Annotated in this window: 48 protein-coding genes and 1 pseudogene (1 of these 49 running past the window's edge); 8 read left to right on the top strand and 41 right to left on the bottom strand. The window is 44.2% G+C overall.

Going from position 1 to position 57,671, the window contains the following annotated elements; translation table 11 throughout:
• The 5 genes from ychF to L870_RS0114505 all read left to right on the top strand — a co-directional run.
• Nucleotides 1-474 carry the final stretch of a redox-regulated ATPase YchF gene (gene ychF / locus L870_RS0114530; protein ID WP_028518758.1) on the top strand. 621 nt of this gene lie to the left of the window's left edge, so 474 of the gene's 1,095 nt are visible here — the last part of the coding sequence; the start codon falls outside the window, past its left edge; it ends in the stop codon at nucleotides 472-474.
• A gap of 114 nt (nucleotides 475-588) precedes the next feature.
• On the top strand, nucleotides 589-903 hold the full coding sequence (locus L870_RS0114520) for an SMI1/KNR4 family protein (RefSeq protein WP_155250210.1): 315 nt from the start codon (nucleotides 589-591) through the stop codon (nucleotides 901-903).
• 18 nt (nucleotides 904-921) lie between these two features.
• Nucleotides 922-1,380, top strand: a complete 459-nt coding sequence (locus L870_RS0114515) for a GNAT family N-acetyltransferase (protein WP_028518756.1) — start codon at nucleotides 922-924, stop codon at nucleotides 1,378-1,380.
• A gap of 134 nt (nucleotides 1,381-1,514) precedes the next feature.
• On the top strand, nucleotides 1,515-2,807 hold the full coding sequence (locus L870_RS0114510) for a glutamine synthetase family protein (RefSeq protein WP_028518755.1): 1,293 nt from the start codon (nucleotides 1,515-1,517) through the stop codon (nucleotides 2,805-2,807).
• 8 nt (nucleotides 2,808-2,815) lie between these two features.
• Nucleotides 2,816-3,385: an ANTAR domain-containing response regulator gene (locus L870_RS0114505; RefSeq protein ID WP_028518754.1), complete on the top strand. Its 570-nt coding sequence runs from the start codon at nucleotides 2,816-2,818 to the stop codon at nucleotides 3,383-3,385.
• 35 nt (nucleotides 3,386-3,420) lie between these two features.
• On the opposite strand, the gene L870_RS0114500 is transcribed toward L870_RS0114505, so the two are convergent.
• From L870_RS0114500 to L870_RS0114320, 36 genes and pseudogenes are all read right to left on the bottom strand, one after another.
• Nucleotides 3,421-3,702: a hypothetical protein gene (locus tag L870_RS0114500; protein WP_028518753.1), complete on the bottom strand. Its 282-nt coding sequence runs from the start codon at nucleotides 3,700-3,702 to the stop codon at nucleotides 3,421-3,423.
• A gap of 1 nt (nucleotide 3,703) precedes the next feature.
• Nucleotides 3,704-4,351 carry an anti-sigma factor family protein gene (locus L870_RS18760; protein ID WP_051411594.1) on the bottom strand — a complete coding sequence of 216 codons (648 nt, stop codon included), beginning with the start codon at nucleotides 4,349-4,351 and terminating at the stop codon, nucleotides 3,704-3,706.
• Nucleotides 4,348-4,836: an RNA polymerase sigma factor gene (locus tag L870_RS0114490; protein ID WP_028518752.1), complete on the bottom strand. Its 489-nt coding sequence runs from the start codon at nucleotides 4,834-4,836 to the stop codon at nucleotides 4,348-4,350. Before L870_RS0114490 ends, L870_RS18760 begins: the two co-directional genes overlap by 4 nt.
• 125 nt (nucleotides 4,837-4,961) lie before the next feature.
• Complete coding sequence (locus tag L870_RS0114485; RefSeq protein ID WP_028518751.1) at nucleotides 4,962-5,453, bottom strand: CD1247 N-terminal domain-containing protein; 492 nt, start codon at nucleotides 5,451-5,453, stop codon at nucleotides 4,962-4,964.
• A 45-nt stretch (nucleotides 5,454-5,498) separates the two neighbouring features.
• Nucleotides 5,499-6,056, bottom strand: coding sequence for an elongation factor P (efp, locus tag L870_RS0114480; protein WP_028518750.1), 558 nt, complete (start codon nucleotides 6,054-6,056; stop codon nucleotides 5,499-5,501).
• Nucleotides 6,057-6,143: 87 nt separating this feature from the next.
• Nucleotides 6,144-7,208, bottom strand: a complete 1,065-nt coding sequence (locus tag L870_RS0114475) for an aminopeptidase P family protein (protein ID WP_028518749.1) — start codon at nucleotides 7,206-7,208, stop codon at nucleotides 6,144-6,146.
• A gap of 10 nt (nucleotides 7,209-7,218) precedes the next feature.
• Entirely contained in the window at nucleotides 7,219-7,650 is a 432-nt protein-coding gene (aroQ, locus tag L870_RS0114470) for a type II 3-dehydroquinate dehydratase (protein WP_037272550.1), read from the bottom strand.
• 2 nt (nucleotides 7,651-7,652) lie between these two features.
• A complete protein-coding gene (locus L870_RS0114465; RefSeq protein ID WP_028518747.1) occupies nucleotides 7,653-8,180 on the bottom strand; it encodes a YqeG family HAD IIIA-type phosphatase in 528 nt (175 codons plus the stop codon).
• Between the two features lie 78 nt (nucleotides 8,181-8,258).
• Nucleotides 8,259-8,432: a 30S ribosomal protein S21 gene (gene rpsU / locus L870_RS0114460; protein WP_009984057.1), complete on the bottom strand. Its 174-nt coding sequence runs from the start codon at nucleotides 8,430-8,432 to the stop codon at nucleotides 8,259-8,261.
• 195 nt (nucleotides 8,433-8,627) lie between these two features.
• On the bottom strand, nucleotides 8,628-11,060 hold the full coding sequence (leuS, locus tag L870_RS0114455) for a leucine--tRNA ligase (RefSeq protein WP_028518746.1): 2,433 nt from the start codon (nucleotides 11,058-11,060) through the stop codon (nucleotides 8,628-8,630).
• Nucleotides 11,061-11,079: 19 nt separating this feature from the next.
• Nucleotides 11,080-11,430, bottom strand: a complete 351-nt coding sequence (locus tag L870_RS0114450) for a hypothetical protein (protein ID WP_028518745.1) — start codon at nucleotides 11,428-11,430, stop codon at nucleotides 11,080-11,082.
• 4 nt (nucleotides 11,431-11,434) lie between these two features.
• Nucleotides 11,435-11,794, bottom strand: a complete 360-nt coding sequence (gene rsfS / locus L870_RS0114445; RefSeq protein WP_028518744.1) for a ribosome silencing factor — start codon at nucleotides 11,792-11,794, stop codon at nucleotides 11,435-11,437.
• Entirely contained in the window at nucleotides 11,795-13,306 is a 1,512-nt protein-coding gene (locus L870_RS0114440) for an LCP family protein (protein WP_028518743.1), read from the bottom strand. It lies immediately after the preceding gene.
• Between the two features lie 24 nt (nucleotides 13,307-13,330).
• Nucleotides 13,331-14,524, bottom strand: a complete 1,194-nt coding sequence (locus L870_RS19110; RefSeq protein WP_028518742.1) for a nicotinate-nucleotide adenylyltransferase — start codon at nucleotides 14,522-14,524, stop codon at nucleotides 13,331-13,333.
• A gap of 27 nt (nucleotides 14,525-14,551) precedes the next feature.
• Nucleotides 14,552-15,247, bottom strand: a complete 696-nt coding sequence (locus L870_RS0114430) for an NAD(P)H-dependent oxidoreductase (protein ID WP_028518741.1) — start codon at nucleotides 15,245-15,247, stop codon at nucleotides 14,552-14,554.
• A gap of 3 nt (nucleotides 15,248-15,250) precedes the next feature.
• Complete coding sequence (gene yhbY, locus L870_RS0114425) at nucleotides 15,251-15,553, bottom strand: ribosome assembly RNA-binding protein YhbY (protein WP_028518740.1); 303 nt, start codon at nucleotides 15,551-15,553, stop codon at nucleotides 15,251-15,253.
• Nucleotides 15,554-16,135, bottom strand: a complete 582-nt coding sequence (gene rdgB / locus L870_RS0114420) for an RdgB/HAM1 family non-canonical purine NTP pyrophosphatase (RefSeq protein ID WP_028518739.1) — start codon at nucleotides 16,133-16,135, stop codon at nucleotides 15,554-15,556.
• A gap of 466 nt (nucleotides 16,136-16,601) precedes the next feature.
• Nucleotides 16,602-17,501 (bottom strand): annotated as a pseudogene (gene ftsY / locus L870_RS17935) (signal recognition particle-docking protein FtsY); the annotation flags it as partial.
• Between the two features lie 59 nt (nucleotides 17,502-17,560).
• Nucleotides 17,561-21,133, bottom strand: coding sequence for a chromosome segregation protein SMC (gene smc, locus L870_RS0114410; RefSeq protein ID WP_028518738.1), 3,573 nt, complete (start codon nucleotides 21,131-21,133; stop codon nucleotides 17,561-17,563).
• A 4-nt stretch (nucleotides 21,134-21,137) separates the two neighbouring features.
• On the bottom strand, nucleotides 21,138-22,154 hold the full coding sequence (locus L870_RS0114405; protein ID WP_242836523.1) for an elongator complex protein 3: 1,017 nt from the start codon (nucleotides 22,152-22,154) through the stop codon (nucleotides 21,138-21,140).
• A complete protein-coding gene (gene rnc, locus L870_RS0114400; protein WP_028518736.1) occupies nucleotides 22,108-22,797 on the bottom strand; it encodes a ribonuclease III in 690 nt (229 codons plus the stop codon). The genes L870_RS0114405 and rnc overlap by 47 nt, the downstream gene beginning before the upstream one ends.
• A 4-nt stretch (nucleotides 22,798-22,801) precedes the next feature.
• Nucleotides 22,802-23,809: a phosphate acyltransferase PlsX gene (gene plsX, locus L870_RS0114395; protein ID WP_028518735.1), complete on the bottom strand. Its 1,008-nt coding sequence runs from the start codon at nucleotides 23,807-23,809 to the stop codon at nucleotides 22,802-22,804.
• A complete protein-coding gene (trmFO, locus tag L870_RS0114390; RefSeq protein WP_028518734.1) occupies nucleotides 23,787-25,115 on the bottom strand; it encodes a methylenetetrahydrofolate--tRNA-(uracil(54)-C(5))-methyltransferase (FADH(2)-oxidizing) TrmFO in 1,329 nt (442 codons plus the stop codon). The genes plsX and trmFO overlap by 23 nt, the downstream gene beginning before the upstream one ends.
• A complete protein-coding gene (gene topA / locus L870_RS0114385) occupies nucleotides 25,112-27,193 on the bottom strand; it encodes a type I DNA topoisomerase (protein ID WP_028518733.1) in 2,082 nt (693 codons plus the stop codon). Before topA ends, trmFO begins: the two co-directional genes overlap by 4 nt.
• Before the next feature lie 12 nt (nucleotides 27,194-27,205).
• Entirely contained in the window at nucleotides 27,206-28,429 is a 1,224-nt protein-coding gene (gene dprA, locus L870_RS0114380) for a DNA-processing protein DprA (protein WP_242836522.1), read from the bottom strand.
• 37 nt (nucleotides 28,430-28,466) lie between these two features.
• Nucleotides 28,467-29,249: a TrmH family RNA methyltransferase gene (locus L870_RS0114375; protein ID WP_028518731.1), complete on the bottom strand. Its 783-nt coding sequence runs from the start codon at nucleotides 29,247-29,249 to the stop codon at nucleotides 28,467-28,469.
• Between the two features lie 143 nt (nucleotides 29,250-29,392).
• Nucleotides 29,393-29,746 (bottom strand): 50S ribosomal protein L20, encoded by a 354-nt coding sequence (gene rplT, locus L870_RS0114370; protein WP_019678114.1) that lies wholly within the window; start codon nucleotides 29,744-29,746, stop codon nucleotides 29,393-29,395.
• 70 nt (nucleotides 29,747-29,816) lie between these two features.
• Nucleotides 29,817-30,020, bottom strand: coding sequence for a 50S ribosomal protein L35 (gene rpmI, locus L870_RS0114365; protein WP_019678115.1), 204 nt, complete (start codon nucleotides 30,018-30,020; stop codon nucleotides 29,817-29,819).
• Between the two features lie 13 nt (nucleotides 30,021-30,033).
• Nucleotides 30,034-30,558 (bottom strand): translation initiation factor IF-3, encoded by a 525-nt coding sequence (gene infC / locus L870_RS0114360; protein ID WP_028518730.1) that lies wholly within the window; start codon nucleotides 30,556-30,558, stop codon nucleotides 30,034-30,036.
• Nucleotides 30,559-30,796: 238 nt separating this feature from the next.
• A complete protein-coding gene (locus L870_RS17930; RefSeq protein WP_051411593.1) occupies nucleotides 30,797-31,447 on the bottom strand; it encodes a stage II sporulation protein R in 651 nt (216 codons plus the stop codon).
• A gap of 136 nt (nucleotides 31,448-31,583) precedes the next feature.
• Nucleotides 31,584-34,253, bottom strand: coding sequence for a glycoside hydrolase family 9 protein (locus tag L870_RS17925; protein ID WP_162148455.1), 2,670 nt, complete (start codon nucleotides 34,251-34,253; stop codon nucleotides 31,584-31,586).
• Between the two features lie 39 nt (nucleotides 34,254-34,292).
• Nucleotides 34,293-36,233, bottom strand: a complete 1,941-nt coding sequence (locus tag L870_RS17920; protein ID WP_242836521.1) for a glycosyl hydrolase — start codon at nucleotides 36,231-36,233, stop codon at nucleotides 34,293-34,295.
• A 208-nt stretch (nucleotides 36,234-36,441) separates the two neighbouring features.
• On the bottom strand, nucleotides 36,442-37,341 hold the full coding sequence (locus tag L870_RS0114340) for a leucine-rich repeat domain-containing protein (RefSeq protein WP_028518729.1): 900 nt from the start codon (nucleotides 37,339-37,341) through the stop codon (nucleotides 36,442-36,444).
• Nucleotides 37,342-37,661: 320 nt separating this feature from the next.
• Nucleotides 37,662-39,155, bottom strand: coding sequence for a recombinase family protein (locus tag L870_RS0114330; RefSeq protein WP_037272546.1), 1,494 nt, complete (start codon nucleotides 39,153-39,155; stop codon nucleotides 37,662-37,664).
• A 63-nt stretch (nucleotides 39,156-39,218) separates the two neighbouring features.
• Nucleotides 39,219-39,401, bottom strand: a complete 183-nt coding sequence (locus L870_RS0114325) for a hypothetical protein (RefSeq protein ID WP_028518727.1) — start codon at nucleotides 39,399-39,401, stop codon at nucleotides 39,219-39,221.
• 208 nt (nucleotides 39,402-39,609) lie between these two features.
• Nucleotides 39,610-41,724, bottom strand: a complete 2,115-nt coding sequence (locus L870_RS0114320; protein WP_028518726.1) for a S41 family peptidase — start codon at nucleotides 41,722-41,724, stop codon at nucleotides 39,610-39,612.
• A gap of 437 nt (nucleotides 41,725-42,161) precedes the next feature.
• Between L870_RS0114320 and L870_RS18755 the strand changes: the two genes are divergently transcribed.
• Together L870_RS18755 and L870_RS0114310 are read left to right on the top strand one after the other, a co-directional pair.
• Nucleotides 42,162-44,411 carry a putative bifunctional diguanylate cyclase/phosphodiesterase gene (locus tag L870_RS18755; protein ID WP_051411591.1) on the top strand — a complete coding sequence of 750 codons (2,250 nt, stop codon included), beginning with the start codon at nucleotides 42,162-42,164 and terminating at the stop codon, nucleotides 44,409-44,411.
• A 40-nt stretch (nucleotides 44,412-44,451) separates the two neighbouring features.
• The gene (locus L870_RS0114310; RefSeq protein ID WP_028518725.1) at nucleotides 44,452-45,876 is read left to right on the top strand and encodes a GGDEF domain-containing protein; all 1,425 of its coding nucleotides are present in this window, start codon (nucleotides 44,452-44,454) and stop codon (nucleotides 45,874-45,876) included.
• A 43-nt stretch (nucleotides 45,877-45,919) separates the two neighbouring features.
• On the opposite strand, the gene L870_RS0114305 is transcribed toward L870_RS0114310, so the two are convergent.
• The 5 genes from L870_RS0114305 to L870_RS19940 all read right to left on the bottom strand — a co-directional run bounded on the left by L870_RS0114305 (nucleotide 45,920) and on the right by L870_RS19940 (nucleotide 50,595).
• On the bottom strand, nucleotides 45,920-46,435 hold the full coding sequence (locus tag L870_RS0114305; protein ID WP_028518724.1) for a class D sortase: 516 nt from the start codon (nucleotides 46,433-46,435) through the stop codon (nucleotides 45,920-45,922).
• Between the two features lie 137 nt (nucleotides 46,436-46,572).
• Nucleotides 46,573-47,997, bottom strand: a complete 1,425-nt coding sequence (locus L870_RS18750) for a sensor domain-containing diguanylate cyclase (RefSeq protein WP_028518723.1) — start codon at nucleotides 47,995-47,997, stop codon at nucleotides 46,573-46,575.
• 164 nt (nucleotides 47,998-48,161) lie between these two features.
• Nucleotides 48,162-49,196 carry a GGDEF domain-containing protein gene (locus L870_RS0114295; protein WP_028518722.1) on the bottom strand — a complete coding sequence of 345 codons (1,035 nt, stop codon included), beginning with the start codon at nucleotides 49,194-49,196 and terminating at the stop codon, nucleotides 48,162-48,164.
• Nucleotides 49,197-49,303: 107 nt separating this feature from the next.
• Nucleotides 49,304-49,834 (bottom strand): hypothetical protein, encoded by a 531-nt coding sequence (locus tag L870_RS19945; RefSeq protein WP_028518721.1) that lies wholly within the window; start codon nucleotides 49,832-49,834, stop codon nucleotides 49,304-49,306.
• On the bottom strand, nucleotides 49,834-50,595 hold the full coding sequence (locus L870_RS19940) for an EAL domain-containing protein (RefSeq protein ID WP_242836520.1): 762 nt from the start codon (nucleotides 50,593-50,595) through the stop codon (nucleotides 49,834-49,836). Before L870_RS19940 ends, L870_RS19945 begins: the two co-directional genes overlap by 1 nt.
• 525 nt (nucleotides 50,596-51,120) lie before the next feature.
• On the opposite strand from L870_RS19940, the gene L870_RS17905 reads away from it, so the two are divergent.
• Nucleotides 51,121-57,671 (top strand): leucine-rich repeat domain-containing protein (locus tag L870_RS17905; RefSeq protein WP_207637728.1); only part of this gene is annotated, 6,551 nt, incomplete at its 3' end.

The following is a 57,671-nucleotide window of genomic DNA, read 5'->3' as shown; positions in this document are numbered from 1 at the left end:
GAGGACTTCACAAACAATATCGAAACAAACGAGAATTACAAGGCTGTATGTGCACTCGCAGCTGAGGAGCACTCAGCTGTACTCCCTATCTGTGCACAGATAGAAGCTGAGATATCCGATATGGGCGATGAGGACAAGGCTATGTTCCTCAGCGAGCTTGGTCTGGAAGTATCAGGTCTCAACCGTATCATCAAGGAAGGCTATTCACTCCTCGGACTTATCTCATACCTCACAGCAGGCAAGCAGGAAGTCCGCGCATGGACTATCACAAAGGGCACTAAAGCTCCTCAGGCAGCAGGTAAGATACATACAGACTTCGAGAAAGGCTTTATCCGTGCAGAGGTCATCTCCTATGACGACCTTATGGCTTGCGGAAGCATGGCTGCTGCAAAGGAAAAGGGACTTGTACGCCTTGAGGGCAAGGAATACGTTATGCAGGACGGAGATATAGTTCTGTTCCGCTTCAATGTGTAATATATGAAAGAACGTATTGAACGCTTAAAATCTATACAGGACGATTGGCAAAGTTCGGAATTCAATCCGCCTGCAACTGAAACCCAGATAGCTGAATTCGAGGAAAATACGTGAATATCTATCCCGAATTCCTATAAGGATTTTTTAAGGCTCTCAAACGGAGCCGAATTATCGGGTGGAGACTGCCAATTGTACAGTGTCGATATGAACGACAAATTCAGAATAAACTATGATTTTTCAGACGGCATTGTTCCTGATGAATTGCTGATCCTCGGCTTTTATAATTCACAGCATATATGCTTTGATAAAAGATATGATTCCTTTATTTTCTATGAATATGAAGATTATAATGACATAGGTGATGAATGTCTGATGTTTTCGGATTTTTATGAGGTAATGGATTACATTATCGACATAGCAACAGCATAACCTACGGAGAAACAATAAATGATGGAGCAGATCTTTGACAAAGGCGAAAAAAGTAAAATCGCACGAAAAGTCCTTGAAGCACTCAGAGAATGGTTCGAGGTGGACGAGAGCCGCGAACAGTACATAATGGACTGTGCTGACTGGATATTTATTGCAGCTAAGGAAAACGATGAATATGTGGGTTTCCTTTGTCTGAAAGAAACGGGAAAGGATACCGTTGAACTGGCTGTTATGGGTGTGCTGAAAGAGTATCACCGCAGCGGCATAGGACGGCAGCTCTTTGATAAAGCAAAGGCTATCGCTGGCGAAAACGGCTATTCCTTTATGCAGGTGAAAACAGTTCAAATGGGCAAGTACGAGGACTACGACAGGACCAATCTTTTCTATCTCAGCTGCGGTTTCAAAGAGTTTGAAGTATTCCCCACTTACTGGGACGAAGATAATCCATGCCAGATATATGTTATGGCATTGAAATAAAATATATATTAACGGGCGCACAATGTGCGCCCCTACATTGGGACACCGAAAACGCCGTCCCCTACTACTAACAGCTAACGGCTCACGGAACGCCGAGGGCGGCGTTCCCTACACTAATAAATGGAGGTCTTTCAATGAGCTTTTCTCCTAAAGAGATACTGAAATTCGTTGAAGAGAATGACGTAAAATTTATAAGACTTACTTTCTGTGATATGTTCGGCAATCTCAAAAATGTGGCTATCATGCCAAATGAACTGCCAAGAGCATTCGAATACGGCATACCTTTCGACGCTTCATGTATAGCCGAGGGCTGTTCCGACCTGCTTCTTGTGCCTGATATATCTACTCTTTCCGTTCTACCGTGGAGACCTAAGTCGGGACGAGTTGTCCGCTTCTTCTGCGCTCTCAAAAACATGGACGGAAGTGACTACGTAGGCGATATGCGTACAGAGCTGACCAACTATATCAATCAGCTCAGACTTGACGGATATTCCTGCGAAATGGGGACAAAGTGCGAGTTCTATCTCTTTGAGCTGGACGAGCGCGGAGAGCCTACAAAGATACCTCACGACAAAGGCGGATATCTCGATGTTGCTCCGCTGGATAAGTGCGAAAATGCAAGACGTGAGATATGCCTCTCACTGGAAGAAATGGGCATGAGTCCGAAAAGCTCCTGCCACAAGCACGGTCCTGCACAGAATGAGATAGAGTTCCGCGAAAGCGAGCCTATAACTGCTGCCGATAATATGGTACACTACAAGACCGTAGTTAAATCCATTGCGGCTCAGAACGGTCTTTTCGCTTCATTTATGCCAAAGCCTCTTCCAAATGAACATGGAAGCGCACTCAGCATCTCCATAAGTCTCAGAAAAGGCGGAGAAAACATCTTCGATACTCAGAACGGCATGACATTTGAGGGCAAATGCTTCATATCGGGTATTCTCAGCAAAATGCGTGAGATAACCGCATTTCTCAACAGTACAACGAATTCCTATAAGCGTTTCGGTATAGGCTATGCTCCCAAGTATGTCAACTGGTCATCGGAAAACTGCGCTCAGCTTATCCGTGTTCCAAAGCCTGTGGGTATATCTCCCCGTATCGAGATACGCTCCGCAGATGCTTGCTGCAACCCTTATATCACATTCAAGCTTATACTTGCAGCAGGTATCGGTGGAATACAGTCCCAGGACTGCTCTCTCTTTGAAAGTGCTATGCATAACGGCTCTGACAGCTCACTTTTACAGCCGCTGCCGTCTTCACTTGATGAAGCATCAGCTATCGCAAAGGAAAGTATATTCGTGAAAAACACCTTGTCTCAGGAAATACGCAGAAATATATTCGCACAGCTTGACAAACAGATACAGGACTACTCCTCTGCTTCGGATAAGGACAAATTCGAGGAAGAGTCATACTTCAAGTTCGTGTGAGGTAAACTATGGACAGAGCAATTATCGTATCTTCAAATAACGAGATATCAGAGCTTTGTGAACAGCTCCTGCGTATAGAAGGCTGCGGAAGAACTGCAATAGCTGTCAGCGGCAGCGAAGCACGCAGGCTTGTAAAAAATGAAACTGAGCCTGAGCTTGTTATAATAAATACGCCTCTGCCCGATGAATTCGGTCAGGAGCTTGCTGAAATGATAGCGGAGTCCACCTCCGCGGGTATGATACTCATTTGCGGCAGCGATGTTTCTGAGGATATCGCCGACAGAGTCTCAGACAGCGGCGTAAACGTACTGTCAAGGCCAGTAACAAGAGAAGAGCTTCAGCGTACTATTCGGCTTATTATCGCCGCAAGAGTCCGCATGGCAGGTGTTAAAAAGGAAAGCACGGATATTATGAGCCGTATTGAGGAAATGCGCACCATTAACCGTGCAAAGACTACTCTTATGAAATACCTTAAATTCACTGAGCCTCAGGCTCATAAATACATCGAAAAGCAGGCAATGAACAACCGTCAGACCAGACTCGAAACTGCTCTGAAAATTCTTGCTCAATATGAATAAAGCGTCCCCTCGGCATAGCCGAGGGGACTGATGTTTTATTTAGGTTCTCCGAATATAAGTCTCATAAGCCAGTAATCGTTATAGCCGCCCTTTATTCCCGTATATATCATAAAGGCAAGGAATGCAGCCGATGTTATTATTGATGCAATGCATATTGCTATTGGTATCTTTATAAGATATTTCTCACGAAGTTTCAGCGAAGCTATTATAACTCCAACAGCAAATGCTATACTTTCCACTGCAAATCCGAAAAATCCTATTCCAAATGATATCACAGCAAGCAGTATCAGTGGTATACTAAATCTTCTCTCAGTCATTTTAATCACGCTCCCATAAGATATACTCTTTATTATTAACATCATCGTAGTAGAAAACCTTCATCATATCTTTCTTTTCATCAAGGTCGAAGATCTTCATCTCAAAGCTTTTCAGACTTCCTGTGGGATTGAACGTAAAATCATCTATCCTGCGCTGTTTGAGAGTAATACCATATCCGTTCTTCTTTTCCTTGTCAAAATCATCGTCTATCCCAAGATGTTTGCCGTTTGTATCGCTTAAAGTCGGTGCATCTATATCAAATGATGCAGCATACCCTTTTATATTGAGCCATACAGCATTATCATGCTCGCTGACGCTTACATTTTCAAGTATCTTGTACTTCTCCATATCCATTGACTTGTAATCATTTATGCAATACACAAGTCCGTAAAGCAGAATTCCGCATATAGCCAGAACGCTTATAAGACTCACCACAAGCTTCTCTATGCGCAGACGCCTCTTTATGCGTTTGAGTACTTCTGTGTCCTTCTGAGGGCTTACAGTGACGTTTTTGCGGAGCTTTTCAAGCTCTGCTTTGCAGTCGGGACAGCTGTTTATATGCTCCTCCACTGCCTTTCTGCTCTCCTCACTGCACACATCGTCAGCGTACAGCGGAAGCAGATCCTTTATCATATCGCAGTTTTTCATTTCTGTACCTCCAGTTCTTCTATTATCTTCAGCTTTGCACGGTGGAATGTCACTCGCGCCCAGCTCTCGGTCTTTCCAAAGATATCACCTATTTGTCGGAAACTAAGTTCTCCGAACACTCTCAGGGTGAATACCTCTTTATAAGGTTCGACAAGAGTATGAAGTACACGATGTATCTCCATTGACTGCTGATTGTTTTCAAGAAGCTCTTCCATAGTCACGGAAGTATCAGGAACCGTTTCAGGCACTTCTTCTCCCGTGTACCGTTTTTGCTTCTTGTTGTGTGTATACAGCAGATTTTTTGCTATCTGACACAGCCATACCCTTATATCGCAGTCTCCGCGGAAGCTGTCAACAGACTTTATAGCCTTGAAAAATGTCTCCTGAGTAATATCCTCAGCAAGAGCTTCGTCAGCTGACAATGACCGTATATAAAGGAATACATCATGGAAATAGTCTTTGTAGAGCTCTTCGACCTGACCCATACTTCTCACCGCCTTCAACTATAAGACTACGCTGCAAAACTTTCGTTACAGAAAAAATAAAAAAATTCCGAAAAAAATTAAAAGCTGCGGAAGATAACTCTATCCGCAGCCCGTTTTTTAGCAGATTACTTCTTTTCAGGCTCTTCAGCCTTGTCCTCGAAATCCTCAATAGTGAGGTCATCGTAATCAAATTCAAGGAGCTCATCACAATTAGGACAGTTAATTGAACCCTCTTCGATCATACCCTCATCAAGAAGGATAGTATCTCCGCAGGTAGGACAAGTGATCTCGTAAAGCTCATCATCGTCATCATCAAAATCGAACTCGTCATCGTCGTCCCAATCTTCGTCTTCATCACAATTATCGCAGTCGCCGTCGCACTCGTCACAATCGAGATCATCATAGAAATCATCTTCAATTGCTCCGAGATCCTCATCAAGGATATCGCAAAGCTCTGTAAGCTCATCGACCTGTGACTGAAGATCCTCAACATACATTACCATTTCGGACATTACCTCTGACATCTGAATGAGAGCCTTTCCCTCCTTAGTGGAAGTGTCGATCTCAAGACCGTCGATAAGTCCCTGTAAATATGACATTTTTTCGGTAAGCTTCATAACAAGCTCCTCCTCTCAAAATAAAGTCTTTATTAAAAGCTGAGCTTATGCTCTTGACATATACTCGCCTGTTCTTGTGTCGACCTGAATTACTTCACCTTCGTCGATAAAGAGCGGAACCTTGATCTCTGCACCTGTCTCAAGTGTAGCAGGCTTTGTAGCGTTTGTAGCTGTATCGCCCTTGAATCCCGGATCAGTCTGTGTAACCTTGAGCTCAACGAAGTTAGGCGGCTCAACACCAAAAACGTTGCCCTTGTATGAAAGGATCTTACAGATCATCTCTTCCTTAACGAACTTGAAGTTGTCGCCGAGTGTAGATGCACTGATCGGAACCTGCTCATATGTTTCAAGGTCCATGAAGTAGTAAAGCTCACCGTCGTTGTAGCTGTACTGCATATCCTTTCTCTCAACGAATGCTGTAGGGAACTTAGCGGTTGGGTTGAAAGAAGTTTCAACAACTGAACCTGTGATTACGTTCTTGTATTTAGTTCTTACAAAAGCGGCACCCTTACCTGGCTTAACGTGCTGGAATTCAATTACCTGAACTACCTGTCCGTCGAGCTCAAAAGTAACGCCGTTTCTGAAATCTCCTGCTGAAATCATTATTAATAACCTCCGTATTTTTCAAATTAACATGATACTTTATTTTATCACATTTCGGTAATTTTTGCAATACCTAAAGTGATATTATTATAAAGATATGAGATTTTTTGCACTTTTTGTCAAGTTTTTGCAGCCATTTTCAGTTAAAATGACAAAATCTTCTATACGCACTCCGAATTTGCCTTCTATATAGATACCGGGCTCTACAGTTACTACCGCGCCCTCATTCAGCGGAGCTTTATAATTCGGCGATGCGTTGGGCTTTTCATGTATCTCCATGCCTACTCCGTGACCGAGAGAATGTCCGAAGCAGCTGCCGTAGCCTGCCTGCTCTATGATATCACGGGATACCTTGTCAAGATCACAGCCGAGTATGCCTGCCTTTGCAGCCTCTATGCCCGCAAGCTGTGCATTGAGTACGATATTGTATACCTTCTTCATTTCCTCGCTTGGCTCACCAACACAAAGAGTACGGGTCATGTCGCTGTGATAGCCGTTATATACAGCACCAAAGTCGATGAGTACAAATTCGCCGTTTTCTACCTTTTTATCGGAAGGAACTCCGTGAGGCATTGAAGTATTCGCGCCTGAAAGCACGATAGTATCAAAGGATAAGTCCTCAGCACCGTAAGCGAACATGTGTCTGTTTAGCTCAAGAGCTATTTCACGCTCTGTTACACCGACTTTTATGAAGCCCTTCACCTCTTCAAGAGCTTTCTCGGCTATTTCCTGAGCCTTCTGTATACACTCGATCTCACTTTCGTCCTTTACCGTTCTGAGGTTGGAAATAGCATTGCTCAGGCTATCGTTATGGATTATATCAATAGATGTATAGAAATGCTCATAGGCATTGAGCTCCTTGACGGTCATTGTCTCTGACTCTATAGCCATAGACTTTGCACCGTGCTTTGTCAGAAGCTCCATAAGTTGTGGATACAGCTTCTTAGCCTCAATGACCTCAGCATCCTTGACTGTGGCTCTTGCCTTTTCTATGTAACGAAAATCTATGAGAAGATACGCCTTGTCAGGAAACGCAAGAACTACTCCTGCTGATGATTTCATTCCAGTAAAATATCTTCTGTTTATATCCGAAGTTATAAGGGCGCAGTCTGCCCCATCAAACTCCTCAAAAAGTCTGTCAAGTCTCGACATTGCGCACCTCTCAGAGCTCAGCAAGTGCCTGTACAGCAAGATAGTAGCTGCCGAAGCCAAAGCCGCTTATGCTGCCCTTGCATACGGGTGCGATAACTGAATTTGAACGAAATTCGTCACGGGCAAATACATTGCTGATATGAACTTCGATAACAGGTATCTTTATAGCTGCAATGGCATCGCGTATAGCATAGCTGTAATGTGTATACGCACCTGCATTGAGGATAACACCGTCAAATGCTGTTCTTGCTGCGTGGAGCTTATCAATGATAGCTCCCTCATGATTTGACTGGAATATCTCACACTCAAGGCCCTGTTCCTTTGCGCGGTCGATTATATTGCTGTTAAGTGTATCAATGGAAGAATTTCCGTAAACTCCCGGCTCGCGCTCTCCTAAAAGATTAAGATTAGGACCGTGTATAACAAGTATTTTCTTTATCATATTTACTCCTTTATGTCATCGACAAATTTTTTCGGAAGAAAAGGCTTTTCAAGGACTCTCTTGAATCTTATGAACCTTTTCGACTTTGGTTCAAGCTCCATAGGTTCAACGTATAACATCTTCACCTTTGCGAAATTTGCTCCCCATACATCTGTAAAAAGCTGATCGCCAACAGCAGCAGTCTCATCGGGAGTAAGTCCCATTTTCTTCATAGCTGCTGTATATCCCCTTTTCAGCGGTTTTCCGCTGTCACTGACAAAATCAAGTCCAAGCGGATCAGCAAAGGGTCTCACACGGTCTGAATGGTTATTCGATACTATTATAAGCTTTATCCCACTCTTTTTCATATTCTCCAGCCACTCGGTTATCCCCTCGGCAGGAACGGGATTATCATGTGTAGTAAGAGTATTGTCAACATCAAGGATAAGACCCTTGATACCATGCTTTTTCAGAAATGAAGGTGTGATATCGACTGTTTTCCTGAATGCAAAATCCACGTCGGTTTTTGTTATCTTATGTTTTAAACCCAAGCTATTTGTCAACTCCGTTCAAATAAATGAAAAAGCGAGCCGCAGCCCGCTTTTATCAACATTAATAATTTCGCAAGATCAATACTTACGCTTACGAGCTGCCTCAGACTTCTTCTTACGCTTAACTGAAGGCTTTTCGTAGTGCTCTCTCTTACGAACCTCAGCAATTACGCCATCCTTTGCACATGATCTCTTAAATCTCTTAAGAGCTGTGTCTAAAGACTCGTTTTTGCCAACACGAACTTCTGCCACTAAATTTCCCTCCCTTGTTCAGAGGTTGCACGGAGCTTTGCTCCGAAGCATCTATGCTAACCACCCTGTCGAGCGGTAGACATCGCGTCCCCCACTATATAGCAGATTACATATAAATAGTTATAAAGAATATATTAATAGTTTACCACATTTTCTGCTCGTTGTCAAGCATTTTTTGTGTGTCTTAAAATTTCGTTATTTTGCTACAATATTAACAAGTTTATTTGGTACATATATCTGTTTGAGTATGTTCTTACCCTCAACAGCTTCCTTTACCTTATCGTCTGACATAGCCATTTCCATAACGGACTCCTTGTCAGCGTCCATTTCAATATTAAGCTTAGCCTTGAGCTTTCCGTTTACCTGTACAACGATCTCGATAGTATCCTCCTTGCAGAGCTCTTCATCGTATACAGGCCAGCTCTCGTAAGCGATAGTATCATTATGACCCATGATGCTCCATATCTCTTCACCCATATGAGGTGTGATACAGGACAGCATCTTTATAAGTCCCTCAGCATACTCTCTCGGGCACTTGCCGTTCTTGTACACAGCATTTACAAATATCATCATCTGGCTGATAGCTGTATTGAAAGCAAGCTTCTCGAAGTCGTCTGTTACCTTCTTGACTGTCTGGTGGTATACCTTTGTGAGTGCGCCGTCGTTGTCGTCAGTAAGGTTCTCAGCTTCTATGAAGAAGTTCCATACTCTCTGTACAAATCTCTTTGCGCCCTCAACACCGCTCTTGCTCCACGGCTTGCTTACTTCGAGAGGTCCCATGAACATCTCGTAAAGACGGAGAGTATCTGCGCCGTAGTCTCTTACGATATCGGAAGGATTTACAACGAATTCAGGGAAACGCTTACCCATTTTGATACCGTTCTCACCGAGGATCATACCCTGATGTACAAGCTTCTTGAAAGGCTCCTTTGTAGGAGCAAGGCCCTTGTCGTAGAGGTATCTGTTCCAGATACGTGAATACATAAGATGACCTACAGCGTGCTCGGGACCGCCGATGTAGAGGTCAACAGGCATCCAGTGCTTGAGGAGCTCCTGATTTGCGAATTCCTTATCGTTGTGCGGGTCGATATATCTGAAGTAGTACCAGCTTGAACCTGCACTTCCTGGCATTGTAGAAGTCTCACGGGTACCCTTTACACCGTTGTGGTCGTACTTTTTCCACTCAGTTGCATTTTCGAGAGGGGCTTTTCCGTTCTTGCCCTTGTAGTCGTCAAGCTCAGGAAGAACCAGTGGGAGCTCTTCATCGTCGAGAACGTGTATCTGACCGTCCTCACCGTGAACTACAGGTACAGGCTCGCCCCAGTAACGCTGACGGGCAAATATCCATTCACGGAAGTGATAGTTGACAGTGCGCTTAGCTCTGCCCATTTTTTCAAGCTTCTGTGTGATAGCTTCCTTTGCTTCCTCAACAGTAAGACCTGTGAATTCCTCGGAATTTATGAGCTTATAGCCCTTGCCGAGGTACTCTGTCTTTTCCATTGCGGCTTCGGAAACGTCGATGTGGTCTTCCTTGCCGTCGATTACCTGAATCATATCTATATTATGAGCAATTGCATACTCAAAGTCACGCTGATCGTGGCTCGGTACAGCCATAACTGCACCTGTACCGTAGCTTGCAAGTACGAAATCACCGATGAACATACGGACTTCCTTGCCGTTTACAGGGTTGATACAAGTAACGCCCTTGAGCTCGCAGCCTGACTTTGTCTTGTTAAGCTCTGTACGGTCCATGTCGTTCTTCTTCTTTGTCTCAGCGATGTATGCCTCGACTTCTTCCCTGTTCTGAACACGGTCAAGAAGGCTCTCTGTGATAGCTCCGTCGGGAGCAAGTACCATGAATGTGATACCGTAGATAGTCTCGATACAGGTTGTGAAGATAGAGAACTTTCCGCCGCCTACGATGTCGAATTCCACCTCTACACCTGTAGACTTGCCTATCCAGTTGCGCTGCATAGCCTTTGTGGACTCAGGCCAGTCGATCTCGTCAAGTCCTTCGAGGAGCTTTTCTGCAAATGCAGGCTGGTCGATTACCCACTGCTTCATGTTCTTACGAACTACAGGGAAGCCGCCGCGCTCTGACTTGCCGTCGATAACTTCATCGTTTGAGAGAACTGTTCCAAGCTCTTCGCACCAGTTTACAGGCATATCTATATACTTTGCATAGCCGTCAAGATAGAGCTGCTTGAATATCCACTGAGTCCACTTGTAGAACTCAGGGTCGGAAGTAGCTACCATCTTTGACCAGTCATAATCAAATCCCAGCTCCTTGAGCTGCTTTGAAAAGGTCTTGATATTTTCCTGAGTAAAGCCGTTGGGGTGATTACCTGTATTTACCGCATACTGCTCTGCGGGAAGTCCGAAGGAGTCGTATCCCATTGGATGAAGGACATTATAGCCCTGCATACGCTTCATACGTGAAACGATGTCTGTAGCTGTATAGCCCTCGGGGTGACCTGCGTGGAGACCTACTCCAGATGGATACGGGAACATATCCAGTGCATAGAACTTAGGCTTGCTGAAGTCCCAGACATCAGTCTTGAAGGTCTCGTGTTCTTCCCAGTATTTCTGCCATTTGGCTTCAACAGATGTGAAATCATATCTGCTCATTGTAATATCATTCCTTTATTTAATTATTAATATTTATCGAGTTTGTAAAGTGTTCCTTTATGTCGCTGTGTACGCAAAGGAGCACTGCACAGCCAATATCAGCTATACCCTCAATGAGATACAGCCAGTTTGAACTGATATTGGATATATTTGCAGGGAGATGTATCGCAGCGATCAGCACAAGCACAGCTGCCACACCATAGTTTACGAACTTGATGCCTGTAAACATAGCACAGGCAAGTCCTACGGCGATAAGCATATCGCTGAGACTGAATCCGCCGCCTATGACCATATTAAGAACTGCCTTTGCAATAAGGTAAGCTCCTATTATGATGCAGAGCATACGTCCTTTTTCGTTGTTTGTTTTCATTTGCTCACTCCTTGACAAGAAGTCCGCTTATATCAATCTGCTCGCCGTCTGCCCACAGACCTTCGAGCTTATAGAAGTTTCTTGTATCCTTGTAGAATACGTGAACGATGATATCAGCGTAATCAAGGATTATCCATGTATTTCCGGTATCGGCTTCACGGCGCTGAGGCTCGATGCCCTTCTGTGAAAGCACGAATTCAACCTCGTCTGCAAGGGTTCTTGCGTGAGTATTGCTTGTACCGTTTACGATAACGAAATAGTCCGCAAGGATAGTAAGGTCAGATATTTTTATAGCCTGTATATCCTCGCCTCTTTTGCTGTCGAGAGTTTTTATTATAAGTTCAAGCTTTTCCTGTTCGGTCATTTATTCTTCATACTCCTTCCATGCAGGTTTCATATCGGGATTTCTCAAAGGCTCTGTAGCCGTTTCAAGTTCCTCGAAGGTAATACCTGTATCGTCGTAAAGATCATACTGATATTCGTACTCCTGTACATACTCAATGATATTGCTGTCAGACATGAGCAGCGGGAGCTGATACGGTCTGAATGATTCATTTATCAGATCCAATGTTGCTCTCTTGTGGATAGAGTAAATGCTGTATTCTACTCCGTCAGCAGCGTAGTACATTGCGTCCTCACCCGGTACCATGTTTACGCTTACATTTTCCATTTGGAGTGTAGAACCAAAATCAGCAAGCTTGCTGAGATCAGCAACGCTCATATTCGTAGCTATCCACTTGTTCTGATAGATAGTTTTCAGATAGCTGTAAAGCTTCATTTTTCCCTCGTCTTTTACTATGCTGAGCAGCTTCTGCATAGCTGCTGCCATGAAACGACGCTGGTTCTGAACTCGTCCGATATCGCCCTGAAGCCACTCATGACGGAAACGAACGAACCACTCTGCCTGCTCACCCGAAAGCTTGACATCACCCGCAGGGATTATCTTGTCTGCTTCGTAGATGATCTCGTTATCAAGATGTATCGGTATACCGCCTATAAGATTAACTATGTCAACAATATCAAAGCAGGCTGTAGTAACATATGCATCTATCGGAACGCCAAAATTATCCTGTACGCAGTTTACTACACGCTGTATCTTGCTTACTTCCTGATCGTAGCCCTCATAGTAAACACTGTTTATCTTTGTTGTAGGGTTGCTTGTATAGTTAGGAACAGCACAGTCACGAGGTATCTGTAATATATGGAGCTTAGCAGCTGCGATATCGAACTGGCATATCCATATAACGTCGGTAAGCTCCTGATCCTCGTCAAATCCAAGGAAAAGAACTGTATACTGTCCCTCTACCAACTGAGGAAGATCAAGACCATCCGTAAAATCATCGGTTACGATATCGGTATCAACATTGAGATTGGTCTGAGGCTTTTCAAGCTCTCCTTCAAGATCAACAAGAGGCTGCCACAGCTTGAAATACTTAATTATTGACACTCTCTGATCGGGCTGACCTGTCTTTTTATACCAGAGTATAGGCATATTAAGGAAAAGAGCAACTATGACTACCAGACTCATAAGTATGGAAGATGTCTTGATTATAACATCTTTTTTGCTCTTTTTTCCTTCCTTTTCATTGCCATAGTCGTAATCATCAAAGTCGTCAAACTCATCGCCTTCGACAATATCTCCTGCTCTGCCTTTTTCGTGGAGTCCGTAGTATGTCTGCTTAGGCTCGGGAGCACGTCTTCTCGGCTTTTCCTCTTCGATGCTTATATCTATTGACGGAGCTTCGTGCAGTCCGTGATACACAGGCTGACTCGGCTTTGAATTATCTATCCTTTTAAGCTTCCTTAACGGCTTTGGCTGTCTCGGAGCATTTTTTACGTTTCTATTAAACTCTCCATTAAGTTCTTCTCGGTTCATTTGAGTCCTCTTTTCAATTTGCTATCATTTCTTCTCTTCTTTTAAAAGTCTCGTGTAAAAATTATATCCCTCGGCGGTACATATCGGAATAACTCCGCCTTTTTTTATCACAGACTTCATGGAAAATGCGAATGCTTCCATCATAGCTGCATTTAGGTCAGTATATGCCAGCTTACGCATCTTGTCTACATCTTTATAGTCTCTCTCGGCAGATATCAGGTCGCCCATATATACTATCTCTTCAAGGCGTGACATACCTGCTCTGCCCACTGTATGAAATCTAATGGAATTGAGTATATCTATATCTTCAATGCCAAATTCTTTTTTTATAAAATATGCGCCTGCAATACCATGCCACACTGAACGTGTCTCAAGCTCTTCGCGGCAGACTGTATAGCCGCTGCTCATGACCAGTTCCTTCTGTACATCATCAGGCATTTCCTTACATATATCATGGAGAAGTCCTGCAAAATAAGCCTTGTCAGGATCTTCACCGTATTTTTCAGCCAGCTTTCTGCATTCTGCTGCAACATTCAGCGAATGAGTGTATCTTTTGGCAGAAAGGCAGCTTTTAAGATATTTCTTTTTGTCATCGGGGTTATACAGCAATTTTTCTTCACCTCGTACCGAATATAATCCCTTCAATCTTATATATTGTACTACATTTTCGTCAAGATAGCAAGTGAAATCCTTGTTTTTGGCAATTTTTTTTCTGACCTCTGTGCTCGATATCACCGTGGGAGCAGCCTCAGATACCAGTATTTTGCCGAATTTTTCAAGTTCCTCTGCTTTTTTCTTCAACTCTGCCATATCACCGTTTTCCCGTGAAACTACACAAAGTGTTACATTGGCGAGTATCTCTTCAAAGCGGTACCATGTATCAAAGCTCAGCAGCATATCGCTTCCCACAAGGAGAAACAGTTCATCATCGGGAAATTCACTACGGAAATGCTCCACTGTGTAAATAGTATAGCTCACGCGGTCGCTGCGCGTCTCAAAATCACTGACAAACAAATGCTCATTGCCCTTGCAGGCAAGCCTCAGCATTTCAAGCCTGTCCTCATCGGGAGCATATTCAGCACTCGAACGGTGCGGAGACTTCTTTGACGGAAGAAGATAAAGCCTGTCCAGCCCGAATTCCTCAACAGCCGTATTGGCAAGATGTATATGTCCGTTATGAACGGGATTGAAGCTTCCGCCGTATATTCCTATTTTCATTCTGCACCTCCGATACTGTATTTATGCTTATTTCCACGGGCGTTTGCTGCCTGTCCAGCCCTTTTCCTTCCAGTAGTCCATATCAGCCTTGTTCCAGCCGTTGCGCTGCAAAAGGCTCATTATCTTGAAAAATGCCCTTGTCTTTATACCGACAGGTACTTTTCCCTGCCTTTTCAGTATCTTTCTGGCGATACTGTCAGCTTTTGCATTGATGCTTTCCTTCATCTTCGGCGATACGCTGTTCCAGTCAATTGCTCTTACAGCCTTTCCCAGCTTGTAGATCTGTGGGATTCCCCAGAAGAAACAGCTGTCAGCCATATCCTTCATCGTTGACTTCATACCTGCTCCCGCAGCAGTTGCAACGACTACCGCCTGCTTGCCGAACATTCTCTCATCGGGACGATGAGCCATCCAGCGCCAGCCGTAATGATCGAGGAGAGCCTTCATTTGACCTGTACAGTGATATACATACACGGGAGATGTAAGTATCAGCACATCGGCAGCGTCTATAAGCTCGGTTATGGGCTTCAGCTTTGAGTAGTGCGGACACTTGTCATCAGATTTACTAAAACAGTTGGTACAGCCGCAGCAGAACTCGTCAAAATCCCGCGGCAGGAACACCTCGCTGATATTTTCTGCTTTAGTAAGCTTCTCGGCAACTATATGTCCGATACTGTAGGTCGAGCCCTTATGGTTCGTACCGCTTATTATCAGTACCTTCATGGCTTACTTCGCCTTGGGAATATTCTCAATAACAGGGTCTTTCTCGTTGCGCTTGAAAAGCACGAATTTATTGCCTATGACCTGTACTACATCGGAGTCTGTCTGCTCTGCGATAGCGTCCGCAGCTTCTCTTGCTGTCCAGCCCGAGTTGTCAAGGACTCTCAGCTTTATAAGCTCTCTCTTGCGGAGTGCCTCTGCTATATCCTTGCACATAGCTTCTGTGACTCCGCCCTTGCCGACCTGATATATGGTCTCATATGTTGAAGCGATACCGCGCAGGTACGCTCTCTGCTTGCTTGTTAACATTCAATCACCGTATCTTTCTTTAAGGAAGCTGTACAGCTCTCTCAGGGCTGCACCTCTGTGACTTATCTTGTTTTTCTCATCAGCGGTAAGCTCCGCCATAGTCCTGTCGCCAACCATGAACACAGGGTCATAGCCGAAACCGTTCGTGCCTCTCTGCTCATAGCCGATAGCGCCTTTGCAGTCCCCTGACATGGTATCGTATCCGTTTTCGTCGATGTAGGCTATAGTGCACCTGAAAGCAGCTCCGCGCTTATCCTCGGGAACGTCCTTCATTTCCTCAAGGAGCTTTGCGCAGTGCTGTCCCTCAGGAGCGTATCTTGCGGAATATACTCCGGGTCTGCCGTCCATTGCATCAACACAGAGTCCGCTGTCATCGGCTATTGTAGGAAGTCCTACAGCTTCGTATACAGCCTTTGCCTTTATGAGTGCATTCTCCGCAAATGTAGCACCGTTTTCCTCAGGATCGCAGTTTGCACCTGCTTCACGCTGAGACAGCACCTCTATACCGAGGGGAGCAAGTATCTCTCTTGCCTCACGGAGCTTGTTGGCATTGTTCGTAGCCATTACCAGCTGCTTAATCATCGTCCTTACCTCCGAACAGTCTGCTGAAGAAGCCGCGCTTTTTCTTCTTCTCAGGCTCAGCAGCTTCAGGCTCTTCTTCGGTTTCCTTTGCCTCATCTTCTTCATCAGAATCGTCCTCTTCTTCGGACTCTTCATCTTCGGTCAGCTCGCTGTCGTCAGCCTCTTCTGTTTCCTCATCAGATTCATCGTCAGACTCTTCCTCATACTCATATTCGGACTCATCTTCCGACTCTTCATCGTATTCTTCCTCAGTCTCTTCCTCTTCGTATTCCTCGTCATAGGACTCTTCTTCATCTTCTTCGTCCTCTGCATAAGGAATGAATGCGCCGTATTCGTTGTAATAGCCCTTTACGCCGTCAACCTCAACAGTGTTGTCATCCCCTGTCTCTTCCTCGTATTCATCTTCATCGTATGCCTCGGCAGCTTCTTCCTCTTCTGCGAGCTCTTCGAGCTGCTCAGGTGAAGCAAAGAGAGCATCAACGAACATATTGCTGTCAAATGGCTGCAAGTCGTCTATCTTTTCGCCTACGCCTATGAGCTTAACCGGTATTCCAAGCTCGTTCTTTATTGAGATAACGATACCGCCCTTTGCTGTACCGTCAAGCTTTGTGAGAACGATACCTGTGATAGGTGCTGTCTCGCTGAAAAGTTTAGCCTGATTTACCGCATTCTGTCCTGTTGTGGCATCAAGCACAAGGAGTATCTCACGTGAGCACTCTCCTGCCTTTGTGTCGATGATACGGTTTATCTTTTTGAGCTCCTCCATAAGGTTCTTCTTGTTGTGGAGTCGTCCTGCGGTGTCGATAACGACTACATCGCACTCTCTTGCCTTTGCAGCTTCAAGTGCATCATATACTACAGCTCCCGGGTCAGAGCCCTCTGCGTGCTTTACTATGTCAACGCCTGCTCTCTGAGTCCATATCTCAAGCTGATCTATAGCAGCTGCACGGAAGGTATCAGCAGCAGCAACAAGGACTTTCTTGCCCTCCTGCTTGAACTGATGGCAGAGCTTGCCGATAGTTGTTGTTTTACCTGCTCCGTTTACACCTATGACCATGATAACAGCAGGTGATACAGAAAGGTCAAGTCCTGTATCATCGCCCATTATCTCGGAGATGACTTCATGAATAAGTCCCATTATCTCCTTAGGGTCGGTTATACCGCGCTCCTTGATCTTCTTGCGGAGTCTGTCGCATATCTCCTCAGAAGTCTCAACGCCGATATCGCTCATTATCATCTGCTCTTCAAGCTGGTCGAAAAGTTCTTCATCAATTACGGTAAATGAGTTGAGTACTCTCTGGATACCTCCGAAAAGGAAATCCTTGGTCTTTCTGAGACCGCTGGCAATTTTAGAAAAAAGTCCCATTATATCCTCCAAACATGATCTATATTATATAACATATCAAAATATCAAAATGTGACACCTTACTGAATATCAGCAACGTCCTCCTGGAAATCCACCTGTTCCATTTTAAGGAGCTTGGATATTCCGTCCTCCTGCATGGTAACACCGTAAAGCACATTTGCTTCTTCCATCGCGCTTCTTCTGTGAGTAACAAGCACGAACTGGGTGGTGTCGGTGAATTTTTTCAGATACTGTGCGTATTTCCTTACGTTTACTTCATCAAGAGCTGCGTCTATCTCATCGAGTATACAGAAGGGCGCAGGTCTGAGCTTCAGAATAGCGAAGTAAATTGCTATGGCAACAAAGGACTGCTCTCCGCCCGAAAGCGAGATAAGGTTCTTGATGACCTTTCCGGGAGGCGCAACGCTTATCTCTATGCCCGATTCAAGTACGTTTTCGGGATCGGTGAGTATGAGCTCTGCCTTTCCGCCGCCGAAAAGCTCTACGAATATGCTCTTGAAGTTGGAATTGATTATAGCAAAGCTTTCCGAGAATATCCTGCACATTTCGGCAGTAAGGTCTGTGATTATCTTTTCAAGCTCTGCCTTTGACTTCTGGACATCTGCTATCTGCTCCGACATAAAGCGGTAACGCTCGGATACTTCCTTATACTCCTCGATAGCGTCTACGTTAACGCTTCCGAGGGCGCGTATCTTGTTCTTTATTGTCGTGAGCTCTGCCTGTGCAGCTATCATATCATCGATTTTCTCAGCCATGGCAACAGCCTCGGAACGTGTGAGCTCGTAGACCTCCATAAGCTGCCTTATGATATTATCTGTATCACGGCACACGGTCTCGCGGCGTTCTTCAAGTCTTGTGACCTCAGCCGACAGCTTTTCCTTTGCGTCATTTATTGCTTTCAGACCGTTCTGCATCTCGTTTACGAGTCTGTTCTGCTCGGTATGAGTTGCATGGCAACGCTGTATCTCAGCATTATAAGATGCAGTATTGTCCTTGAAATCAGCAAGCTTCTGTTTCAGCTCTTCTATCTCGGCATTCTTCTGACCGATAAGTTCCTGCTGTCTGAATATTTCCTCTTCATACTGATGAGCGCCGTATTTAAGCTCCTCAGCACGTCTGTTGATGCGGGTTATTTCAAGCTCCTGAGCCTGAACGTCCTTTGCAAGCTCCATGCCCCTGATCTTGAGCTGTGAGAGCTTGTCGGAAAGCTCTGCTCTCTGCAATCTCAGCTTTTCGCGGATATCCTGTCCCTGAGCAAGCTTTTCCTCAGCAACGCGTATCTCCTCATCGGTGTCGGCAAGTGCCTTTTCAGAGTCCTCGATATTCTGCTTTGCAGCTTCTATCCTCTGCTCTGTTTCAGTCTTGAGCTTCTCTGAGTTTTCAGACTGTGCGCGGAACTGCTCTGCAAGTGAAGCAAGACTGTTCAGCTCTGCTTCAAGGCGTACTCTCTCTGCCTCGCAGTTTGTCTGCTCTTCCTTGGCTGCCTCTGTGTCAAATCTGAGCTTTTCGGACTCGGCACGGAGCTTTTCTGCCTTTTCGCGCAGTACATCGCGCTCGGATTCAAGCTTTTCTATCTCCGCATCAAGGGTGTCTATCTCGTTCTTACGGGTTATGATACCGCCCGAACGCTGTGCAGAACCACCTGTGAACGAACCGCCTGCGTTTATGACCTGACCGTCAAGAGTTACTATCCTGAACTTGTAGCCGTACTTCTTTGCGATAAGAGTAGCTGTGTCGATGTCCTCAGCAATTACTATACGTCCAAGCAATGAGGCTATGATGCCGCTGAACTTCGGATCGTACTTTACTATTTTGTTGGCATTGGCAACAAAGCCCTCGCAGTTTTCAAGTCCCTGCTCCTTGAGCTCATAGCCCTTTACAGAGGTTATGGGCAGGAATGTTGCACGGCCTGCCTTCTGCTCTTTCAGGAAGCGGATACAGCGTTTTGCTATATCTTCGTTTTCAACGATGATATTCTGCATAGCACCGCCGAGAGCTGTTTCAACAGCCACTGCGTACTCGGGCTCGACGCTTATATTCTGTGTCACAGTGCCGAAGATACCGCCGATACGTCCCTGCTTTGAAGCTTTCAGCACCTGCTTGACGCTTCCTGCAAAGCCCTCCATATTGTTTTCAAGATCGGTGAGTATCTTACGTCTCTGCTGTTTGTCTTTCAGCTCATAAAGAGCGCGTTCAAAGTCGTTTTTCGCCTGCTCGAAGCCCTCTCTGCGCGACTTGAAAAGTCTTTCCAGTCCGCTGAGCTTATTGCGTATCTCTTCGGCTTTAACCTTGTTATTTTCAGCATCTGCCTTTACGCTCTCGGTCTGTGATTCGTACTCTTTGAGCTTCTGTCCGAGGTCGCCGCTGCTCTCACGAAGCTCTGCAAGCCTTGCAGTCTGCTCGGCTACGGTCTGCTTTGAGGACTCTATTGCGAAACGGTACTCGCTCTGCTTGATGTAGAGTCCGTTTATCTCGCTGCCTGCCTTGTCAACCGAGTCGCCAAGCTTTGAGCTTTCGCTCTCAGCCTTGCGGAAGCTTTCCTCAGCTTCCTTTATCTCAGCTTCAAGTGCCTTTTTCTGCTCTTCAAGCTCCGCAAGCTTATCCTCAGCTGCTTTTCGCTCGTTTTCAAGAGCTTTTTTAGCTTCCTCGGCATTATCTATATTCTTCTGAGCAGCTTCAACTGCTTCATTACAGTGCTTTATATCATTTTCGAGAACGGCTATGCCCGACTTCATTTCCGAAGCCGTTTGCTCCTCCTCCAGCATTTTGCGGCGGAGCTCATCGGCGCGCATTGTGCTTTCCTGCATCTTGCGTATACCGTCTGCTATTTTCTGCTCCTCGCGCTGAATGTCGTTTTCAACGTTCTCGTATTCGTTCTTGCTTATAAGTATCTTGCTTTCCAGCTCATCAAGCTTTACCTTCATCTCGTCCAGCTTTGTCACCCAGACGGATATTTCAAGCTTTTTTCGCTCCTCTGCAAGCTTTATGAACTTCTCTGCCTTCTGTGACTGTATACGCAGCGGCTCGACTCTGCCTTCAAGCTCGGTGAGTATATCCGTCAGACGAAGAAGATTTTCCTGTGCGGCTGTAAGCTTTCTCTCAGCTTCAAGCTTCTTGTATCTGAACTTTGAGATACCTGCCGCCTCTTCAAAAATATCACGGCGTTCAGAGCTTTTTGCACCGACTATCTCGGCAATTCGTCCCTGTCCGATTATAGAGTAGCCATCGCGTCCCAGACCGGTGTCCATAAACAGCTCATTTATGTCCTTTAATCGGCAGGACTTTCCATTGATAAGGTACTCGCTCTCACCGCTTCTGTAAAGCTTACGTGTTACCGCAACTTCATCACCGATATCGGGAAGAGTATTGTCTGAATTGTCTATATTCAGCGTAACTGCGGCAAATCCCATAGGCTTTCGCGCAACAGTACCCGAGAAGATTACATCTTCCATTTTATTTCCGCGGAGAGTCTTTGTGGACTGTTCACCAAGTACCCAGCGTACCGAGTCACCGATATTGCTCTTGCCGCTTCCGTTAGGTCCGACAACTGCGGTAAGTCCCTTGTCAAAGGTAAGGCTTATCTTATCAGGAAAGGACTTAAAGCCCTGTATTTCAAGTGATTTCAGGTACATTCATTCACCGCCGTTCGATAATTTCAATTTTGTCATCGGCTGAGGGAACTATCTTCACCTCCACGCCCTTTGACTTCATATATGTAATATTGCTTTTTTTATGTCCGACCGCCTTGCTTATATCCCCTGCGGGTACGGCGATACGGATATATCCGCAGTTTTCTGCGTATTCTTCTATCTTTTTAAGGTATATCCTGCTCTCGCACAGTTCACGGAATGCAGGGTGATAATAACCTGCCACCATGTCATGCTCCACAAATTCCGATGCATGAAGTCCGCATTTTATAACCCTTATGCCATTTTTCTCAAATTTTTCGAGTAGCTCTGCACACAGCTCCACCATATCATCAAGGGGCATCATTCTGTATTCGCCCCTGCGGTAATAATCCGCAAGCTTTGTGCCGTCAAGGACTACCACAGGATATATCCTGACAGTATCGGGACAAATGCCGATTATTGCATCTGCTGTGGCGATATCACTTTCACGGGTGCTTTTATACAGTCCCGTCATCATCTGCAAACCCAGTTCAAAGCCGCAGGACTTTATAAGCCTGCTTGCTTCCGAAACGTCCTGCGCACTGTGTCCGCGCTCGTTTGCTTCAAGGACTTTATCGTCCATTGACTGTGCTCCAAGCTCTATTGCTATGACGCCGTACTTTTTCAGTATTTCAAGGACTTCATGACTGATGCAGTCGGGACGGGTGGAACAGCGTATGCCACTGAATTTTCCCTCGCCTACGAACTCAGATGCCGCTGTGAGAAGCTCGATCATATAATCACGGGGAACAGCTGTAAAGCTGCCGCCGAAAAAGGCTATCTCGGTATTCCCGGGCTCTCTTACCTCGCTCAGTGCCTTTGAGCATATCTCCCTGACTTCATTTCCGTCGGGAGCATGCTGTGCGCCGCTTATTGTACGCTGATCGCAGAAGCTGCACTGATGCGGACAGCCTATGTGCGGTATAAAAACGGATATGTTACTGTGCTTCATAGCCCATAAGTTCGAGAGCTTCCTTTGCAGCAAGCTGCTCGGCTTCCTTCTTGCTCTTGCCCTTTCCCTTGCCTATGACCTGATCGTTAAGGCATACCTCGACTACAAAACGCTTGTTGTGATCTGGACCTTCCTCGCCGATAAGCACATATTCTACCTTTTCCTCGGGGTTTTTCTGGACTACCTCCTGCAAAACCGTCTTGAAATCGTTGAATACAGGCTTCTTTGCATGACGTATATCCTTCGGCATGAAGCGGAGTATGTGCTTTGCCGCAGGCTCCATACCGCCGTCAAGGTATATAGCGGCAATAACTGCTTCAAAAGCGTCTGCAAGTATGGAAGGACGCTCTCTGCCACCTGTATTCTCCTCGCCCTTTCCAAGACGGAGGAAAGTGCCAAGTTCTATCTTCTGTGCAAATATATGGAGAGACTTTTCGCATACAAGTGAAGCTCTCATCTTTGTCAGCTCGCCCTCTGCAACGTTGAGATTTTTATAGAGAAAATCCGATACAACGATAGAAAGTACGCTGTCACCGAGAAATTCAAGTCTCTCATTGCTGCCGCTGGGCATCTTCTTTTCGTTTGCGTATGATGAGTGAGACAGCGCCTGCTTCAGGAGCTGTATGTTTTTGAATTTATAGCCTATTATTTCCTCAAATCTTTCTAAATTTTCCATGATATCACTCCTCGTCCGCAGAAGCTGTACGAGCTACATAGCTCTCTATGACTCCTGCGACATCGCCCTCGACACAGCGCTTTGCCTGTCTTACTGCATTGAAGAAGGCAGTACCGTCGGAGCTTCCGTGTGCTTTTATTACGGGCTTCTTCACACCTAAAAGTGCGGAGCCTCCCACTTCCTTATAATCCATCTGCTTGCGGAATGTCTTTATTTTACCAATTGAAAGTATTGCACCTATCTTACCTGCCCCCGAGAATATCCACTTCATCTTTTTAGCGAAGAAGCTGCCCATGCCCTCATAGAGCTTTAGCGCGATATTTCCCGTAAATCCATCGGTTACTACGACCTGCACATTTCCCTGCGGCATCTCTCTTGCTTCGATATTGCCTGCAAAGTTAAGACCGCTTTTTTCAAGGAGCTTATAAGCTTCTATTTCAAGGTCTCTGCCCTTTGTCTCCTCAGAGCCTATATTAAGCAGTCCTACCTTCGGATCCTTTATACCCATTACCTTTTCCATATAAGCACTGCCCATTACTGCAAACTGCACCAGCATTTCGGGACGGCATTCGGTATTTGCTCCTGCGTCGATAAGTACGAAATTACCCTTATCTCCCGGGAGTACAGGTGAAGGTGCTATCCGCTTAATGCCTTTGATACGCTTGACGATGAAGGTCGCTCCCATTACAAGTGCTCCTGTGCTTCCTGCGGATACAAAGGCATCGCCCTTTCCCTCAGCAAGCAAACTAAGACCAACTGCCATTGAGGAGTTTTTTCCTGATTTGATTATCTCCTTCGGTTCTTCATGTATATCAAAAACATCATCGGTATGAACAATTTCTATGCCACCCAGACTTATGCCGTTTTTCTCGGCACAAGCCCTTATTTCCTTTTCGCGTCCTGTAAGCGTTATCTTCACTCCAAGCTCGCGGACTGCTCTTTCGCAGCCTTTTATTACTTCAAGAGGAGCGTTGTCTCCTCCGAATGCATCAACTATTACATTTACCGCCAATTCTTTCAAGCTCTCCTCTCAGCGAATTTACAGCGCGCTGTGCGTATGCACCGTAGCGTTCCTTTTTGTCTTTTATCCTTACGCCGATATCGGGAAGTATCCCCATATTAGCTCCCATTGGCTGGAAATTACCGCTGTTGAAAGGATCACTGACATAGTGGGAAAGTGCCCCTGTCATAGTATCCAGCGGAAGCTTTATTGGCTCAAGACCTTTCAGTCTGCGTGATGCAGCGATACCTGCTATAAGTCCGCTGGCTGCACTTTCCATATAGCCCTCGACTCCTGTTATCTGTCCTGCAAAATATATTTCGGGACGGCTTCTCATTGAGAAATCAGAGTTAAGCAGCTCGGGACTGTTTATGAAGGTATTCCTGTGCATTACGCCATAGCGCATGAACTCGGCATTTTCAAGCCCGGGTATCATTGAGAACACTCTCTTCTGCTCTCCGAATTTAAGGTTTGTCTGAAATCCCACAAGGTTGAAAAGTGTTCCCTCACAGTTCTCTTTTCTCAGCTGTACAACAGCGTAAGGTCTCCTGCCTGTGCGCGGGTCATCTATACCCACAGGCTTCATAGGTCCGAAGCGCATAGTGTCAACTCCGCGTGAAGCAAGCTCCTCAATAGGCATACAGCCCTCATATACGCTGAACGGGTGTGTCTCAAAGTCCTTGAGCTGTACCTTTTCCGCATTTATAAGAGCTTCATGGAAAGCAAGGTATTCCTCCTTGTTCATTGGACAGTTAACATAGTCCGCATCGCCTCTGTCATAGCGTGAAGCGTAGAATGCTCTTTCCATATTTATTGTCTCTGCAGTAACGATAGGAGCAGCTGCATCGTAAAAGCTGAGCCCCTCGCCGCAGAGCCCACGGATAATATCAGCCATAGCCCCCTGTGTCAGAGGGCCTGTAGCGATGATAGTCGTTCCCTCGGGCAGCTCTGTGACTTCGCCGCCTATGACCTCGATAAGAGGGTGTGACTTTATCTTTGCCGTAACTGCGTCCGAGAACTTCTCGCGGTCAACAGCCAGTGCGCCGCCCGCTTCTACGGAATTCTCCTTTGCGCATGGCACTGTAAGTGAGCCGAGAAGCTCCATTTCGTATTTGAGCAGTCCCGCAGCCGATTCAAGCCTTGCAGCTTTGAGCGAATTGGAGCATACAAGCTCCGCAAAGCCGCTGTACTTGTGAGCAGGAGAATACTTCTCGGGCTTCATCTCATAAAGACGCACCCTTATCCCTGATTCCGCCACAGCCCATGCCGCTTCACAGCCTGCAAGTCCTGCACCTATAACGTTAACGATATCGTTCATTTTTTAAGCTCTCTTTCATAGCCGCAGCCGTCAGTCTCACATACAAGCTTGCCTGACTTGCCGCCCTTCATAAACAGAGTCTTGCCGCACTGAGGACATATCTCCTTTGTGGGAACGTTCCATGTCATAAAGCTGCAATCGGGGAATCCCTCACAGCCATAGAAGCTTCTGCCCTTCTTTGACTTTTTCAGCAGCATCTTCTTTCCGCATCTCGGACAGCTTCCGTCAGCCTCTGTAACTATCTTCTTTGTGTTCTTGCACTCGGGGAATCCCGGACAGGCAAGGAATTTACCGTACTTGCTGTACTTTATTACCATATTCCTGCCGCAAAGCTCGCAGACAACGTCTGTCTCTTCATCGGGGACTTTCACACGCTTGCCGTCCATAGCTTCTTCAGCCTTTTTCAGAGTCTTTGAAAAATCATCGTAAAACTCATGGAGAGTACTTACCCAGTTCTTTGAGCCGTGCTCGACCTCATCGAGATTGTTTTCCATTTCCGCTGTAAATTTAGCGTCAACTATCTTCTTGAAGTGGTCTTTCATAAGCTCTGTTATAACTTCGCCCAGATTTGTGGGTTTCAGAGCCTTGCCCTCATGCTCAACATAGCGGCGTGAGGTTATGGTAGTTATTGTAGGAGCATAGGTACTTGGTCTGCCTATGCCGTTTTCTTCAAGTGCTTTGATAAGCGAAGCTTCCGTAAAGCGCGGAGGCGGCTGAGTAAAATGCTGATTTCCTGCTATGGATTTAAGCTTCAGCTTATCCTCTGCTTTAAGCTCGGGAAGCATCTTCTTGCTGCCCTCTTCGGAATCGTTTGACTCTACATAAAGCACCATAAATCCGTCAAACTTTACGGAATAACCCGATGCCCTGAAAGTACAGCCGTTAGCTTCGATATCGGCAGACACCGTATCAAGAAGAGCGTTTGCCATCTGACTTGCGATGAAACGCTCCCATATAAGCTTGTAGAGCTTATACTGGTCGGAACTGAGACTGTCCTTGACTCTTTCGGGAGTAAGCTCGGGAGTTGAAGGACGTATAGCTTCGTGAGCGTCCTGAGCGTTGTTCTTCGTCTTGAAGTTTCTTGGCTCGGGCGGCAGATAATCCTTACCGTAAACTACTCCGATATATTCGGCAGCAGCTGCCTTAGCCTCGTCTGATATACGCAGACTGTCGGTTCTCATATATGTGATAAGACCTACTGCACCTACGCCCTGTACGTCAACACCTTCGTAAAGCTCCTGCGCAGCCTTCATGGTACGCTTTGCACTGAAGCTGAGCTTACGTGAAGCCTCCTGCTGTAAGGTAGATGTAATGAAAGGCGGTGCAGGCTGTTTCTTTGTGACACGCTTCTTTACAGATGTAACTGTATACTCTGCATTTTCAAGTCTGGCAAGAAGGTTGTCAGCCTCTGCCTGATTCGGTATCTCAAGCTTTTCGCCGTCAACAGCTACGAGAGCAGCATCGAATACCTTTCTTGATGAAGGTGCTGTGAATTTTGCGTCTATAGACCAGTATTCCTTTGGCACGAAAGCGCGTATCTCGTTTTCGCGGTCAACTACAAGACGTACAGCAACAGACTGGACTCTGCCTGCCGAAAGTCCTCTTTTTACCTTTTTCCACAGGAACGGACTGAGCTCGTAGCCCACAAGGCGGTCAAGTATACGTCTTGCCTGCTGAGCGTTTACAAGGTCTACATCTATCTTATGCGGATTGCTCATACCGTTTTTTACACCTGTCTTGGTGATCTCATTGAAAGCCACACGGTTATCGGCGTTCATATCAAGCTTGAGCATCTGCGCTATATGCCATGATATGGCTTCTCCCTCGCGGTCAGGGTCGGTTGCGAGATATACTTTATCGCACTTCTTTGCGCGCTTTTTAAGCTCCTTGATAACATCCTCCTTGCCCTTCATATCAGTGTACTGAGGCTTGAAGTCGTTATCCTTGTCAACACCCATCTTGGACTTTGGAAGGTCACGGACATGGCCCATTGAGGCGATCACCTCATAGCCCGGTCCGAGGTATTTCTGAATGGTTTTCGCCTTTGCAGGCGACTCAACGATGACTAAATCTGACATTGATCTTTCCCCTTATCTTATAAGTTCATACATTTTTCCCGGAAGTGAACGTACTGTTCCGAATATTTCCAGTTCGGTAAGCTCAGTCATCAGCTCACCTGTATCTATTTCAAGTAATGAAGCCAGTTCGTCCGCATGGAGCGGTCCGTTTTCAAGGGCTTCTGCTATTTTCCTCTGCTGCTCTGAAAGATTGTCAGGCAGCTGGGCTTTACGAATTTCATGCTTTGTATGCGGCGGCTCGTCGGAGATGCCGTTAAGGACTTTCATCATCTCGGTCATCTCATCAGCTGTCAACGTTTTTTCAGCGGCAGGCTCCGCAGCTCTTTTCGGCATTGCCTCAGGAGCATACTGTTTTTTTCTGAACGTTATACAGTCGATAACATCGGAAGCGCTGTACATTGGTATAGCCCCGTCACGAAGCAGCTTTATGTTGCCCACAAAGGCTTCGCTGAATATATCAGCAGGAGGCAGACAAAGAACATCACGTCCCTGTCCTGCTGCAAGATTTGCAGTAATGAGCGAACCGCTCCTTGTTCCTGCTTCAAAGACTACCACTGCTCTTCCGAGAGCAGCAAGTATCCTGTTTCTCTTTGGAAAATTAGGCGAGATCGGAGGTGTACCGGGCGGAAATTCAGATACGAATACGCCGCCTGCCGCAAGTATGGGATCTCTGTATGCAAAATTCTGCTTGGGATAATCCACATCCACACCGCAGCCCATTACGCAGACAGTAGGTCTGCCTATCTCTGCCGCTGCCATACTACAGGCAAGATCTACGCCCATTGCAAAGCCGCTGATTATAACAGCTCCGCGGGCTGAGAGCTCCGAGCATATCTCCTTTGCGGCTTTAAGGCTGTAAGCGGTAGCTTTCCGCGTACCTACAGCCGTCACCGTAAGCTTGGTCTGCAAACATGATATATTGCCCTTGTAATAAAGTACAGAAGGCGGATTATATATATGCTCAAGCTGCTTCGGATATTCAGGGTCAGTATATGCAATAACGCCTATACCACGTTTTTTACAGCTAAAAACAAAGCTCTCGGCATTTGAAAGCGGTATCTCAGCTGCATTTTTCATTTCCTTTTCGTTAAGGCTGACCACAGACTCACGGTCAGTAAGAGCTGCATATGCATTTTCGGCAGTACGGTATAAGCTTATTATCTCCCATATACGGTGATTTCCCGTACCGAATACCATATTAAGCCAAAGCCAGTATTTTACATCGTCCACAGTCATGCCTCCTTTTAATTATTAAGATATTACTGAGGTGAGCCTATTTGCTCAGCTCCCACATAAGTATGCCTGCTGCCATTGCGGCATTCAGCGAGTTGATATTCCCGTGCATAGGGATTATGATCTTTCTTGTGCAGCGCTGTGCGATATCAGCAGGAAGTCCGTTACCCTCGTTGCCGATGAATACAGCCTGTGCGCCTTCAAATTTACATTCGGTAACAGGCACAGCGTCCTTGTCTATGACAGCGGCAGAAGTCGTGATGCCTGAAAGCTCCTCAAAAAGCTTATCCGCATCATTTTCAATGGCTATCTTAATTCTGAATACAGAACCCATAGTTGAACGTATCACCTTCGGACTGTAAAGGTCGCAGCTTCCCGACATTATAACGCCGCTGATGCCCAGTGCATCGGCAGTTCTTATCATCATGCCTACATTTCCCGGATCCTGTAATCCGAAGAGCACGAGATACTTGCCGTTATCTTTGATAATGCTGCTGATGCTGCGAGCTGAGGGTATGCTGCACATGGCAAATACCCCCTGTGTACTGTCAGTAGAAGCTATCCTGTTTCCAAGCTCATTTGAAATGACAATTGTCCTTGTGTTTCTCAAATCAGCCTGTAAAAGTTCTTCGCCGAAGCGTTCATACGCCTTCTGAGTGAGTATGAGCTGAGTTATGTCGCTTTTTTCTTTAAGAGCGTCCTCAACTATCCTTTGCCCCTCCAACACGAATAAGCCGTACTGAAGTCTTTCCTTTTTTGAGGAAGAAAGCTTCTGATACAGCTTGACAGTAGGATTATCTTTTGAAGTGATGATGTTTTCCAATAGTACAACACCGCCTTACAGAACTCATATACACGGCATGACAGACTTTATCTCAGCCCCTGTCATGCACAGTGTATAATGGATTCTTTATTAACAAAAACACGCTCTTAAAATATAATTAAGAAGCGTGTTTATTATATCAATTAAAGAGCAGCCTTTGCCTTATCAGCAATTGCTGTGAAACCAGCTGCATCGTTGATAGCGATCTCAGAGAGCATCTTTCTGTTAAGAGAGATACCAGCCTTCTTGCAGCCGTTCATGAATGTTGAGTAGTTCATGCCGTTGAGCTTAGCAGCAGCTGAAATTCTTGTGATCCAGAGCTGTCTGAACTGTCTCTTCTTCTGCTTTCTTCCGATATATGCATAGTTGCCTGACTTCATTACGGCCTGCTTAGCCATCTTGAAGTGCTTGCTCTTTGAACCCCAGTAGCCCTTAGCAAGCTTTAAAGTCTTGTTTCTTCTCTTACGAGTCATCATTGCACCTTTAATACGTGCCATAGTCTTTTACCTCCAAAATTAAAATTACGGGAATAGCTCGGTACATTGCGGATACTATATCCGCTTCCGATTACATATAAGGAACGAGCTTCTTGATTGTAGGTGCATTTGTGCAGTCAGCCACACCTGCGTTACGAGCGATTCTCTTGCGCTTAGTATCCTTCTGAGTAAGTCTGTGTCTCTTGTTTGTGTGCTGATACTTTACCTTACCGCTTCCTGTAATCTTAAAACGCTTCTTTGCGCCCGAGTGAGTTTTAACCTTTACCTTTGCCATTATATGATCCTCCTTACTTAGCGGCCTTTGGGGAAACGAACATTACTATGCTGCGTCCCTCCATTTTAGCCGGCTTATCCACAGTGCCTGCCGCAGAAACTGCTTCCTTGAAACGATCAAGCAGTTCGTTTCCAAGTTCGGGATGTGCAATAGCTCTTTTACGGAATCTTACTGATACCTTGAGCTTGTCGCCGCCCTCTAAAAATTTGACAGCCTGATTTACCTTCGTTTCAAAGTCATGGGTATCTATTGTAGAGAACATTCTGATCTCCTTAATAGAAACTACCTTCTGATTTTTTCTTGCTTCCTTCTCACGCTTAGCCTGCTCGAAGCAATACTTTCCGTAATCCATGATACGGCATACGGGCGGTGTTGCCTGCGGAGCGATCTTTACGAGATCAAGATCCTGATCGAAAGCCATCTGCTGTGCTTCTTTGGCGGATAAAACGCCGAGCTTTTTTCCTTCAGCGTCGATTACGAGTACTTCTTTATCTCTTATCTCTTCGTTGATCTGCAGTTCCTGTTTGCTAATAGTCAAGCACCTCCAAGCAATATAATTTAAAAACAAAAATGAGTGCAGAAATTATCCGCACTCACCAATACACACTGAATAATCCGAATCATCAAATATGACTCGTTTAACCGATATATATTGACCGTTTCAGCATAGCCCGACGGTGAGAACGCATAGTTCTGCTTTGTTTACTCAAATATTATACAACATACCGTCAGATATGTCAAGCGGTCATTTCAATTTTGTAGTTTTGCACAATAGCTCAGTCAAATACGCTCTTGATTTTATCCCATAGAGCAAATTTCAGCTTATATTTCTTAGGCTTTTTGAGTATATCAAGCTCTTTTTCGTCAAAGCACTCCTCTTCCGCTTCCTTATCATCAGTGACAGTTTTCTCTTCACTGTCCTTATCTTCTGCTATCTCAGTCATTTCACAGGCAGCAGGCAGGCACAGAGGCGGATACATAACGCACCACCAGTTGTGACCATTTGCTGTACCTATTTTAATGCGAAGCGCTCTGTACCGTCCCGCAGGCATGGTGATATCTCCGTATACCCTTTCGTCGAAATCCACATCTGCAAGCTCTGCCGTTACATTGTCACAGCAGCCGTTTCTGCGCAGCACCTTTTCTGCTGTCTGCACTATCTCGGGAAGTTTTTCCTCTGCTATTCTTTCAGCTTCGCTCAGGTCAGCTGCACTGCTGAACATACCGCTTCCGAGAAGCTCATCACGCACCATAAGCTTGAGCCGCTGATCCTCAGCGCTGTCGGAATTTGCAAGTATATGAAGCCGAAGTACACTGCCGCGGAGTTCTTCCAGCTTTATTCCGTCACTGATGAAGCTGCTCATATTTGAAATAAGTATAGTAAGTATAAGTCCTGCCGCCATTATTCTCCATGATGGCTTATTCATAACATCACCTCATGGAAAGCATTGACTGTCTTTGCATCAATTATACACCATATCAACATCTCAGGTCAAGTATCCATAAATTACTCCTGTTATACAAATTAAAAGCGGCTCGAATGAGCCGCTTTCTGTTTTGATATTAAAGTGATGCAACCTTCTTGAGCAGGTATTCCTGAATCTTGAGCGCATCATTTGATGTGATGCCCTTGCTGCTCTTGTCAACGTCACCGTTTGCCTGTCCCTGTTCGGAAATATGGTTCTTGTCTGAACCCTTGAGTCCGTACTTGTTAGGATTTGCAAGAGACTGCATGATAAGAACGATATCGGACATATCTACCTGACCGTCGCAGTTAACGTCACCTGCAAGTGTTACCTTGACATCATTTTCCTCTGAAACAGCAGTTGTTACCGTTGGAGCTGATGTTGTGGTAGATGCAGAAGTTACTGTAACAGGCTTTGTAGTAGTTGTAGTTGTTACTACAGGCTTTGTTGTAGTAGTTGTAGTTGCAGGCTCCTTCTCGGCAGGCTTTGAACCGTCAGGCTCGATACCGCCTACGAGAACGCCGTTATCGTAAACACACATATGATCTGTACGTGTCTCCGGCGGATCATCAACAGCGAAGAAGTCCTCGCTCTTACCTATTTTAAGGCCTTCATAGCTCCAGTCATTTGAAGGATCCCAGATATCACCGTAGTACATACCCAGATCAAACTGATACTTCTTGCCTGAGTTTGCAATTACATAGCCGTCCCATGTGATCTCAACATAGTATGTATCAGCTACCTTGTCATACTTGAAAGGACCTGTGAGAACGCCGTTAGCACCTTCACCGTCTTCTGTAAATGCCTGATCGTAAAGCTCACGAACTTCGCCGAGTCCGTCGATGCCCTTAGCCATTTCCTTTATGTTGAAGAAATAACGTACTGAGATATTCTTTGAAGGCTTGCTTTCGCCTGTGAGGACCTTGAAGGATACCTGTGTAGTACCTGAGCCGTCACCGTTGAGGTTCGGCTTGTCAACGCCGCAAGCTTCGATCCAGTAGCCGCTTCCGCCGCCTTCGCTGCCGTTTGAACCGTAAACTCTCTTCTCATCAGCAGGTGGGAAGTCAGGAGTTACAGCCATCTCAGGTGTGCCGTAAAGCGCATAGAGACCTGCTGCTGCACCCGGGAGACAAGCGTTGTAGTCGATTGTTACCTCGTTCTCTACCCAGTCGTTTGTGCTGTCGCTGTGTCCGTCACTTCCGTCAGGACCGCCTGCAAGAGCGCCCCAGAGGATGTGCTTCTGCTCACGTGCGTCTTCTGCCATGAGAAGTCCCGAAGCAGCACGGTGGTGAGGATTCTTTACAGCATTGTCGTTGTAACCTACGATAAATGCTCTTGGTCCGTGAGTACCGTTTCTGCCTGCAAGAACAGTCTGCTTTGCAGTTTCCTTATATGTTACATCATTTACGCCAAGAACGTAATCCATCTGCTTCTTAGCCCATTCGCTCCACTCGCTTGGCTTGCCGTTGTTCTTATACTTGTCGTAAACAAGGCAGATCATCTGCATAGCAGTATTGTAACGGCAGCTTCCCCACTGGTTGAGGTATGCAAAGCCGCCCTTTGTTTCGAGCTGTTTCCATGTTTTAAGGCACTTGCCTACACAGTCGTCGTCCCAGAAATCATCGAATACGTACTGGTTCTTGCCCTGCGCATCTCTGATCTTCTGAACAAGATCAAGCTCAGGGTGCTCCTGATTTATAGCTGCCCACATAACGCCTGCACCGCTCCACATATCGTTCCAGCAGTAGCACCAGCCTGAAGGAGCATAATAATCGAATATCTTTACAGCGTAATCAAACACGCTTTCGTCACCTGTTGCAAGGTACATCCATGCAGCAGCCCAGCAGTAGTCATCTTCCCACTTTGTTGAGCCGTAGAATGCTCCCGGACCGTCTGCGTTATCGGAAAGCTCCTTATCGTTATCGTTAGCGAACTTCCAGAGAGCCTTTGCATAGTCCAGTGACTTTTCAGCATACTCCGCATCGGTATCCTTGAAGTTAAGGTAGTTGATAGCCAGTGCAGCACAGGCAGAAACAACATAGTCTGTCTGCGGCTTTTCAGCTGTGAGGAAGAATGCAGGACGAGGCATAGTATCTACCTCAGGGCTGTTCCAGATAGCGTGGTCGATATTACCGTCGCCTACCTGATAGCAGTGTGCAATAACAGTGCCGTCCTTATCGCGGAATGTACACTTCATAAGGTAATCATTGAAGTGACGGAGAATAGTCTCCATATGATCGTCCTGACCAAGCTTCTTGAATACATCGCGGAATTCATAGTAATCCCAGCCAAGTGTAGCAGCCGAATAGTTCTCAGGCATACCGAATTCAACGTGGTCACCTGCGTCATGGAAGCCGCCTGCAACGTCGATAGTGCCGTCGCCGTCAGGATCGAGAACGTCCTTGTATTTTTCCATGAATGAAGCAGAAAGGTTAGTACCGCCCTTGCTCTGCTTATTTGTCTCCTTGTCCCATGGTATCATAGGAACGTGAGCATCATAGGTGTGGCAGTCTCCGCGCCATGAAAGACGGCTGTCTCTTTCGGCAGTATCGCCGCACATATTAGCGTCATAGAAATAGAGCGAATACTGAAGTGCACGGGCATAGTCAACATCAAGACCTGAGTCATTGACTACCTCGCTGATAGGTGCGCAGAATTCCTGTACAGGCTCTGTATCAGCCGCATTTACGGGAACAGCCGCACACAGTGAAGTTGCAGCAGTAACGATACTCAATACTGCCGCGGTCAGTTTTTTGTGATTCATCATGTTTTCCTCCCTTTTAATGTGAATCATATTTTGTTTTATTTAATCCCACTTTGAAAGACCGAGAAGATACTTCTGTATCTCCAGTGCGTCATTTGAAGTGAGTCCCTTACTGCTTGTTTCCACATCTCCGTTGAGCTTTCCCTGTTCTGTAATGTGGAGCTTGTCAGTACCCTTTTCACCGTATTTATCGGGATTTGCAAGTGACTGCATTATAATAACGACATCTGACATATCAACATTGCCGTCACAGTTTGCATCGCCTTTTTTATAGTTCTTTGAAACTGTTGTGACAGTTGTTGCAGCAGCTTTAGTCGTAGAAGAAGTTGTAGCTACTTTAGTTGTTGAAGTAGTTACAGGCTTTGTAGTAACTGTAGTGTCAACAGCTCCCTGACTGCCGTTTATCGGGTATGTTTTTAGGTCGGGAAGCTCATCAAGAGTGATACAGTATTCACTCTGATATACCTCTATAAGATTATCAACAGGGTTGTTCTGCTCACTTGTGAGGTAATTCATGTACCACGGGCAGAAATACAGCCACGCTGCCTTATCGTTAACAAGGTTTTCAAGTGAAGGTATAGAGTCGTTCTCAGACATAGTCACCATTTTCTGACAGTCCGTACCCTGTACAAGGCTGTAGAAGGTGGACGAGATAGAGCTGAGATTAGCTACGCCGTCAGCACAGTTGTACTTATCGTAGCCGACTATATCAACTACATCGTCGCCGGGATACCAGTCAGCAGCCGCAGGCGAAGTAGAGCCTGTCCATATCCATATAAGATTGTCCAGACCGTAAACATTTGTGAGCTGATCGTAGAGCAGACGGTAGAGCTTCTTGCAGGGTTCTGCACCCTCAGCTCCCCACCAGAACCAGCCGCCCTCGGCTTCATGGAGAGGTCTCCAGAGCACGGGCACATCTGCGTCCTTGAGCTTTTTCAGCTCGCCTGCGATAAGCTCAATATCAGCCATAACAACTTCATTTTCCCATGTTCCCTCTGTAACTGCATTTGTACAGCTGAAGGTAGTGAACTTGGGATTAGCTGACTCTACATAGAAAGCAACATCATCACTGCCCTTTTCGCACGGCACATTCCAGTGCCATGAAACAGTAGCGATACCGTGATACTTGTTTACCCATTCGATAACTCTCTCGGGAGCATGATCGCGCCACTCGGAAGAGGTATTATACGCAAGGAAATCAATTCCGCGTATAGCAGGCTGCTTGCCTGTCTTTTCCATTATATATTCAAACTCGGCTTCATTGTCCTTGATGAATACATCTGGGCTGTTCCAGAGATTGTAGTTATGATCTCCGCAATATTCCTGCTGACCTGATATGATGTGCTTTCCATACTGGTCGCAGAGATAATTGTAAAGTCTCTTTGTAGTATCAGATGCCTTAGGATTTGAAAGCTCTCTCGTTGGTGAGAGGTTTGTGAGCTTTTCGGGAGCGGCCTTCAAAGTGAGGTAATCAAAGAAGGTATAGCCCCAGTAAGCTTTCAGCTCGATAGTATTCTTACCTTTTTTCAGGTTTACGACACCGCCCGAGGTCTCCGCAAAGGTCTTGGTGTACGGACAGGTAAGCTCGCCCTGATTTACTCCGTTGACATTGAGATACTGGACTTTCTTGTTAGGGTCACTTGGTTCACAGTAACCGATGTTAAGCTCGTAGAGTCCTGCCTCTGGGACATCTACATCTACGCTGAGGGTTGTGCCCTTCTGATCGAGATAAGCAAAGCCCTTGCCCGAGAAGCCGCTCAGGTCTGTCCCTTCGGGGAAATCGCTCATCTTTACATCGGAAGCTCCATCAGCGTGGATCTTTCCTCCGCTTGTTTTACCATCCTCAAATTCGTATTTAAGGACATTCTCAGCAGCAGAAACTGCCGGGGGCTTTGTCAGAGCTGAAGGAAAACTCATCGCCGCCACCGCGATGAACGCAGCTGCAACAGTGCACGCAGCCCGCTTCATGTTTTCTTTTTTCAATTTGATCCCTCCAGATCATGTGTATTAAATTATATGTGTTAAGTTTATAATTTAAGTGCCTATCCTTATTTTATCAACTTAACATACTTATGCACATATATCATATCACATTTTTTCTGAAATTGCAAGGGATTTCATAAAACATTACTAATATTAACCGATTTTCAAAAAACCGCAATTTCTGGTCAAAAGCGCTTTGAAATAGCAATTATTTAAGCTTTCTTATTTTATTTTCGTAAAAAGATATTACCGCAGCTGTAACAGAAAGCAGTCCGAATGCTCCGAGTACCAGCCAGCTCACCCAGTCAGGTGCTTTTCTGCTTTTTTCAATGCTGACCGATTCGGCAAAAGCATCGGCTGTATCATGGCTTTCCGCAAATCTGATGCCGTTTTCTTTCGCATAGCTTTCTGCTGCCGACTCACTGCTGCCTATGAGCGTCATGTCAGTTTTTACAGCCATCTTATTGCCGTCACAGGTGTAGCCGAACGCCTGCTTGCCTATATCATAACAGGTTTGGGGCAATACCGCGCTCTGAAGCTTACTACACATATAAAAAGCCCTTTCACCTACTGCCATCAGACTCTTTCCAAGATCTGCACTCTCCAAACCCGTACAGCCTGCAAAAGCAAATTTCTCGATAACTTTTATCTCCTGCGGAAGTGTTATTTCAGTGAGCGATGTACAGGCACGGAAACAGGAATCGGGGATAATATCAAGAGTTTCGGGGAGCTCTATCTCCTTCAGTGCAGCACAGCCGCAGAAGCAGCCCATTCCTATCTCCTCAAGCTCCGCCGGCAGTCTTATGCTTTCAAGCTCATAGCAGGCATAAAAGCTGTGATGACCTATTTTCAGCACAGTGTCAGGCAGTACAGCACCTTTCAGCGAGTGACAGTTATAGAATGCGTTGTCCCTCACCTCAATAACGGGGCAGCTTTCAATAAATTCGGGGATCTCGATGTATTCCGGTTCACCCTTATAACCTACTATCACAGCTTCTCCGTTTATTATGGTATATTCATAGCCTGTATCAGCTGCCGCTGATTTGACGGTATCTACAGCTATCAGCATTATGATCGCTGATACAAATGCAATTATGATGTTCTTCACATCTATCCCTCCTTTGCTACAAGTATAACATCTGAAATGTACAGCCGAAAGCTCTTTTTCCTGATATATTTAATGCTTTCCCGATGTTTTGGACACGTATACACTTTATTTTCCTTTTTTTACGACAGCCGTTTCCGTCATGTTCTGTCGGATATTCCCGTAATATTTCCACAAAAAAGGCTTCCGAAAAAATCGGAAGCCATGTTTTTATCTTTTTCTGCCGCAGTTTTTATCAAAGGAAGGATTGCAGGCATAAAAGTTTCTTGAATCAAGGTTATCCTGTGCTATGCGGAGTGCTTCACCGAATCATTCAAGATGCCTCATATTCTCCATTGTATCGTTATTTTTTCGCTTGTCACATATATCACACGTATAAGCACATCGGCTACTCGGCGCTTGTCATCAAAGCTGAGTTCTTCCCACAGAGTCAGATGAGCGTCTGTTTCGTAAGCATTGATATCCTTCCTGCGGCCCAGCTCCTTGATCTTTTCCGTTATCTCCTTTTTGCGCAGGTCAAGTGCAGTAACACGCTCGTTTATGTAATGAAAAAGCACATTGTCAGACTCACTGACTCGCTCAAGCAGTCCGCTTATCTCCCGTTCTGTCTCAGCAAGCTCATTCTTAAGCCTTGCCTGCTCTGCATCAGGAACAGCCTGTTCAGAATTTGAAAGCTTTCCGAACATCGCAAGCTTTCCTCGTATTTCATCGTAAACCACCTGCTCCACTTCGTCAGTATAGAGAGTTCCCGCGCCTTTGCATATTCCCGAAGCTATTCTGTTTGAACACCTGAGGTAACGCCGTCTGCCTCTGTCGAACTCCTTTGCCGTGAGAGCATAGCCGCACTCTCCGCATTTTGCCTTTCCGCACAGCCATGAATTCTTCGCCTTCTGGAAAGGTATCACCTGCTTTCTGCCCATGCACTTTTCACGGCATTTGATCCATAACCCGGAGTCTACTATTCCATTGTGAGGCGCAATAACTATCTGATTACCTTCGATTCTGGAAATATTCTTTTTCTTGTCATCTCGGCTCTTATAGCAGTAGCAGCCGTTTTCGCCGATATAATCCGAGGGTGGGTTCACAAGTTCGGCACCGTGCTCCCTGAAGAAATCATATACATCAAGATCGGCTTTAACGTAAACGGGATTACACAGTATCTCCCTTATTCTCTGCCTTACCCAGTCTTTTCCGCGCTTTTTTATCCCAAGCTCATTCATTCTGTCTATGATATCTCCGTATGAGACATTCGGCTGAGAATACACCTCAAATATCATACGAACGACCTTTTCTTCATCGGGTATAGGTTCATACATCGAGGTATGTATACCATTTATGACAGTCGGTATCTTTCTGAATCCGTAAGGTATAGCTCCGCCCATGTAGAAGCTTTTCTGACTTCTCGAAAAATATGCGTCAGCCACTCTCTTCTGTATGGTCTCGCGTTCAAGCTGTGCGAATACGATACAGATATTCAACATTGCATTTCCCATCGGAGACGAGGTATCAAACTTTTCAGTCGCAGAAATGAACTGCACCCTGCGTTTCCCGAATATCTCTATCATGTTTGAAAAATCAAGTATGGAACGGCTTATACGGTCAAGCTTATAGACGATGACTGTGTTGATATATCCCTCTCTGATATCCTTCATCATCTCTGTGAACTGAGGACGGTTTGTATTCTTTCCGCTATACCCCCTGTCGATGTAAGTTCTGAAACATTCTCCCCTCGTCTCAAATTTGCATAATTCTATCTGCTGCTCGATGGAAATACTGTCCGCACGGTCAACAGACTGTCTTGCATAAATTGCTATCATAATATCGTTTCCTTAATAAGCTGCCTTCGGTATTAATTTCTTGCCATGCCGTAACAGTATAACTTACCCTTTCTTCTCAGGCTCAGAACAATATTTTGAAAAAACACTGTACAGTTCCGCTTCGGCGGCTTTTAACATACGATCGTCTTTCTTGTCCGGAGAGAGATTCTCGATCACAAGCTCTCCCTTTTCCGTGATAACTTTTTTCTTTGCAGAGCTGTAGCCTGCCCTGCTGAATTCATACATTTATATCACCTCCATTACATTTTATTTATCCACTGCTTGTCTGAATACTATAATACAGCAAACTGACTTGTGATCATGGAATGCATACAAAAAAGGAACTGTTATGAAAACAGTTCCTTTAAATCATTATCAAAGCTAATTGTAAATACGTCCGTCAACGGGCAAGCACTGTTTTTTTCATCAGTACACATTGCCCCTGAGTGTTTTATCAGAATATTCCGTTATCTTCCTTATTTCTGTTCCTGCGTGATATGAAGATCATAGCTCCGCCTGCAATTATCATTAAAACTGCACAAGCAGCTGTAGCTGCTTTACCTATAGAATTATTTCCTGTATCAGGAAGAGTTCCGTCTGCATTTGGAGTTGTGCTGCTTGATGTTGAAGCAGAAGATGACGAAGTTGATGAAGCTGTTGCAGTTTCAGTAGTTGTTGTCGATGATGCAGATGTGGTTGTAGTAGTTGTGGTTGCAGAAGTAGTTGTGGTTGTAGTTGTTACTGAAGGAGCTTCTTCAGTTTTCTTGCCGTAAAACTCAGTGAAAAGAGCACTTAGCTTGCTGAAATTATAAACCTCTGAATAATCCTTTATACCGTCATCGTCTGTCTTTACAATATCATAATCGGGCTGAATGCCGTTATCAATGGACGTACCGCCTTTATCAACGAATTTGATACCTGTTGAAAGTGCGTATACCAGTCCGTCGGGAGTAACGAAACGGTTTGTTGAACAGGTTCCGCCTCCGCTTTTTTCGCCTACCAGCATTATTCCTGCATCTCTTGCAAGTGCGGGCATAAGGTTACCGCATGAGAATGAGTAATTTGAAGTGATGATACCGAAATCAAGGTCAAGCTTCATAGCCTTATCCTTTTCGTCATATGCCTTGTCAAGGTTCTTGTCTACTAAATACTGAATTGTAGCTGACTCATCACCTCTGCCTGAAATAACAGTGATTTTATCAAGATCACTTATGATTCCCATCATATATTCCACTATACTAACATAACCGCCGCCGTTTGCTCCGAGATCAATAACAAAGTTCTTTATTGCAGGATCGGCATTTGCTTTAGTGACGCAATTATAGAATTCAGTGATAAGATCCTGTGGCATTTCTCCGTTTTTATAATAATATGAGAGCCAGTTATCTGATTCCTCTTTGAACTCTAAAAATGAGAAAACAGCTGTATCACCTTTTACGGCATATTCCGAATATTTCAAAGCTTCATATGTATCAGCGGTTTCAAACATTTTATTTCTCGCATCAAGTGCAGCATTACCACTGGTCAGTGAATTTGAGAATATTGATGCATAATCAATACCGTCTTCAGGGAATCCCACAGCCCTGATATTGTCAATAACCTTATTGCCGAAATCTGTTTTTTCGTCTATCATGGTAGCGTAAAAATAGGTATGTCCGCCGTCCCAGAAATAATTGTTAAGGAGTTCGTAGCCTGCACAGTATTCGTGTGCATCTTCCGAAAGAAGCATTTGCTTTATCTTTTTTGTATTATCACTTGCAGTTGAGAGCATTGTATCAAAATTGGTCTCAGCAAGAAGATCATTGTATATAAATCTTCCGGGGAAACCATAGGTTCTATCAAAATTGAAACAAAGCTCGTTGTAGTTATACTCTACCAGATCCTTCGGACGTCCGTTTTCGTATTTCGCGGTAAAGTTATCTTTATGCGCGGAAGAATTACCAATAGTCTCTCTTGAATAATCACCGATAATGTAATTAAAGAAATAGAGCGTATCGTCAATTAAAGCACCCTGATTAAGATTACAATCATAATAATCACATAACGTTGCTACAGGCCACCATATATCATTCTCATCTCCGCGAAGATCTATATTATAAGCTGAAAAATCCGTAGTATCGCTTGTCTTTTCTTCTGTATCCTCTGTATCCTCAGCTTCTTTGATATATGTATAGACATTTGAAGAACCGCTTTCAATTAAATACTGAGGATAACAGAAGCCTGCCAAATCATCTGTTGAAACAGTATCCTTATTTACGTCTATTGTTCCTGTCACGCCAATAGGCACTTTTACCTCATATGTACCGTCGTTTTTGTTTGTTATTTCCAGATTCTGGCTTATCCAGCAGCTGTAAAAATCAGAGAGCTTTATGTATGGGACATTCGGCATATCGTTATAATAACGGCACTCGATGTCCTTTAATTTCTCCTCTGAATAAAGATGTGCTGTGATCTTTCCTGTTCTGTACTCAGCGGCATCTGCTGCAAAAGCGTTCATGGCTGTAAATGCGCCTGAGCTTATCAGCACCGAAAGAGCACCTATTCCTGCGATAGTTTTTTTGATGTTCATGGTTATTTTCTCCTCAATAAAATATTAAAGTCAGGCATAAAAATAAAGCATTTTCTTTTATTTGTAAAAAAATGCTATTACGTTTATATGCCGTAACCCCAAAGTATTATAACACATTTTATATTGTGAGTCAATAGTTTAACATATTAATGACGTAAAAAATACAAAGATTTTGTTGTTCTGAACATCAGGCATCTTGTACATACAGCTAAAAATCATTAAAAACTTTTCTTCCTTAAAATAAAAACAGCCATTTATCTTACTGAATACAGTCTGCAAAATATAAAAAAACGATTTCTTATATTATTTATATTTTGTCTATTGCTATTTTTGATACATAGATATATAATAGAATTGTATAATAATCTACTATAACATTATACCAGCTAAAGCTGTTTTCTGTTAAAACAGTTCACTCATAACAGAAAGGAGTCAATATGGATATACAGAAATTTGCTGATACCTTTTTTTCTCCAACTTGTATCGTAGCGGTACAAAAAACAGCTGAGTGCGGCTATGGGGATATCCGTCTTGCTGCCGGGAATAAAAAATACATTGAAATTATCGATATGAGACTTAGCAGCGATGAATTCTATGTTTCAGCCGATGCAGGCTCTTCATTTGTCCCGGATTCGTTGTATACTAAATATTTACCGAAAAACCGCAGCTTTGAAGATGTGTGCTTCAAGGCTGCCGTACAGAAAACACCCGTTCATACATACGGTCATATAGATAAAGGTGAAATATGGTTTGATATCTACGCAATACCAATAGACTACGAAAACGGTGATGTCTGTTATTGTGCCTATACAGTCATTCCAAGCCAAAACGCCGATAATATCTTTGATACAGTCAACACGGCAAAAACGTCGAACGATGTTCTCAAAACCTGCATAAAGCTGCATAAAGCCAACAATTTAAAAGATGCAATGGAAAACGTTATCTCCGAGATACGTGAGATATGCAAAGCCGAATGCTGTACCGTACTTCTGCTGAATGACGCTGAGGAGAGCTATTCCATTCTCGCAACGGATTTCAAGGAAAACAGTAAGATCAAACGTGTTACGGAATTCGACGGCTTCTATAAGATCGCAAGTTCATGGATAAATATGATCGGAACTGAAAACGACTGCGTTATTATTCAGGATAATGCCGATAGGGAGTACTACAGCCATATAAATAACCCGTGGTATCTGACGCTTGTGGAAGCAGGCGTTGAAAGCGTCGTACTCTTCCCTCTTCGTCAGGGACATGAAGTTCTCGGCTTCATATGGGCGACCAATTTCGATACAAGTGAAACTATACGCATAAAAGAAACACTTGAGCTGACCACATTTTTTATTTCTTCGCATATTGCAAGATATAAAGTAATAAAGCGTCTCGAGCATATGAGCTATACAGATACACTGACGGGACTGCCTAACCGTTTTGCCTGCACAGATCGTATTTCCGACCTGATAATCCGCAAAAAGAAGTTCACGGCTGTTTCTATCGACCTCAATCATTTCAAGACCATCAATGATTCACTGGGACTTGAAGCAGGAAACAAGGTGCTTATGGAGGTATCCGATCGCTGGAAAGCTCTGTCTGATGATGATAGCACACCGGTACATACCTATATCACACGCATAAACGGTGATGAATTCATGCTTATTATATGGGATTACGATTCGGAGACCGAATTGAGGAGCACGATCGAAAAGTTCGCTGACGCTCTCAGCGAGCCGCTTACAGTAGAAGGCTGTGATCTTTACATAACAGCCAGCCTCGGATATGCTGAATATCCAACAGATGCAGACACAGCAGATTCAATTATTTCCCACGCCGATGCTGCTATGCATGCAATAAAGAAGGCTCACAACAGCGATCATATCATTCGGTTCGCTCCCGAGCTTCTCAAAGATGCGCATATGCTTGAAATTGAAAACAAGATAAGATCTGCTCTTGAGAATGACACCATATACTTCAATTTGCAGCCGCAGTATAATATAGATCACAAGCTCCGCGGCTTTGAAGCACTTGCACGTATGAAGGATACGGACGGAAACTTCATTTCTCCCGGAGAATTCATACCGATCGCAGAAAAAGTCGGTCTTATTGATAAGGTCGACAACATGGTATTCAGAAAAGCCGCTGATTTTTTCAGCAGACTTGTTAAAAAGTCGGGACTTGACCTGATCCTGAGCCTCAATGCTTCTGTAAGGCATATCATGAAAAACGGCTTCATCGAAGAAATACGCGAGCTTATAGAAAACAGCGGTGTATCCGCAGAGCAGCTGGAGATCGAGATCACCGAATCCATACTTATTGATTCTGCCGATAAAGCTTTACAATGTATAAACCAGCTGAGGGAAATGGGAGTAAAATTTGCAATTGATGATTTCGGAACAGGCTACTCATCGCTGAGCTATCTTAACAAGATACCCGCAAATCTTCTGAAAATTGATAAATCATTCATTGACAGGATCAATTCAAATGAATCATCAAAACAATATGTTGCAGCAATGATCTCAATGGGACATATAATGGGACTTGACGTTATCTCGGAGGGTGTCGAGGAGAAAGAACAGATAGATACACTTAGGAATATCGGCTGCGACTTTATACAGGGCTTTATATGGGGACGTCCTTTGTCGGCTGAAGATGCCGAAAAGCTTGTCGTCAATATAACAGAAAGTGAAATATAAGCCGCCCTTAATCCGACTTCAATGATTTGGAGGTAAAGAAATGGATCTACAACAACTCGTTAACAGTTTTGAACCTATGACCTGCATAATGTCAGTTCAGGTATTTGATGACGGAAGCTATGGCAACATACGCATAGTCTGCGGAAACAAGCCGTACATTGATTCTATTGAAAATCCTGATAATATAGCCTTTGGCGGAATGCTGAAAAATACATTTATCCCTGATTCGCCGTATGAAAGATATATCCCGAAGGATCTCAATTTTGAAGACGTCTGCTACCGCTGTGCCGTACTCAAAAAGCCTGCCCATGCATATATCCACCCCGAAAGATATGATTTCTGGGTAGATATGTATCTTATGCCCATCGCTGCTGACAGCGGCAATACTTACTATATGACATATTCTCAGGAGCTTACACCTTGTGCTCAGAGTGACCGTATGTCAAATGTCGCTCCCTCCGTTGCTGCTGACGTACTTGAAACCTGCATAAAGCTGCGCGGCACAAAGGACTTCAAGCACACAATGGACGAAGTAATCTGTGATATCAGAAATCTTTGCGAAGCGGACAAGGTATGTCTGATACTGACAGATAAACAAAAACGCAGCTTTTCTGTACTGAGTGAAGCTGCTTCGACTCCCGAGAGGAATTATTCCGTTGAAAAATACCTGCGCGATACATATGAAGATTTCTATGACATCATAGAAACATGGGACGATACCATTGCAGGCAGCACCTGCCTTATCGCAAAAGACGAAAGAGATATGAGCGTTCTGAAGGAACGCAATCCCGTGTGGTATCAGTCTCTCAAGGAAGTAGGCGTCAATACTATCGTACTGTATCCGCTGAAAAACGTTGATGAGACCATCGGATACATATGGGCACTCAATTTCGATACGGAAAAAACCACGCAGATACGCGCTACTCTCGAAGGCTCATCATTTTTCATCGCATCGGAGATAGTCAACCGTCAGCTTATGGAAAAGCTGAAAAGAATAAGCTCGTCCGATATACTTACAGGTGTCAAGAACCGTAATGCCATGAACCAGAAAATTGATGATATTATTGAAGGCAAAGAGCAGATCCCCGAAAAAACTGCTGTTATATTCGTTGACCTCAACGGTCTGAAGCAGATCAATGATAACGGAGGTCATGCTACGGGTGACAAGCTTCTTAAACAAGCTGCCGATATACTGAAAAACACATTTGAAGGCAGTGATATATACCGTGCAGGCGGTGACGAATTCATGGTACTGGCAATGGATATTTCCCCAAAAGCCCTTGAAGAAAAGCTCGAAAAGCTCAAATTATACCAATCGGGTTCCGAGGCTGTAAGTTTTTCTCTCGGATACTGCTATTCAGAAGGGAAAATCGACATACGTCAGGCTATGAGCGTTGCCGATAAGCGTATGTATAAGGATAAGCAGCTCTTTTACGAAAGATTTCCGGAACGCAGAAGAAAATAAAAAAACAGGGAGCACCGTCACAGCGGCTGTGCTCCCTGTTATTCTATTCCTGAAATTTGCCTACAACTACCTGTCTTTGTTTCCCGTCATCAGTACAGGAAATGACAGTGATCCTGTTATCTCCGAAATCTCTGAGTACGCTGGTATCATCGGGCTCAACAATTCTGTAATCACTTACGGTATACCGATATTTTGTGTGTTTCTCATCGTTATCGACAAGGTACATATCATCACCGACACGTATCTGATCGAGATCATTGAATATCTCAGCATATATCGTACTGTTATGTCCGCAGATACAGTAATTGCCTTTTCCGAGACTGCCTGTTCCTTCAAAATGTCCTGCTGATACTTGAAGAGCTTTTTGACTTGTCCCCTCAAGCACGGGAACTTTTATATCGAGCCTCGGGATCTCGAAATTGATATTTTCTTTAAGCAGCCTGCGGAGATATATCTCTCTGCTTATTTTTCGGTATCCAAAGAACGACAGCACTCCAACGCCCAATACTATCATAATGATACCGGCAATGAACATCTTATTCTTTTTCTTTTTTTCCATATTACTACCTCTCCCGGTTTGTATATATTATATCACTTTTGCTCCGAAAGCGCAATATGTAATTTTTTTGCATGATCAATGCCTCCTATGGTCTCTGCTGTACCATAGGAGGCATTTTTTGTCCATGTCAGATATCTTCATCTGGCAATACCGTATTTTTCTTTGAATCGCTTTTTATCATCGTACATGGCTTTATCCGCACGTTTGAATATCAATTCAAACGAAAAGTCATCAGATGCGTTCTCAGCCATGCCGACAGCCGCAGAAAATCTTAACCACGGCTCCTGAGCTGTGTCGGAATAGCTTTCGCTGTATGCATTGCGCAGAGCCTCTGTTTTCTGCACTCTGTCCTCATAATCCTGTCCCCGCAATATTACCACGAATTCATCACCGCCGATACGAAATACAGGGGAATGCTTGAAGGTATCGCAGATAAGGTGACAGCAGCCCCTTATGTAGGCATCTCCTGCTTTATGACCGTGACTGTCATTGATAATTTTCAGGCCGTTCATATCCACCATGACTACGGCGATCTGTAAGTTCCCGTCTATCAGCTGCGAATTGAGCTCACTCACTTTTTTAATGTAAGAGACCTTGCTTCCGACTCCTGTCAGCGGATCCTTATATGCCTCCATACTGATCTGGCCGATTTTTTCTTCCTGTTTCTTGAGCTTCTGTTCACCTTCGGTAACGTCCTGTATACGGATATACGAACCGTCGCATCTGCCCTTGCTGTCCATAACCTGACTCTCTTCCAGAATATAGAAGCGTGAATCCGAACCTTCCATCACCTTGCGCTTTACTGTATGATCGTCCAGATGCAGGTCATCGCCGAACATTTCCATTAGTTTTGCAGTGACAGCATCATAGTTCTCACTGTTGAGCCCGACCAGCCTGCACCCCTGCTCGTTTGCCCAGACGCAGCTGCCGTTGGGATCGAATACATAGAACGAATCCGACAGTCCCGAAACTATGTTTGAGAGCACTTTATCAAGAAGCCTGAGAGGCTTGTATTTTGTAGAGAAGTAGAATATCGTGATACCGAACACGCCAAAACCTATCATTGAACGGTCAATGGCATATTGGAAGAATATATTGTAGGACAGCAGCATACTTACAGCGATCATGATTATGAGGATAACCGTATAGCGTTCCCTGCTTATCTTCGGCGTTTTTATTGATGCAAGTATAAAGAGCAGCAAAACACAGAAAAAAGCAAAATAATCTATGATACGATGCAAGGTCTGTCCCCAGTGAGGTATCATCTTGTAATATGGCGCATTCTCGACCATTACCTTTTTCACTTCAAAGGCGTGATGCGTAACAGTATCAAGGAGCATCTGCACAGCATCTATCCCGATAAGTATGTATATTACCGTCGGTTTTCGTGTTCCGTCCCCTGTTCCCTGACAGTAGCTGTTTGTAAAATTAACAAGGGCGAACATTACAAGATCCATTCCGAGGTAATATAAATAACAGCCGATAAGAGCGGTAAACTTCAGGCTCGTTCCAACGATCAGCATATTTCCAAGCACGGGAGGTATCAGCGAAAATTCCAGCAAAGCCACTGATCTGCGTGTTTTTTCCGTTTGAACGCAAAGCTGTCATTCCGCACGCTGTCAGTGCAAAAATAAGCAATAAGTATATTATTGAATACGTTATTCTCATAGACTTATCACTTCCTTATATGATCACTCTTTGTCCAAAGCCGTTCCTTGAATCCCTGCTATATAACGACCTGATTTTTACCGTTATTTTTTCCGTAATAAAGTTTTTCATCTGCCTTTTTCACAATGGAGTCAAAGTCCGATTGCTTTCCCGCAGCAAGTCCAACTGTAACGGTCACAGAATTATTGTCAGGAAGAACCACCCTTTCAGGGATAAGCTTACACAGATGCTTTGCAAGCTCATAGACAGACTCGATATCCAGTTCTCTGTAGTAAAGTATAAATTCTTCACCGCCCCATCTGACAGGATAAAAGCCGTCTTTGCTTACTTCCTCCTTAATGCACGATGAAAGCTGTATCAGCACCTCATCTCCTTTGTCATGGCCAAAGCGGTCGTTTATCTTTTTAAAGTTGTCAATATCAAGAAGTATGATACTTATCTGTGCTTCATTTTCCTTGATTATGGTATCATACAGAAATCTTCTGTTATAAAGCCCTGTCAGCGGATCGTGGGTAGAGCTGTAGTCAAGTTCCTTTTTTATGGTTTCAAGCTCAAGTGTATAAAAAAACGCAGTGTATAGTATCGTAAAAAGGGTTATTACCAGATTTACAAAATTAAAAGCGTTTGAATAGGGCAAAAGATCTTTATAGAGCTTTTGAAAGAAACTGTCCGGTATCAGTATCTGAGTATGGTGTATCATCAAAGCAGAGATCACGCCTATGATCTGGAATATGAATCTCTTGCTGCCGTATGAAGGGCTGAGATAAAATATTACGGGCACCATACCGATGACAAAATATATAAAACCAAAGGTATTTCGCGTGAAAAGCTCGCACACAGTTGAGAATGCTATTATCTCAAAATAGGCAGAAACTGTTGCTTTTTCGGATTTTTCCCTGTCCTTCGAGAAAAACAGAAAAAGAATATAGAAAACAGAGCTTACCGCATTTACAACAGACAGCGGAATTGCTCCCATGATCAAAAACACTGAAAAATAGGCAACATGGACCATAAGGCACATAATAAGAAATATAGTATTTCTGTTTTGACCCATTTTATTGAACAATTCCGAAATATCAAGTTTTTTCTTCAATTACGCTCCCCCCGTTTCGGCTGCGAACGATTCTGTTACTATTGCAGGCAATATGTATAGCGCAGCAAAATACATATGATGTCAGTCTTTAAGCATTAATAATTAATTCAGATGTTCATGCCGAGGTACTTCTTTATTATTGACATTATCTCATCTACATGAGTATCTGTCACATTTCTTATCTCAGCCTCGATCGCATCAACAGTTTCCTGCTCATCAGGGAGGTTTTCGCAGAGAGTGATAGCAAGAACATCATCTGAATAGTTGCTCTTTACGAAGTAATCAACTGTTTCTACTCGTCTGTATACTCCGTCGTCGCCAAGCTGACGGGTCACAAGACGCAGGGTCTGAGTGCCCGAATTATAGTCCTCGATAAGCTTACGGCGCTCAAACGTCGTAGAAAATATCTCCCTGTCATCAGGGTGCATGGTACTTGCTCCGTGAACGATGAGCTCATCGAATACGCCTGCGGACGGGCATGAGGTAGTTGTAAAATTCTCATAAGCCATCATATAGAAAGAATTTCTTGTAAGATTTGTAAATATTACAAGGGGATATTTGCGAAATATGGCGTTGATAAGGAGACTCATGGTACCTGCCGCACTTTGCGACTGAAGGATATCGGTGGCTTCCTCCACTACCTTATGTTCAAAACAAAGCTTGAGATACTCCTCCTCGGCATAGGACGCGCATACAGATATCCCTGTATCCTGTTGCAGTCACAGCTTCTCAGAAAACCGAGCTGTTCCTTTGTCTCAATGCCCTCTGCCACGGTTTTTATATTAAGTCTGTGAGCAAATATGAAAATACTCTCCAGAACGATGCGTTCCTTCTCATCTTCACAGTTATGGCTGAGAAGAGATCTGTCTATTTTAAGCACATCAGCAGGAATATCCTTAACAAACTGAAGTGAGGAAAGCCCGCTTCCGAAATCGTCGATAGCAACTCTGAAGCCTGCGCTCCTTATGGATACGATCCAGTCTAAAAGGCTCTCTTCGTTGCCGATCATGGCTGATTCGGTTATCTCCACTTCGAGAAGCGGATGCGGAAGCTCATACTTATCCACAAGGGCACTGAGTTTATCCGCAAAATTCTCCTCCTGAATATGTCTGCGCGAGAAATTGACAGATATAGGAAACTGAGGCATCATGTTCTGTTTTACAAGTGTTTTGCAGACAAGCTCTGTGACGTACCAGTCTATCTCCATGATGAGATCAGATTCCTCCGCAACGAGAATAAAGAAAAACGGCGAAATAACAGTGCCGTCCGGCTTTATCCAGCGCACAAGCGCCTCCGCACTTTTCATCTGACCCTTTATAGTATCGTACTGAGGCTGATAATATGCTGTCAGCTCATTGTTATACAGAGCGCTTCTTATCTCTTCAGCCGTATATTTCATTAGAATTCCACCCTTCATTATGTCCGTTTCATATCCCTTATGGTGTATATTTTTCATTAAAATCTCCCATAGATATTGTAACATATTTCGCATATTATTTCAATGTATTTTCTGAAAACTTTTAGTAAAAGTGTCACGATTATTCGTTATTTTACCTTTTTGAAATGAAAAAAATTTTATCAGAAAGCGAGCGCAGACATTGCTATCAGACATATTTACCTAAAAATCGGATTTTATCCACTCACGTACTGTATTCCCCGATCTGCTTGTGAGTCATTTTTAAACTCATTATTTTACATGATATATGATTATACATATATCATAAACAGAAATAATATTTTCGAATATTGTTTCCGCCCATTTTTGCCTGTTTTATCATATTTAACGATTATCACAACATTAGCAATTTATGATAATACAAGCCATAAAATCGCTAAATAAACATTGACTTTTTGTATATTTGGGAATATAATATATAAATGGTATATACTACCAAGAGATGATTTTGAGGAGGAATGTTGAAAAATGCTTAGAAACCGACTAATTGCAGGTGTGCTGAGTGCAGTTATGTGTACCTCGGCTGTCCTGCCGAATCAGGCATTGAATAATGCCGGTCACGAAGCAAATGCAGCTACAGAAAAAGATCGCCCAATCTCAAGCGATTACGACATCAAATCTACCAACTCGCTCGGAAACTTTTTCAAACACGCGGCTGCGAAAGAAGACGTACAAAATCCGCTTGCTGAAAATGCCTGCAACTCTCAGTTCCAGATCACAGCTCTGGAATTTGACAATGAGACAGGAAAAGTAAGTACAGCATCTACCCAGCAGACGGAAGCAAAGATCGTTGTCTCATTTATAAATGACGAGACTTCGGAAAATATTTTCAGCGTTGAGACAGCTGTTTCGGCAGGCGAGCTTATCAACAGCGAGCTTAAGGCTGATACTTCAAAGCTTCCGCAGTATTACCTTGTAAAGGCTCAGCTTTTCGATCCGCTGAACCGCCCCGTTGGCAAACCATATACCCTTAACAGATACACAAAGGAATATCAAGAAATACTTGCCAAGGACATACATGACTTCGATCAGGAACAGGTAGTCAATCTCGACGAAGATGATACAACAAACTTCCTCGTCCTCAATGAAGATACGGTAATGGCAGAAAGCTCAGAGGATCAGAATACTCTTGTCTCTGCCGACTTTGACAACAACGTTTTCGTATTTGACAATGCTGACGAAAGCATCACTTCTCTCGAAAAGGGTGAATACCTTTACATACAGCCTGATGAAGATAATATCATAGCTGTAAGCGTTGAAAAGATCGAAAAGGACGGCGATACCGTAACAGTATCGGGCAATGATGATATCGAGGATATGTTTGATTTCATCAAGATAGAAAGTGACGGCAATATGGGCAAGGCTCAGATCGACACTTCTGCCGCTGATGAAGGTGTATCCTTCCCGAATGTAGATGAAAACGGTGACGTTATCGTAGACGACGACGGCACATTCGATTTTGAGTATGTTGCACCTCAGCATGATCTCAAATTTGATTACTCCGCAAGCAAGACCTTCAGTCTTGATTCGCTGTTTGACCCTACGACCGAGGATACCACACCCAACGACCCATATGAGGATTTTAATGTTAAAAATGCGGATAAGGTCTCAGGTTCGGTAACGATATCCGTTAACTTTAATTTCTTCAAAAAGTTCGGAACAACCAAGATCGAGCTTACAGTAAAGGTAACGCCTGCATTTACAGTTACCAAAGGTTTTTCGGGCAGCGGTTATTCTGAACCAACATCGTCAAAGGTACAGTCCCTCGGAGCTACAATTGCTAAGATCGTAATACCTACTTCTATCCCCGGAACTATTATAGATATTTCTCCGCGTGTATTTGTGGAATTCTCGGGCAAGATCACATTTACCGTAAAATGGGACAATGTCAGAGGATTTAAATATGAAGACGGAGAAGTCGAACCAATAGAACAGCTCTTAGACGACAAGAACTTCGATATCAGTCTGAAAATTTCCGGTGAGATCTATGCAGGACTTGAGTTGAAGTTATACATGGAGGTTGTAAATGAAAATATCGCAGCCGTCGGCTTTGATATAAAAGCAGGCATAAGAATAAAAGCAGAAGCTGACCTTTTCAAGCTGCTTGAACAGTATGAAAAGAACATGAACGAACCGCCCGATAATGTTATTATAAACAACGGCGAAACAAAACCTTATTATCACGCCTGCAAATTCTGCATACAAGCTAAAACCGACTTTGTCGTAAAGGTAAATCTTGATATCTGTGCTCTCAGAAAGAAAAAAAGCTGGAATCTTTTTGACTTTTCGATAAATCTCCCTTTCTTTAATGCATATTTTTCGTCGGAGAAAGGCTTTGGCTGGGGCGACTGTTACTATAACAGATTCAGAACAACATTCAATGTTATAAGCAGTTCGGACGGCGGCTATATTCCGGGAGCAGTAGTCAAGCTCGATGATAAGGAGCAGACTATCGGCGACAGCGGCAATGCTGTATTCTATTGCCTGCCCGGTACGTATAGCTACTCTGTAACATATAACGGAAGCAGCCTCGAAAGCGGAAATTTAAAAATAGATAATCGTCATACTGAAAAGACAGTCAAAGCAAAGCCAACAGTTGATAAAGACGGCAATCCCGACGGAGGTTATAATCAGGGCAGTTCATATACCGAAACAGGTGAAGCTGTTACACAGCCTACAACAACAAAGCCGCCGTTTGTAGCTCAGACACTTCCCGCTCCTTCCTTTACAAAGGATGAAATGATCGCCGAGACAGGTGAACTTGGTGAACATATTTCATATATGCTCTATCCTGACGGTTACCTCTATGCCTGCGGATACGGCGATATGTATGATTTCAGTTCATCACCTTTCAGAGATCCTTCCATCATCAAGTATGTAGTTATTGAAAACACAGGTGATAAGGAAAACGGAGGCATAATCACAAGCATAGGCAACAATGTGTTTGTTAACTGCAGCAATATGGAGTCAATAAATCTGCCGCAGACCATCAAGCGCATCGGTAAAAACGCTTTCAGAAAGTGTTCTTCGTTTTCTACCGTATCATATGACATATATGATTATGAAAAGGAAAAAGTTGTAGAAGTAAGATATCCCGAAGGAAAGCTCGTAATGCCTGAGGATATTACATTTGTGGATGAATATGCTTTTGCGAATTGCACTTCGCTCAAAGATATCGTTATTCCAAAGACAATTACAGAAATACCTAACTACACCTTCTCAGGCTGTACCGGCATAACGTCTATCGAAGTTCCTGACAGTGTAAATAAGATATGTGATTATGTATTCAGCGATTGTACTTCACTCAAAACAGCTGTTATCAAAAACTGCAAGGATGGCATAGGAAACCACATCTTCAGCGGCTGTGCAGCTATCGAAGATATCACTATCCCTTACATGGGACACTCTCTCGCTGAAGTTAATGCTGACGAAAGCACCCAGCAGTTCTCTGACTTTTTCCTCAACGGCAATACAAAAGAGTATAACGCTATTACAAACTATGGCGGCTGGACAAGATATATCCCCAAGTCGCTTACATCTGTCACTGTAACAGGCGGAACAAGGATCCCGAATTACGCTTTCTACAATATAAACAGCGCTAAGACTATAACTGTTCCGAAAACAATCACTACATTCGGAAACTATTCATTTGCAAATTGTAATTCTCTCGAAAGCACTGATATACACGAGGGTATTACAAGTATCGGAAATTACGCATTCAGCAATTGCAGCAGTGCTGCTTTCAAGACTGTTACATTCCCGAAAACACTCACGTCTATCGGAAATAATGCATTCTCAGGCTGTAAGAATCTTACAGGTATTAATGTTCCCAAAACTGTAAAGTCTCTCGGAAGCTATGCTTTCAGCGATTGTACTTCAATCAAATCAGCTGTTATTGCAGGCGGAGAAAACAGCATAGGCGATCATGTATTCAGCGGCTGTAAATCCCTTGCCGAGCTTACAATTCCTTTCATAGGCTCAAGCGCAGCAGGCGCAAATGATCCGAAGGTAACAAGTCAGGTATCAACTTACTTCCTTAACGGCAATACAACGGATTACTATGCTATTACAAACTACGGCGGCTGGACAAGATATATCCCTAATGCACTCAAGAAGATCACTGTCACAGGCGGCTCAAGAGTATCCGATTATGCATTCTACCGTCTCTCAGGTGTGGAAACTATCACTATCCCCGATGCAACAACTGCTATCGGTAAATACGCATTTGAAGACTGCAAAAAAGCTGCTTTCGGCAATGTTAATTTCACAAAATCTCTTATTTCCATAGGAGAATATGCTTACTCAAACTGTTTTGGACTTACAGGCATAAATATACCTGAAAATGTAAAGACTATCGGCAGCTACGCTTTCAGCAACTGCTCAGCACTTGAAAAAGCTGTTATCAATGGCGGTGCAGACGGTATAGGAATACACATTTTCACTCAGTGTAAATCACTTGCCGAGCTTACACTTCCTTTTGCAGGATTCGATGCGAAATCGGCTGACGATCCTGAGGTAACAAGTCAGTTAACAACTTACTTCCTTAACGGCAGCACTGATGACTATTACGCTATAACAAACTACGGCGGCTGGACAAGATACATTCCTAAGGCGCTTAAAAAGATAACTATTCTGGGCGGCAAAAGAATATCCGACTATGCATTTTACCGCTTTACGGGTGTGGAATCCATAGTTATCCCCGAGAGCATCACTGAGATCGGCAACTACGCATTTGCCGACTGTTCATCTAACATAAACAGCTATATCCCCGAAGGAGTTACAAGCATAGGCAATCACGCTTTCAGTAATTGCAGCAGTACAGATTTCAATGACGTAGAATTCCATGATGCTCTTGCCTCTATAGGTGATTATGCGTTCTCAGGCTGTAAAGGACTTACAAGCATAACCGTTCCGGATACGTTGACTTCCATCGGCTCTTTCGCATTCAGTGACTGCTCTTCACTTGAAAAAGCAGTTATCGAAGGCGGTTCAGACGGTATAGGCAATCACGTATTCAGCGGCTGCAAATCCCTTGCCGAAATGACAATTCCTTTTGTCGGCTCTGACCCCGAGTCAGCTGATGATCCCACGGTAACAAGTCAGGTATCCACTTACTTCCTTAACGGCGATACAACGGATTACTATGCTATCACCAACTATGGCGGCTGGACAAGATATATCCCCAAAGCACTCAAGAAGATCACCGTCACAGGAGGTACAAGGCTCTCAAATTATGCATTCTATCGTTTGCATGACGTAGAAACTATCAGTATTCCCGACAGTATGACCGAAATAGGCAAATACGCTTTCGCACAATGTTACAATGCCGCTTTCGGTGATCTGAAGTTCTCTGAAAAACTGACCTCTATAGAAGAATATGCTTTCCTTGAATGTTACGGTCTTACAGGTATTACTATCCCTGAGAATGTAAAGACTATCGGCAATTATGTATTCACAAGCTGTTCAGCACTTAAAACGGCTGTTATCAAAGGCGGTGCTGACGGTATAGGAATACATATCTTTGACCAGTGTAAATCGCTGGCTGAGCTTACACTTCCTTTTGCAGGATTTGATGCAAAATCAATTGATGATCCCGATTCAACATGCCAGATATCCACTTACTTCCTTAACGGCAGCACTGATAACTATTACGCTATAACAAACTACGGAGGCTGGACAAGATATATCCCTAAGTCACTCAAAAAGATAACAATTCTCGGCGGCAAGAGGATACCCAATTATGCATTCTACCGTTTTGGCGGCGTAACAGATATTACTATCCCGGATAATATCACTTCCATCGGCAACTATGCATTTGCAGACTGCACTTCTCTCACCGAGGCACCAATGCCGAGTACGCTTACATCTATAGGAAACTATGCGTTCAGCAATTGCAGCAGCACTTTGCTTAAACCTATCACCTTCCCTGATACTCTTACCTCTATAGGTGACTATGCATTCTCAAACTGCAACGGACTGAAAAGCATCACTGTTCCCGAAACAGTTCTGAAGCTCGGAAGCTTTGCTTTCAACAGCTGTGATAACCTTGTAAAAGCCGATATTTACGGTGGAGTCAACGGAATAGGGAATCATGTATTCAGTGAATGCGTTTCAATTGAAAGCATTACTCTTCCATTTGCAGGTTTCTCACTTGCAGATGTCAACAAAGACAACAGCAAACAAGAAATCATTGATTACTTCCTCAACGGCAATACAGATAAGTATTATGCGATAACCAACACCGGCGGCTGGACAAGATACATACCTAATTCTTTAAAAACTGTAACTATACTTGGCGGATCACGTATTCCCGATTATACATTCTACCGTATGAGCAAATTAACAAACATCACTGTTCCAAACGATATAACTTCTATCGGAAAACACGCATTTGACAACTGCATCTCTGCTGATTTTAAAGATGTTGTTATCTCAGACACAGTAAAATCCATCGGCGAATATGCTTTTTCAAACTGTGACGGTCTTACAGGCATCGTGATTCCCGAATCAGTTACGTCCATAGGAAACTATGTATTTGATAACTGCGATTCGCTCAAAAAAGTTGATATATTCGGTGACGAAGTCAAAATAGGCTCATATATATTCAATAATTGTAAATCGCTCGAGTCTATAACTCTCCCGTTTGCAGGTTCAACACTTGACGCTGTCAACGCAGAGGACAGCTCTCAGCAGATATCAGAATTCTTCCTTAACGGCAGTTCCACAGACCATTATGCAATAACCAATTTAGGCGGCTGGACAAGATATATCCCCAAGTCACTTAAAACAATCGTTATCAATGGTGGAAAGAAGATCCCTAAGTATACATTCTACAGAATGCTCGGCGTTGAAGATGTATATCTTCCAAAGGGAGTCACAAATATTGCCGACAACTCCTTCGACGGATGCAGCGGTATACAGAATGTATTCTACCCAAGCACAAGAGCAGACTGGGAGAAAAATGTTACTGTCGGAGCTAATAACGAAGAGATCGACGGCAAGGTAAGATTCCTCGGTGA

Source organism: Ruminococcus flavefaciens ATCC 19208 (assembly GCF_000518765.1).
In the GTDB taxonomy this organism is placed as follows: domain Bacteria; phylum Bacillota; class Clostridia; order Oscillospirales; family Ruminococcaceae; genus Ruminococcus; species Ruminococcus flavefaciens.
Note: the sequence above shows the minus strand (reverse complement) of the source record. Positions and strands in the feature narration are given on the sequence as shown.

Bases quoted from the DNA above. Each gene is read 5' to 3' on its own strand.
- L870_RS0114310 (WP_028518725.1), top strand. From the start codon at position 44,452: ATGGATCTACAACAACTCGTTAACAGTTTTGAACCTATGACCTGCATA.
- L870_RS0114450 (WP_028518745.1), bottom strand. From the start codon at position 11,430: ATGAAAACAAACAACGAAAAAGGACGTATGCTCTGCATCATAATAGGA.
- rsfS (WP_028518744.1), bottom strand. From the start codon at position 11,794: ATGACCGAACAGGAAAAGCTTGAACTTATAATAAAAACTCTCGACAGC.
- L870_RS0114505 (WP_028518754.1), top strand. From the start codon at position 2,816: ATGGACAGAGCAATTATCGTATCTTCAAATAACGAGATATCAGAGCTT.
- L870_RS0114430 (WP_028518741.1), bottom strand. From the start codon at position 15,247: ATGAAGGTACTGATAATAAGCGGTACGAACCATAAGGGCTCGACCTAC.
- L870_RS0114490 (WP_028518752.1), bottom strand. From the start codon at position 4,836: ATGGGTCAGGTCGAAGAGCTCTACAAAGACTATTTCCATGATGTATTC.
- L870_RS0114325 (WP_028518727.1), bottom strand. From the start codon at position 39,401: ATGTATGAATTCAGCAGGGCAGGCTACAGCTCTGCAAAGAAAAAAGTT.
- L870_RS0114330 (WP_037272546.1), bottom strand. From the start codon at position 39,155: ATGATAGCAATTTATGCAAGACAGTCTGTTGACCGTGCGGACAGTATT.
- L870_RS0114510 (WP_028518755.1), top strand. From the start codon at position 1,515: ATGAGCTTTTCTCCTAAAGAGATACTGAAATTCGTTGAAGAGAATGAC.
- L870_RS19940 (WP_242836520.1), bottom strand. From the start codon at position 50,595: ATGAAATATACGGCTGAAGAGATAAGAAGCGCTCTGTATAACAATGAG.
- L870_RS0114305 (WP_028518724.1), bottom strand. From the start codon at position 46,435: ATGGAAAAAAAGAAAAAGAATAAGATGTTCATTGCCGGTATCATTATG.
- topA (WP_028518733.1), bottom strand. From the start codon at position 27,193: ATGTCAGATTTAGTCATCGTTGAGTCGCCTGCAAAGGCGAAAACCATT.
- rdgB (WP_028518739.1), bottom strand. From the start codon at position 16,135: ATGATTAAGCAGCTGGTAATGGCTACGAACAATGCCAACAAGCTCCGT.
- L870_RS0114515 (WP_028518756.1), top strand. From the start codon at position 922: ATGATGGAGCAGATCTTTGACAAAGGCGAAAAAAGTAAAATCGCACGA.
- L870_RS0114485 (WP_028518751.1), bottom strand. From the start codon at position 5,453: ATGAAGCTTACCGAAAAAATGTCATATTTACAGGGACTTATCGACGGT.
- L870_RS17925 (WP_162148455.1), bottom strand. From the start codon at position 34,253: ATGATGAATCACAAAAAACTGACCGCGGCAGTATTGAGTATCGTTACT.
- leuS (WP_028518746.1), bottom strand. From the start codon at position 11,060: ATGAGCAGATATGATTTCACATCTGTTGAAGCCAAATGGCAGAAATAC.
- L870_RS18755 (WP_051411591.1), top strand. From the start codon at position 42,162: ATGGATATACAGAAATTTGCTGATACCTTTTTTTCTCCAACTTGTATC.
- L870_RS0114500 (WP_028518753.1), bottom strand. From the start codon at position 3,702: ATGACTGAGAGAAGATTTAGTATACCACTGATACTGCTTGCTGTGATA.
- yhbY (WP_028518740.1), bottom strand. From the start codon at position 15,553: ATGTTAACAAGCAAGCAGAGAGCGTACCTGCGCGGTATCGCTTCAACA.
- L870_RS0114440 (WP_028518743.1), bottom strand. From the start codon at position 13,306: ATGAACCGAGAAGAACTTAATGGAGAGTTTAATAGAAACGTAAAAAAT.
- trmFO (WP_028518734.1), bottom strand. From the start codon at position 25,115: ATGAACGATATCGTTAACGTTATAGGTGCAGGACTTGCAGGCTGTGAA.
- L870_RS18760 (WP_051411594.1), bottom strand. From the start codon at position 4,351: ATGAAAAACTGCGATATGATAAAGGATCTGCTTCCGCTGTACGCTGAC.
- rplT (WP_019678114.1), bottom strand. From the start codon at position 29,746: ATGGCACGTATTAAAGGTGCAATGATGACTCGTAAGAGAAGAAACAAG.
- rnc (WP_028518736.1), bottom strand. From the start codon at position 22,797: ATGGAAAATTTAGAAAGATTTGAGGAAATAATAGGCTATAAATTCAAA.
- aroQ (WP_037272550.1), bottom strand. From the start codon at position 7,650: ATGATAAAGAAAATACTTGTTATACACGGTCCTAATCTTAATCTTTTA.
- efp (WP_028518750.1), bottom strand. From the start codon at position 6,056: ATGATTTCAGCAGGAGATTTCAGAAACGGCGTTACTTTTGAGCTCGAC.
- smc (WP_028518738.1), bottom strand. From the start codon at position 21,133: ATGTACCTGAAATCACTTGAAATACAGGGCTTTAAGTCCTTTCCTGAT.
- L870_RS0114320 (WP_028518726.1), bottom strand. From the start codon at position 41,724: ATGAACATCAAAAAAACTATCGCAGGAATAGGTGCTCTTTCGGTGCTG.
- L870_RS17930 (WP_051411593.1), bottom strand. From the start codon at position 31,447: ATGAATAAGCCATCATGGAGAATAATGGCGGCAGGACTTATACTTACT.
- L870_RS19110 (WP_028518742.1), bottom strand. From the start codon at position 14,524: ATGAAAATAGGAATATACGGCGGAAGCTTCAATCCCGTTCATAACGGA.
- L870_RS0114475 (WP_028518749.1), bottom strand. From the start codon at position 7,208: ATGTCGAGACTTGACAGACTTTTTGAGGAGTTTGATGGGGCAGACTGC.
- rpmI (WP_019678115.1), bottom strand. From the start codon at position 30,020: ATGGCAAAGGTAAAGGTTAAAACTCACTCGGGCGCAAAGAAGCGTTTT.
- dprA (WP_242836522.1), bottom strand. From the start codon at position 28,429: ATGACTGTGGACGATGTAAAATACTGGCTTTGGCTTAATATGGTATTC.